The organism is Agrobacterium sp. Ap1 (assembly GCF_017313375.1).
Lineage (GTDB): Bacteria > Pseudomonadota > Alphaproteobacteria > Rhizobiales > Rhizobiaceae > Neorhizobium > Neorhizobium cellulosilyticum.
In genome coordinates this window covers 623,524-681,194 of the sequence record NZ_JAFLMY010000001.1, presented here as the reverse complement: position 1 = coordinate 681,194, position 57,671 = coordinate 623,524, and the positions used below count along the sequence as shown (strand labels likewise).

General features: G+C 59.7%; 44 protein-coding genes (2 of these 44 only partly in view). 14 read left to right on the top strand and 30 right to left on the bottom strand.

The genetic code is table 11. The features are described 5' to 3' along the window. Positions 1–681, top strand: partial view of a fucose isomerase gene (locus JZX87_RS03125; RefSeq protein WP_206823763.1) — the final stretch only. It extends 924 nt beyond the left edge of the window; the window shows 681 of its 1,605 coding nt (coding positions 925–1,605); its start codon lies beyond the left edge, outside the window; it ends in the stop codon at positions 679–681. Between the two features lie 67 nt (positions 682–748). Here JZX87_RS03125 and mmsB read toward each other — a convergent pair whose 3' ends face one another. From mmsB to JZX87_RS03090, 7 genes are all read right to left on the bottom strand, one after another. Continuing rightward, a complete protein-coding gene (mmsB, locus tag JZX87_RS03120) occupies positions 749–1,636 on the bottom strand; it encodes a 3-hydroxyisobutyrate dehydrogenase (RefSeq protein ID WP_206823762.1) in 888 nt (295 codons plus the stop codon). A gap of 34 nt (positions 1,637–1,670) precedes the next feature. Next, entirely contained in the window at positions 1,671–3,266 is a 1,596-nt protein-coding gene (locus JZX87_RS03115; RefSeq protein ID WP_206823915.1) for a GMC family oxidoreductase, read from the bottom strand. 200 nt (positions 3,267–3,466) lie between these two features. Further along, on the bottom strand, positions 3,467–4,474 hold the full coding sequence (locus tag JZX87_RS03110; RefSeq protein ID WP_206823758.1) for a branched-chain amino acid ABC transporter permease: 1,008 nt from the start codon (positions 4,472–4,474) through the stop codon (positions 3,467–3,469). Positions 4,475–4,487: 13 nt separating this feature from the next. Then, the gene (locus JZX87_RS03105) at positions 4,488–5,375 is read right to left on the bottom strand and encodes a branched-chain amino acid ABC transporter permease (protein ID WP_206823756.1); all 888 of its coding nucleotides are present in this window, start codon (positions 5,373–5,375) and stop codon (positions 4,488–4,490) included. Between the two features lie 235 nt (positions 5,376–5,610). After that, the gene (locus tag JZX87_RS03100) at positions 5,611–6,315 is read right to left on the bottom strand and encodes an ABC transporter ATP-binding protein (RefSeq protein ID WP_206823754.1); all 705 of its coding nucleotides are present in this window, start codon (positions 6,313–6,315) and stop codon (positions 5,611–5,613) included. Then, positions 6,315–7,097, bottom strand: coding sequence for an ABC transporter ATP-binding protein (locus JZX87_RS03095; RefSeq protein ID WP_148145196.1), 783 nt, complete (start codon positions 7,095–7,097; stop codon positions 6,315–6,317). The genes JZX87_RS03100 and JZX87_RS03095 overlap by 1 nt, the downstream gene beginning before the upstream one ends. Next, positions 7,097–8,299 (bottom strand): ABC transporter substrate-binding protein, encoded by a 1,203-nt coding sequence (locus JZX87_RS03090; protein ID WP_206823752.1) that lies wholly within the window; start codon positions 8,297–8,299, stop codon positions 7,097–7,099. Before JZX87_RS03090 ends, JZX87_RS03095 begins: the two co-directional genes overlap by 1 nt. Positions 8,300–8,485: 186 nt before the next feature. Between JZX87_RS03090 and JZX87_RS03085 the strand changes: the two genes are divergently transcribed. Next, the gene (locus tag JZX87_RS03085; protein ID WP_206823749.1) at positions 8,486–9,394 is read left to right on the top strand and encodes a LysR family transcriptional regulator; all 909 of its coding nucleotides are present in this window, start codon (positions 8,486–8,488) and stop codon (positions 9,392–9,394) included. A gap of 86 nt (positions 9,395–9,480) precedes the next feature. On the opposite strand, the gene JZX87_RS03080 is transcribed toward JZX87_RS03085, so the two are convergent. The 3 genes from JZX87_RS03080 to JZX87_RS03070 all read right to left on the bottom strand — a co-directional run bounded on the left by JZX87_RS03080 (position 9,481) and on the right by JZX87_RS03070 (position 13,254). Then, positions 9,481–10,521 carry a zinc-dependent alcohol dehydrogenase family protein gene (locus tag JZX87_RS03080; protein WP_206823747.1) on the bottom strand — a complete coding sequence of 347 codons (1,041 nt, stop codon included), beginning with the start codon at positions 10,519–10,521 and terminating at the stop codon, positions 9,481–9,483. Positions 10,522–10,615: 94 nt separating this feature from the next. Further along, positions 10,616–12,178 (bottom strand): hydantoinase/oxoprolinase N-terminal domain-containing protein, encoded by a 1,563-nt coding sequence (locus JZX87_RS03075; RefSeq protein ID WP_206823746.1) that lies wholly within the window; start codon positions 12,176–12,178, stop codon positions 10,616–10,618. Continuing rightward, positions 12,175–13,254, bottom strand: a complete 1,080-nt coding sequence (locus tag JZX87_RS03070; RefSeq protein WP_206823745.1) for an S-methyl thiohydantoin desulfurase family protein — start codon at positions 13,252–13,254, stop codon at positions 12,175–12,177. The genes JZX87_RS03075 and JZX87_RS03070 overlap by 4 nt, the downstream gene beginning before the upstream one ends. 145 nt (positions 13,255–13,399) lie before the next feature. Here JZX87_RS03070 and JZX87_RS31990 point away from each other — a divergent pair, with 145 nt between their 5' ends. From JZX87_RS31990 to JZX87_RS03040, 6 genes are all read left to right on the top strand, one after another. Next, a complete protein-coding gene (locus tag JZX87_RS31990; protein WP_206823744.1) occupies positions 13,400–14,356 on the top strand; it encodes an AroM family protein in 957 nt (318 codons plus the stop codon). Between the two features lie 174 nt (positions 14,357–14,530). Further along, positions 14,531–15,211 (top strand): AroM family protein, encoded by a 681-nt coding sequence (locus tag JZX87_RS03060; RefSeq protein WP_206823743.1) that lies wholly within the window; start codon positions 14,531–14,533, stop codon positions 15,209–15,211. A gap of 50 nt (positions 15,212–15,261) precedes the next feature. Beyond that, on the top strand, positions 15,262–16,854 hold the full coding sequence (locus JZX87_RS03055; protein WP_206823742.1) for an ABC transporter substrate-binding protein: 1,593 nt from the start codon (positions 15,262–15,264) through the stop codon (positions 16,852–16,854). Positions 16,855–16,952: 98 nt separating this feature from the next. Beyond that, positions 16,953–17,960, top strand: a complete 1,008-nt coding sequence (locus tag JZX87_RS03050; RefSeq protein ID WP_206823739.1) for an ABC transporter permease — start codon at positions 16,953–16,955, stop codon at positions 17,958–17,960. Then, on the top strand, positions 17,960–18,895 hold the full coding sequence (locus tag JZX87_RS03045) for an ABC transporter permease (RefSeq protein WP_286194059.1): 936 nt from the start codon (positions 17,960–17,962) through the stop codon (positions 18,893–18,895). Before JZX87_RS03050 ends, JZX87_RS03045 begins: the two co-directional genes overlap by 1 nt. Further along, positions 18,892–20,538 (top strand): ABC transporter ATP-binding protein, encoded by a 1,647-nt coding sequence (locus tag JZX87_RS03040; RefSeq protein WP_206823738.1) that lies wholly within the window; start codon positions 18,892–18,894, stop codon positions 20,536–20,538. The genes JZX87_RS03045 and JZX87_RS03040 overlap by 4 nt, the downstream gene beginning before the upstream one ends. A 115-nt stretch (positions 20,539–20,653) precedes the next feature. Here JZX87_RS03040 and JZX87_RS03035 read toward each other — a convergent pair whose 3' ends face one another. From JZX87_RS03035 to JZX87_RS03005, 7 genes are all read right to left on the bottom strand, one after another. Further along, entirely contained in the window at positions 20,654–21,673 is a 1,020-nt protein-coding gene (locus JZX87_RS03035) for an Ldh family oxidoreductase (RefSeq protein WP_206823737.1), read from the bottom strand. A gap of 109 nt (positions 21,674–21,782) precedes the next feature. Next, positions 21,783–23,462, bottom strand: coding sequence for an amidohydrolase (locus JZX87_RS03030; RefSeq protein WP_206823736.1), 1,680 nt, complete (start codon positions 23,460–23,462; stop codon positions 21,783–21,785). A 9-nt stretch (positions 23,463–23,471) separates the two neighbouring features. Next, the gene (locus JZX87_RS03025) at positions 23,472–24,632 is read right to left on the bottom strand and encodes a serine hydrolase domain-containing protein (protein ID WP_286194058.1); all 1,161 of its coding nucleotides are present in this window, start codon (positions 24,630–24,632) and stop codon (positions 23,472–23,474) included. A 76-nt stretch (positions 24,633–24,708) separates the two neighbouring features. Beyond that, positions 24,709–25,743, bottom strand: a complete 1,035-nt coding sequence (locus tag JZX87_RS03020; protein ID WP_206823733.1) for an extracellular solute-binding protein — start codon at positions 25,741–25,743, stop codon at positions 24,709–24,711. Positions 25,744–25,758: 15 nt separating this feature from the next. Beyond that, the gene (locus tag JZX87_RS03015) at positions 25,759–26,568 is read right to left on the bottom strand and encodes an ABC transporter permease (protein ID WP_206823731.1); all 810 of its coding nucleotides are present in this window, start codon (positions 26,566–26,568) and stop codon (positions 25,759–25,761) included. After that, the gene (locus JZX87_RS03010; protein WP_206823729.1) at positions 26,561–27,484 is read right to left on the bottom strand and encodes an ABC transporter permease; all 924 of its coding nucleotides are present in this window, start codon (positions 27,482–27,484) and stop codon (positions 26,561–26,563) included. Before JZX87_RS03010 ends, JZX87_RS03015 begins: the two co-directional genes overlap by 8 nt. Positions 27,485–27,488: 4 nt before the next feature. Beyond that, the gene (locus JZX87_RS03005) at positions 27,489–28,586 is read right to left on the bottom strand and encodes an ABC transporter ATP-binding protein (RefSeq protein ID WP_206823727.1); all 1,098 of its coding nucleotides are present in this window, start codon (positions 28,584–28,586) and stop codon (positions 27,489–27,491) included. A 343-nt stretch (positions 28,587–28,929) separates the two neighbouring features. Here JZX87_RS03005 and JZX87_RS03000 point away from each other — a divergent pair, with 343 nt between their 5' ends. After that, on the top strand, positions 28,930–29,268 hold the full coding sequence (locus JZX87_RS03000) for a cupin domain-containing protein (protein WP_206823726.1): 339 nt from the start codon (positions 28,930–28,932) through the stop codon (positions 29,266–29,268). Between the two features lie 176 nt (positions 29,269–29,444). Here JZX87_RS03000 and JZX87_RS02995 read toward each other — a convergent pair whose 3' ends face one another. The 4 genes from JZX87_RS02995 to uxaC form a co-directional block, all read right to left on the bottom strand. Then, a complete protein-coding gene (locus JZX87_RS02995) occupies positions 29,445–30,728 on the bottom strand; it encodes a TRAP transporter large permease (RefSeq protein ID WP_148145178.1) in 1,284 nt (427 codons plus the stop codon). Then, the gene (locus JZX87_RS02990; RefSeq protein ID WP_148145177.1) at positions 30,719–31,258 is read right to left on the bottom strand and encodes a TRAP transporter small permease; all 540 of its coding nucleotides are present in this window, start codon (positions 31,256–31,258) and stop codon (positions 30,719–30,721) included. The genes JZX87_RS02995 and JZX87_RS02990 overlap by 10 nt, the downstream gene beginning before the upstream one ends. A gap of 155 nt (positions 31,259–31,413) precedes the next feature. Next, positions 31,414–32,400 (bottom strand): TRAP transporter substrate-binding protein, encoded by a 987-nt coding sequence (locus JZX87_RS02985; RefSeq protein WP_286194057.1) that lies wholly within the window; start codon positions 32,398–32,400, stop codon positions 31,414–31,416. Positions 32,401–32,541: 141 nt separating this feature from the next. Continuing rightward, positions 32,542–33,951 (bottom strand): glucuronate isomerase, encoded by a 1,410-nt coding sequence (uxaC, locus tag JZX87_RS02980; protein WP_206823725.1) that lies wholly within the window; start codon positions 33,949–33,951, stop codon positions 32,542–32,544. Between the two features lie 976 nt (positions 33,952–34,927). On the opposite strand from uxaC, the gene JZX87_RS02975 reads away from it, so the two are divergent. The 5 genes from JZX87_RS02975 to btsR all read left to right on the top strand — a co-directional run bounded on the left by JZX87_RS02975 (position 34,928) and on the right by btsR (position 41,133). Continuing rightward, entirely contained in the window at positions 34,928–36,445 is a 1,518-nt protein-coding gene (locus JZX87_RS02975) for a mannitol dehydrogenase family protein (protein ID WP_206823720.1), read from the top strand. 46 nt (positions 36,446–36,491) lie between these two features. Continuing rightward, positions 36,492–37,682, top strand: a complete 1,191-nt coding sequence (gene uxuA / locus JZX87_RS02970; RefSeq protein WP_148145173.1) for a mannonate dehydratase — start codon at positions 36,492–36,494, stop codon at positions 37,680–37,682. Between the two features lie 112 nt (positions 37,683–37,794). Next, positions 37,795–38,505, top strand: coding sequence for a GntR family transcriptional regulator (locus tag JZX87_RS02965; RefSeq protein WP_148145172.1), 711 nt, complete (start codon positions 37,795–37,797; stop codon positions 38,503–38,505). 114 nt (positions 38,506–38,619) lie between these two features. Further along, positions 38,620–40,137, top strand: a complete 1,518-nt coding sequence (locus JZX87_RS02960; RefSeq protein WP_206823718.1) for a UxaA family hydrolase — start codon at positions 38,620–38,622, stop codon at positions 40,135–40,137. Between the two features lie 279 nt (positions 40,138–40,416). Further along, a complete protein-coding gene (gene btsR, locus JZX87_RS02955; protein ID WP_148145169.1) occupies positions 40,417–41,133 on the top strand; it encodes a two-component system response regulator BtsR in 717 nt (238 codons plus the stop codon). 112 nt (positions 41,134–41,245) lie between these two features. Here btsR and JZX87_RS02950 read toward each other — a convergent pair whose 3' ends face one another. The 9 genes from JZX87_RS02950 to JZX87_RS02910 form a co-directional block, all read right to left on the bottom strand. Continuing rightward, on the bottom strand, positions 41,246–43,057 hold the full coding sequence (locus JZX87_RS02950; RefSeq protein ID WP_206823716.1) for a carbon starvation CstA family protein: 1,812 nt from the start codon (positions 43,055–43,057) through the stop codon (positions 41,246–41,248). A gap of 173 nt (positions 43,058–43,230) precedes the next feature. Then, positions 43,231–45,051: a sensor histidine kinase gene (locus JZX87_RS02945; protein ID WP_206823714.1), complete on the bottom strand. Its 1,821-nt coding sequence runs from the start codon at positions 45,049–45,051 to the stop codon at positions 43,231–43,233. Between the two features lie 374 nt (positions 45,052–45,425). Continuing rightward, positions 45,426–46,871, bottom strand: coding sequence for an NAD(P)(+) transhydrogenase (Re/Si-specific) subunit beta (locus JZX87_RS02940; protein WP_206823711.1), 1,446 nt, complete (start codon positions 46,869–46,871; stop codon positions 45,426–45,428). A gap of 20 nt (positions 46,872–46,891) precedes the next feature. Further along, positions 46,892–48,466: a Re/Si-specific NAD(P)(+) transhydrogenase subunit alpha gene (locus JZX87_RS02935; RefSeq protein WP_206823710.1), complete on the bottom strand. Its 1,575-nt coding sequence runs from the start codon at positions 48,464–48,466 to the stop codon at positions 46,892–46,894. A gap of 325 nt (positions 48,467–48,791) precedes the next feature. After that, on the bottom strand, positions 48,792–50,270 hold the full coding sequence (locus JZX87_RS02930) for an amidase (RefSeq protein ID WP_206823704.1): 1,479 nt from the start codon (positions 50,268–50,270) through the stop codon (positions 48,792–48,794). A 152-nt stretch (positions 50,271–50,422) separates the two neighbouring features. After that, on the bottom strand, positions 50,423–52,123 hold the full coding sequence (locus JZX87_RS02925) for a poly(glycerol-phosphate) alpha-glucosyltransferase (protein ID WP_206823703.1): 1,701 nt from the start codon (positions 52,121–52,123) through the stop codon (positions 50,423–50,425). Between the two features lie 29 nt (positions 52,124–52,152). Continuing rightward, positions 52,153–53,349, bottom strand: a complete 1,197-nt coding sequence (locus tag JZX87_RS02920; RefSeq protein ID WP_286194056.1) for a beta-barrel domain-containing protein — start codon at positions 53,347–53,349, stop codon at positions 52,153–52,155. A gap of 2 nt (positions 53,350–53,351) precedes the next feature. Then, positions 53,352–55,613, bottom strand: a complete 2,262-nt coding sequence (locus JZX87_RS02915) for a type I secretion system permease/ATPase (protein ID WP_286194055.1) — start codon at positions 55,611–55,613, stop codon at positions 53,352–53,354. 18 nt (positions 55,614–55,631) lie between these two features. Then, on the bottom strand, positions 55,632–57,671 hold the final stretch of the coding sequence (locus JZX87_RS02910) for an Ig-like domain-containing protein (protein WP_206823701.1). The gene runs 6,150 nt beyond the window's last position; 2,040 of the gene's 8,190 nt are visible here — the last part of the coding sequence; its start codon lies beyond the right edge, outside the window; its stop codon occupies positions 55,632–55,634.

Below are 57,671 nucleotides of genomic sequence, written 5' to 3'. Positions count from 1 at the left end.
CTGGTGGAAGGTATTCTGAACGACGACGGGCGTCCGGATGTCAAAGGACGGGATGGCAAGGTAATCCGCCAGGGCAAGGCGATCGTGCATTTCAACGAGGTGGATGAATGTGCCGGTCTCGACGGGCTGATGACCAACCGCTTGCATCGGGCGCTCGGTCAGCCGGTGGAAAACACCCTGCACGACCTGCGCTGGGGCGGCGTCGACCCGACCGGTACGGTCGATGGTTTCGTCTGGGTATTCGAGATTTCCGGCGCGGCCCCGCCTGCCCATCACGAGGGCGGCTGGGCCGGCTCGGACAGTATGCGCCAGCCGCCTATGTTTTTTCCCGCAGGCGGCGGGACCTTGCGTGGCATTGCAAAACCCGGCGAGATCGTCTGGTCGCGCATCTTCGTCGAGGATAACCGGCTGAAGATGGATATCGGCCGCGGTCAGGCCGTAGCCCTTCCAAAGGAAGAAACCGAGCACCGGTGGAAATCCACCAACGAACAGTGGCCGATGATGCATGCGGTGCTGACCGGCGTTTCCCGCGACCAGATGATGGCTCGTCACAAGGCCAACCATATCCAGGTGGTCTACGCGAACTCGGCGGCGGAAGCGGATCGGGCCGCACTTGCCAAGGCAGCACTTGCGGCGGAACTCGGGATCGAGGTCAACTTCTGCGGCGTCGATCTCGGCTAAGGCGATTTTCTGTCGATCGAAATTTTGGAGGAGGGCGATGCAGTCGCCCTCTCTTTTTGGTTTGACGTCATGTGTCCTGCGTCTGACGCAACATGCGGATGATGGCGGAGAAGTCCTCGGCGCCATGGCCGGCACGTTCGAATGCTGCATAGACTTCAGCCGCATGTGCACCAAGCGGCGTTTTGGCGCCGCTGTGTTTTGCGGCCTCCTGCGACAGAAGCAGGTCCTTCAGCATCAGGGCTGCAGCAAATCCCGGTTTGTAATCGTTGTTTGCAGGTGAGGTCGGCACCGGGCCGGGGACGGGGCAATAGGTCGTAAGCGACCAGCATTGGCCAGATGACGTCGAGGCCACGTCGAACAGGGCCTGATGCGAAAGGCCGAGCTTTTCTGCCAGCACGAAGGCTTCCGCGACGCCGATCATCGAGATTCCGAGGATCATGTTGTTGCAGATCTTTGCCGCCTGACCCGCGCCGTTGCCGCCGCAATGGACGATCTTTTTGCCCATGGCTTCGAGGATCGGCCTGCCCGCAGCAAAGGCCTCATCCGAACCGCCGACCATGAAGGTAAGCGTGCCGGCTGCCGCCCCCGTCGTGCCGCCGGAGACCGGGGCGTCGAGCGAGGGGCAGTTCATCGCGCCGGCAAGACCGTGGGCCTTACGGGCGCTATCCACATCCACCGTCGAGCAGTCGATAAGAAGCATGCCTTCCGCCACAAGGGTAGCGAGATCGGTCCAGACGGAGACGACATGCTGGCCCTTGGGCAGCATGGTGATGACGCATTCGGCGTCCCGTACCGCCTCAGTGAGCGATGCGGCCGGATCGACGCCCGCCTCACTGGCGGCTTTCACCGAGGCTTCGGAGAGATCGAAGCCGGAGACCGCATGTCCTGATTTCACCAGATTTGCGGCCATCGGGCCGCCCATGTTTCCGAGGCCGATGAATGCGATCCGGGTCATGTCTTCTCTCCCTTTCGTCTTGCGCCTATTGTCGTCAGCGATTGTCCGCGAGGATCATTTCTGCCGCCTTTTCGGCAATCATGATCGTCGGCGAATTGGTGTTGCCGGATGTTATCGTCGGCATGATCGATGCATCGGCGATGCGCAGTTTTCCGAGTGCCCGAAGCTTTAGCCGCGGATCGACGACGCTGTCGGGATCAGCGCCCATGCGGGCCGTGCCGACCGGGTGGAAGATCGTCGTGCCGATCTCGCCGGCAGCGCGTTCCAGATCGGCGTCCGTGTCGTAGCTCGGGCCGGGCTTGTATTCCTCAGGATTGTAGCGCGCAAAGGCAGGCTTTTTGACGATTTCACGGGTCAAGCGGATAGAGCGAACGGCCACGTCGCGGTCGGCGGCGGTCGAGAGATAGTTCGGGCGGATCGCAGGCGCGGCAGCGAAATCCGGGCCTTTCAGATGGACCGAGCCGCGGCTTTCGGGCCTGAGATTACAGACGCTTGCCGTCATCGCCGGGAAGGCGTGGACGGGTTCTCCGAACCGGTCGAGCGAGACCGGCTGGACATGATATTCGAGATCGGCGGTTTCCTTGTCCGGCCCGGACTTGGTGAAGATGCCGAGCTGGCTCGGGGCCATTGACATCGGGCCGGAGCGTTTCAGCGCATATTCCAGCCCGATTGCCGCCTTTCCGAGCAGCCGGGATGCCTTTTCGTTCAGCGTCGGCACGCCGGTTACCTTGTAGACGAGGCGGAGTTGCAGGTGGTCCTGCAGGTTTTCTCCGACGCCTTTGACCTCTTTCACCGTCTCGATGCCGGCCTCGGAGAGTATGTCGCCGCGGCCAATGCCGGAGAGCTCCAGCACATGCGGCGTGCCGATCGCACCGGCGGAGAGGATGGTCTCGCGACGGGCATGTGCGGTCTTTGTGATGCCGTCATGCTGGAATTCGACGCCCTTCACTTCGCCGGTCTCGACGATCAGTTTTCGCACATGCGCCTTGGTCAGGACGTTGAGGTTCGGGCGTTTCATCGCCGGGCGCAAAAAGGCTTTCGATGTGTTCCAGCGGATGCCTGAGCGCTGGTTGACGTCGAAATAGCTGGAGCCTTCATTATCGCCGCGGTTGAAATCGTCGATGGCAGGGATGCCGGCTTCTTCGGCCGCTTTCTGGAACGCGTCGAGCACGGCCCAGCGGACACGTGCCTTTTCCACCCGCCATTCGCCGCCGGCACCATGCATCTGATCGGCGCCCTTGTAGAAATCCTGGCTCTTTTTGAAGAGCGGCAGCACGTCATCCCAGCCCCAGCCGGTACAGCCCATCTGTCGCCAGAGGTCGTAGTCGCGGGACTGGCCGCGCATGTAGATCATGCCGTTGATCGACGAGCAGCCGCCGAGCAGTTTTCCGCGTGGGTAGCTGAGCGAGCGGCCGTTCAGGCCATCTTCCTTCTCGGTCGCAAAACACCAGTCAGTGCGCGGGTTGTTGATGCAGTAGAGATAACCGACAGGGATATGGACCCAGTGGTAGTTGTCATTGCCGCCGGCTTCCAGAAGCAGGACGCGATTGCGAGGGTCGGCTGACAGGCGGTTGGCAAGCACGCAGCCGGCGCTGCCCGCACCGATGATGATGTAATCGTAGGTGTCTATGGACATATGCTACTCCGAGGTGCCCCTCATCCGCCTGCCGGCACCTTCTCCCCGCAGGCGGGGAGAAGGACACGAGCCGCACCGTTTCCAGCTTTCTCCAGCGCTGAGCAGGGCACGTTCCCTCGCCCCGCTTGCGGGGAGAGGTGGAGCGCAGATTCTGCGCTCTGGGTGAGGGGCAGAAGCCGGCGCAGACATCTCACTCACCGCCTGTGCTCGAACCCGAGTTTTCGGCCGAGCCTTGAGGCATAGAATTCGCCGATGATGCCGCGGCGGAAGAGGAGGACGCAGACCATGAAGACGACGCCGGTGATGATGGTGACGGGGAATTGCGAGGTTGCCAGATAGTTCTGCAGCGTGACCACGAGGCCGGCGCCGAAGACCGGGCCGATCAGCGTGCCGATGCCGCCGAGAAGGGTCATGAGGATGACCTCGCCGGACATCTGCCAGCCGACATCGGTGAGCGTGGCGAACTGGAAGACCAGCGCCTTGGTACCGCCGGCCATCCCCGCCAGCGCTGCCGACATGACGAAGGCGCCGAGCTTGTAGCGGGCCACCGAATAACCGAGCGAGATGGCGCGCTGTTCGTTCTCGCGGATCGATTTGAGGATCATGCCGAAGGGCGAGTTGATGAAGCGCCAGATGACGATCATGCCGATGAGAAAGACGGCGAGCACGAAGTAATACATGCTGGTCGTGTCTGCGAGATCGATGAGACCGAAGAGTTGGCCGCGCGGCACGGACTGGATGCCGTCCTCGCCATGGGTGAAGGATGCCTGCAGGCAGAAGAAGAAGAACATCTGCGATAGCGCCAGCGTGATCATGGCGAAATAGATGCCCTGCCGGCGGATGGCGAAGAAGCCCATGACCAGGCCGAGCGCTGCTGCGCCCGCGACGCCGATAAGAATGCCGATCTCCGGTGTGACGCCCCATTCCTTCGTGACATGGGCGGTGAAATAGGCGGCACCGCCGAAGAAGGTCGCATGGCCGAAGGAGAGAAGGCCGGTATAACCGAGCAGCAGGTTGAAGGCGCAGGCGAACAGCGCGAAGCACAGAAGCTTCATCAGGAAGATCGGGTAGAAGAACAGTGGTGCCACGATCAGCAGCACGAGGCCGATGCCGAGAAAGGCCGCATAGGCTTTCGAGGCGGTTGCCGAACGCTCCGTGCGGGTGGTGGTCGTTGTTGTGGTCGAATGGGCGACATGGCTCATGACTTTGCCTCGCTTACGCGTCCCGGCCGAAAAGGCCGGCAGGGCGGATGAGAAGCACGATCGCCATGATCACGAAGATGACGATATTCGAGGCTTCCGGATAAAAGACCTTGGTCAGGCCCTCGGCGATGCCGAGCATGTAGCCGGTGAGGATGGCGCCCATGATCGAGCCCATGCCGCCGACCACGACGACGGCGAAAACGACGATGATGATGTTGGATCCCATCAGCGGCGAGACCTGGTAGACGGGAGCGGCCAGCACGCCGGCAAAGGCTGCAAGACCTGCACCGAGTGCGTAGGTCAGCGTCAGCAGCATCGGCACGTTGACGCCAAAAGCCTGGACGAGCGTCGGGTTCTCGGTCGCAGCCCGCAGATAGGCGCCGAGCTTGGTCTTTTCGATCAAAAGCCATGTGCCGATACAGGCAATCAGCGACACGACGACCACCCAGCCGCGATAGTTGGGCAGGAACATGAAACCGAGATTGGTGGCGCCGGTCAGTGCCGGCGGCGGGGCGTAGGGCTGGCCGGACGAGCCGTAGAGATAACGGAATGTGCCCTCGATCGTCAGCGCCAGGCCGAAGGTGAAGAGCAGGCCATAGAGATGATCGAGCTTGTAGAGCCGCGACAGGAGCAGCCGTTCGATGACGGCGCCGAACAGGCCGACGACGACGGGGGCGAGAATGAGCGCGAACCAGTAGTTGATGCCGAAATATTGCAGCATCAGCATCGCGACAAAGGCGCCGAGCATATATTGCGCGCCATGGGCGAAGTTGATGACGCGCAGCAAGCCGAAGATGACGGCGAGGCCGAGGCTCAGGAGCGCGTAGAAGGAGCCATTGATCAGGCCGATCAGGAGCTGGCCCATAAAGGCTTGAACGGGGATGCCGAAGATCATGGTCATGGGGTGAGCCCTCCTTCTATGCTGATGGGCAGAACACTTCCTCTGAACTGCTCGTTGCATATGAAGAAAGACCCCTCCCAACCCTCCCCACAAGGGGGAGGGCTTAACCTGGCGGCACCGCCGAGGTCTAAGTGAGGCTGGTGGTTGCCACGGGTCTTCTCCCCCCTTGTGGGGGAGATGGCCGGCAGGCCAGAGGGGGACTTTGCCGATGCGAAAGCAGCTTCAGTTGCCATACTCACACCCCCAGAACCTTGTGCAGCGTATCCATCCGCTCAGGCAATTCGCCGACCGGAAAATCCGCCACCATCTTGCCGTGGTCCATAAGGTAGAAGCGATCCGCCACGCGGCTGGCGAAGCGGAAGTTCTGTTCGACCATCAGAACCGTCATGCCGCGCTGCTTCAGCGTCTTCAGCACCTCGCCGATGCGCTGGACGATGACGGGGGCCAAGCCTTCCGTCGGTTCATCGAGGATGAGGAGTTTGACGCCAGTGCGCAGGATGCGGGCGATGGCGAGCATCTGCTGTTCGCCGCCGGAAAGCTTGGTGCCGGGGCTGGATCGCCGTTCGTGGAGGTTCGGAAAGAGCGCGTAAATCTCGTCGAGCGGCATGCCGCCTTCGGCGACGACCGGCGGCAGCATCAGGTTCTCGTCCACGGTCAGCGTCGAGAAGATGCCGCGCTCCTCGGGCACGAAACCAAGGCCCGCATGGGCGGTCCGGTGCAAGGGCACGCCGAGCATATCCTTGCCGGCAAAGCGGATTTCGCCCTTGCGCTCGCGGATGATGCCCATGATGGTTCGAAGCGTCGTCGTCTTGCCGACGCCGTTGCGGCCCAAAATGGTGATCGTTTCGCCTTCGCCGACAGTCATGTTGACGCCGTGCAGGATGTGGCTTTCGCCATACCAGGCATTGAGGTTGGAGACCTCGAGAAGCGGTTTTGCCATCACGCGTCCTCCGTGCCCATATAGGCGAGCCTTACGCGTTCATCCTGCGAGACCGCAGCATAGTCGCCTTCCGCAAGGATTTCGCCGCGCTGCAGAACCGTGACGTGGTGACAGATGTCGGCCACGACCGAGAGATTGTGTTCCACCATCAGCACGGCGCGGGTCTTTGCCACCTCGCGGATGATGTTGGAGACGGTGCCGATATCCTCTTGGCCCATGCCGGCCATCGGTTCGTCGAGCAGCAGCACTTTCGGGTCGAGCGCCAGCGTGGTGGCGATTTCGAGCACACGTTTGCGACCGTAGGAAAGATCGGCGGCGATCGCATTGCGTTCGCGTTTCAGCCCGACGGTTTCGATCAGTTCGTCTGCCCGGTCGTTCAGCCGGTCGAGCGCGGAGGTCGGCAGCCAGAACTGGGTGGAAAGGCCGTTCGGACGCTGCAGCGCCACGCGGATATTGTCGAGGACGGTCAGATGCGGAAAAACCGCGGAAATCTGGAACGAGCGGACCAGACCCATGCGGGCCACCTTGTCCGGCGGGGTTTTGGTGATGTCGGTTCCCAGAAGCGTGATCGAGCCTGCGGTCGGCTGCAGGAATTTGGTGAGTAGATTGAACACAGTCGTCTTGCCCGCACCATTCGGGCCGATCAGCGCGTGGACGCGGGCGTCGTGGATATCGAGATCGACATCCCTTACCGCCGCAAAAGCGCCAAAACTCTTGGAGAGACCGCGGGCGGACAAGACCACCCGCGGCTCCTCGTGCAGTTCCTGAACAGGCACTGCCATTATTTCACCAGCTCGCAACCGGCCTTGGCAGGATCGAGATAGGCATCCTTGCCGGGGATCGTGGCGAGCACGTTGTAATAGTCGAAGGGTTCCTTGCTGTCGGCCGGTTTCTTGACCTGCAGAAGATACATGTCGTGGATCATGCGGCCATTGGCTGCGACTGTGCCGCCGCGGCCGAAAAAGTCGTCGACGGGCATGTCGCGCATGGCCTTGGCCACCGCATCCGCATCGTCGGAACCGGCTTTTTCAACCGCTTTCAGATAATGGGTGACGGCCGAATAGGTGCCGGCATGAACCATGTTCGGCATTTTCTGAGTCCTGGCGAAGAATTTCTTGCCGAATTCGCGGCTCTTGTCGTCGAGATTCCAGTAATAACCCTCGGTGAGTGTCAGGCCCTGCGCGGCTTCAAGGCCTAGGCCATGGACTTCGGCGAGGGTGAAGAGCAGTGCCGCGAGGTTCTGGCCGCCCTGCGTGATGCCGAATTCGGCGGCCTGCTTGATCGTGTTTGCCGTGTCGAGACCGGCATTGGCGAGGCCGATTACCTTGGCGCCGGAAGACTGGGCCTGCAGCAGGAAGGACGAAAAGTCCTGGCTGGAGAGCGGATGGCGCACCGAGCCGAGCACTTTGCCGCCATTGGCCTTGACGTAATCGCTCGTCTGCTGCTCCAGCGAATAGCCGAAGGCATAGTCGGCGGTCAGGAAGAACCAGCTGTCGCCGCCCTGTTTGACCATCGCGCCACCTGTGCCGACGGCGAGCGCATGGGTGTCATAGGCCCAGTGGAAACCGTAGGGGGTGCAGGCCTTGCCTGTGAGATCGACGGTGGCTGCACCGGTATTGATGGTGATCTTTTTCTTTTCCTTGGACAACGCCTGAACGGCAAGACCGACCGACGAGGTGGTCAGGTCCATGATCGCATCGACCTGCTCGGTGTCATACCACTGGCGAGCAATGTTGGAGGCGACGTCGGGCTTGTTCTGATGGTCGGCGTTGACAAGTTCGACCGGGACGCCCAGCACCTTGCCGCCGTAGTCCTCGATTGCCATCTTGGCGGCCTCGACGGACGATTTGCCGCCGAAATCGGCATAGACGCCGGACTGGTCGTTCAGGATGCCGATCTTTACCTTGCCGTCGGATGCGGATTGGGCGAATGCAGTACCGCTCGCCAGCAGCACGGCCAGCGACGTCAGGAACGTCTTACGCATAAGGTCTCCTCCCAAGAGATTGCAGAGCGCTATCTGTTCAAAATTGGCAGGCCGCCCTCCTCAAAGCAGCACTTCCATAAGCACATGGTTGAGGAAAACAGCCGTTGACGCAAGAAGCTCGCCACTATTAATTGCAAACAGCATCTGTGCATTTTTGAACAGATCGGCTCTGGCCGGGGAGGGGTTATGAGCGGCAATCCGATCTTCACCTGGGATGACCTGCAGTATTTTCTGGCGGTTGCCCGCACGGGGCAGCTGTCGACGGCGGCGCGCCACCTGCGCACCAGCCATGCCACCGTCTCGCGCCGGATCGACCGGCTGGAATTTGCCCTCAAGGTCAAGCTTTTCGAGCGCAATCCGCGTGGTTACGTGCTGACAGCGGTTGGGCAACGGTTCGTCGAGACGGCGGAGCGGATGGAGGGGGAGGCCGATCGCTTACAGGCAGAGATCACGTCCGGCAATGCGGCGCATCAGGGTGTCGTGCGGTTAAGTGCGCCGGAAGGTTTTTCGAACTTCTTTCTTGCCCATCATCTCGGAGATTTTACCACGCGGCATCCGAGCCTTTCGCTGGAACTGGTGACGATCCAGCAGATCATGTCACTGTCGCGCAAGGAGGCGGATATTGCGGTCGCACTCGATCCACCGAAGGCCGGGCCTTACCTGATCGAGAAGATCACCGACTACAAGCTCAACGTCTATGGGGCGAAGCGCTATCTGGCGGGTGCGGCACCGCTGAAGCGGCGGGAGGATCTGCTCGACCATCCGTTCATCGGCTATATCGAAGACATGATCTTCGCGCCGGGGCTGGATTACCTTGGCGACGTGCATCCCGGCATCAAGCCGAAATTCCAGAGTTCCAGCATTTTTGCGCAATTGACGGCGACGCTGAACGGGCTGGGGCTCTGCATCCTGCCGCATTTCATCGCCAGCCGTCAGCCGGAGCTTGAGATCGTGCTGCCGCGCGAGGTGCAGTTGACCCGGCATTATTACATCGTGCGCCATCGCGACATGAGCCGGGTTCCGCGCGTGCGGGCAGTTGCCGATTATCTGACCGCGCTGGTGCAGGACAATCAGGATGCCTTTGTGGGAGGCTGAGTTTCAGCCTCCCGGATTTCGCTTCTTAGCTTTACGCAATCCCGGACGCAAAACCGGTTCCCACTTTTGCTGGAATTGCTCCGGCTTCAGAAGCTGGTGATGACGGCGATGCCGGGTGTCTCAGCCTTGTCGAGATTGACCAGTTCATGCACGCCTTCGGCGAGGCTTACGTGCTTCGAGATGAGTTGCTGCGGCTTCATCTTTCCAGCGGTCAGCATGGAGAGCATCGCATCGTAGCGCCAGGCCTGCATGCCGTGGCTGCCGTAGATTTCCAACTCGTGGCCGATGACCTGTGCCATCGGAATCTGTGGTGTCGCATGTTCGCCGAGCATCAGGCCGACCTGAACGTGGCGGCCGCGACGGCGCAGGTTCTTGATCGAGTTCAAACAAGTCGTTGGGTGGCCGAGCGCATCGATCGAGACATGCGCGCCGCCCTTGGTGATTTCGCGTACGGCTTCCACGACATCCGGCACCGAACCGGCATTGATCGTGGCAACTGCTCCGCATTGCCGCGCAAATGCGAGCTTGTCTTCGGTCAGATCGATGCCGATGACGTTCGCACCGAGCGCCGTCGCGATCATGATGGCCGAGAGGCCGACGCCGCCGCAGCCGTGGACGGCGACCCAATCGCCGGGGCCGGTGCGGGCCTGATCGGCAACGGCGCGGAAGGAGGTGGCGAAGCGGCAGCCGAGGCTTGCAGCCGTCGCATCGTCGATCTCTTCCGGCAGGTGCACGAGATTGGTTTCGGCATAGTCGATCGCGACATATTCGGCAAACGAGCCCCAATGGGTGAAGCCCGGCTGGAACTGGTCCGGGCAGACCTGCTGGTTGCCGGAATGGCACTCGGCGCAGTGGCCGCAGCCGGAGACGAAGGGAACGGTGACGCGGTCACCGACCTTGAAGCGCATCACGCCCTTGCCGGTCGCCACCACCTTGCCGGCGAGTTCATGGCCGGGAACATGGGGCAGCCTGATATCCGGGTCGTGGCCCTTCCAGCCGTGCCAGTCGCTGCGGCAGAGGCCGGTCGCGCCGACCTCGATCACGACGCCGCCGAAGGTCGGCTCGGGATCGGGAAGTGTCCTGATCTCGGGCATCTGTTCGAACGCTTCGTAATACATGGCTTTCATGACGCATCCTCGCCTGTTCAATACGGAAAAGTCCCCGATCCTCAATGAGGTCGGGGACATTGATTTTTTGTTAGGTTAGCGCGGCGGGCTGCTTTTACGAAGCCTGTTTCTGCTGGTCTTTCATGAAGGCGATATCGCCGACAACGCGGACGCGCACACGACGGGCATCACCTGGCAGGTAGGCGATCGGGATGTCTTCCGTATCCAGCGTGACGATCGACTTCGGATCGGCACCGGCTTCGATGGCGCGCTCGCGGGCGATACGGTCGGCTTCGGCAATCGCCTTGTCGCGCGACAGGTCGGAGAAAACCTGGTCAACTTCGCCGGAGACCTGCGCCATGGCCGCACCGAGTGCATTGGCAACGCCGGCATGTTCGACGCGCAGCACTTCGCTGGCGCCTTTGAGCTTTTCCGGGATGAGAAAGGCACCGCCGCCGACAGCGATCAGGCTGACGCCTTCGGCCGAGGTCTTCATCCGGTCGACGCCGTCTTCCACCATGGCCTCGATGCGCTTCAGCAGGTCGGCAACCATTGCCTTGTCGAGATGCTTGACGCGATCACGGTCGCCGATTTCGACGAGACCGGCGGCCACGGCAACGTCGGTCGTGGTCAGCGTATCGCCGCCAAAGACGAGCGCCTTTTCGGTGATGCGGTAACCGACCGAGCGCGGGCCGATCTTGCGGGTTTCCTGATCGATGATCGTGCCGCCGCCGAGCGCCATGGGCAGAAGGTCAGGCATGCGGAACAGGGTGCGCACACCGCCGACTTCGACGACGTTATTGGCTTCACGCGGGAAACCGCCGACGAGGCAGCCGACATCCGACGTGGTGCCGCCGACATCGATGACCATGGCCTCTTTCCGGCCGGTCAGGAAGGCTGCGCCGCGCATGGAGTTGGTCGGGCCGGAGGCGAAGCTGTAGACCGGGTTGGCGGCTGCGACATCGGCCAGCACGACCGTGCCGTCATTCTGCGTCAGGTAGAAGGGCGCGTTGACGCCGGCCTGCTTGAGCGCATCCTTGAAGGCGTCGATCGTCTTGCGACCAAGACCCTGAAGGGCGGCGTTCAGAAGCGTGACGTTTTCGCGTTCCAGCAGGCCGATACGGCCGAGCGTGTGGGAGAGCGTGATGCGCGCTTCCGGGATGATCGAACGGACGATCTCGGCAGCTTCCAGCTCACCTTCGGCTGTCAGCGGCGAAAAGAGCGCCGTGATGCCGACGGAGGTGATGCCGGCGTCGCGGATCTTCATCGCTGCATCGCGGATTTCATTGCGGGCAAGCGGCACCAAGGGGCGGCCGTCATATTCATGGCCGCCATGGACCATGAAGGACAGGGGATCGACGCTTTCGCGCAGGTCATCCGGCCAGTCGATCATCGGCGGCAGGGATGCGCCGGCCGGCATGGCGATGCGGATCGCGGCGATGCGTTCCAGACGCGCACGTTCGACGACGGCATTGGTGAAATGCGTCGTGCCGATCATCACGGCGTCGATCGGCGAAGCGCCCGGCGCCTGCGAAGACACGACGTGACCGATGGCGTTGACGACGCCCTGCATCACATCCGCAGTGGTGGGAAACTTGATGGCGGAGACGACTTTCTCGCCATCGATGAGCACGGCATCCGTATTGGTGCCGCCGACGTCAATTCCGATCCGCTTCATGCTGCAAACACCGATTTGAAATCAAGATCATATCCGAAGGCGCGCGGGCCAACATGTTCCAGGCCCTTGGGGCTGGTCAGAACATCCGGCGCCGGCAGGGCGACAACCGTGACGCGCTGGCCGTAACGCACGGTTTCCGTGCCGATCGCTTCGCCCGACACGGTGTCAAGCAGGCAGATCAGGTCAGGGGTCATGGCGATCGGCTGGCCGTCGCGGAAGGCGACCGCCCATTCGTTCTGGAAGGCGAGTTCGACCTTGGAGCCGCGGTCGTCATCGAGACCTTCGAGATGGGCCGCGCCGCGAAGGAAGCCGCCGGTCGTGGTGCGATCCACGTCGGCAACCTTGCCCTTGAACAGGATTTTTCCGCCTTCATGAGCAAGCACAGCTGCGATCGGGTCGGTATGGGCGGCGCGGGCTTCAAGGACCGCACGGCCGAGGCTGACGGCCTTGGTCACGGTGTGGAGCACGCCCCATTCCTTAACTTCCTTGCCGGTGCGCGGGGCCTTGCAGGTAGCCGATGTCGAGCCGACTTCGGTGCAGATCTTGCGCGAGATGCGCTCCATCCACTTCCAGGAGGCGGCCTTGGCGACGATCGCCTCGTTGTCGCGGCAGTCGACGAGCGTCAGCGGGTACATCGGCAGGTCGCCGATGGCGAAGCTCGTCATCTGCGCTTCCGGATAGGCACGGCCCATCGCGTCGGCGTCAACGACCGGAATGTCCAGCATGGCGGCTGCGAGGAAGGGCGACAGCGCGTTGCCGCCGCCGATCTCGACGCTCATCACGGCGCGGAATTTTCGGCCGGTATATTCTTCCATCAGCTGCATGGCGCGGGCGAGATGAGCCGGGTCGACCAAACGTTCCTGGCCCACCAAGGGGGCGCCCATCTTTGACACCACTGCGACGGCATCGCCATCGTCCAGCGCGTTCGGATCGATAAGCTTGATGCGCTTACCGTCCTTGTAGAGTTTCTTCAGGTTGAGCTGCGCCAGATACGGGCTGCCGCCGCCACCGGTCCCGAGAATCCAGGCACCAATCGCGAGCGGATCAATCTCGCTCTCATCGAAATCACGGATCATGTTTGCCTCCGAATAATGTGCTAGAACCTAGCCATGTGAGGCAAGCGCTGCCTATAGGGGACTGCCCCTAGAATGGGCTTGCCTTTAATTTGTGCATGTCTAGAACGAAGATGGCGATACGATCAGAAGGACCGATTCCCTGCCCGTGACGAAGAACTCATACAATCCGTCTTCGACCATCGCAGAAGCAGCGGAACCGCCCCATCGTGTTATGTTCCTGAGTGTCGGCCAGTCGCCGCGCGCGGACATTATCGACGACATGCTGGAAAATCTCGATCTGCCGATCGAAGCGCTGGAAATCGGTGCTCTGGATGGCCTTTCGCCGGCCGAAATCAATGACTTCAAGGTACGACCGGGCGAGACGAGCATCGTCACCCGGCTTTCCGACGGCAGCGATATCGTTATTTCCAAGCCGCGAATTGCCGAGCGCATGGCAAAAATCGCCGCTGCCTTCCATCCGAACGAATTCGATCTGGTGGTGATCCTGTCGACTGGACTGTTCCGGGATTTCGAAAGCACATGTCCCACCGTGAATGCCCAGCGCGCCATGGAATCGACGGTGATTTCGCTTGCGGCGCATGGGTCTGCGGTGGGTCTGATCCAGCCGCTGGAACAGCAGATCGACGAACTCGATATCCCGGCGCTTTCGCCCTACAAGATCACCGCAAGCTATGCTGCGGATGGCGACAAGCGGTTGCTGGCGGGCGCGCTGCTCGATCTCGCCGATGCGGAGATCATCGTGCTGAATTCGGTGAGTTTTACCGAGGCCGACAGGCAGACGGTCGCCAAGGCGAGCGGCAAGCCGGTGGTTCTTGCCCGCCGCATCGTCGTCAGTGCCATTCGCCTGCTTCTGCACGGTACGCATCCGGTTGCCATGCCCGGCGTTCCGGCGGAGTTTTCGGAAAAGCTGCAGCGTCTGACGCCGCGGGAACGACAGGTTCTTTCGCTCGTGGCAGAAGGTCTGTCGAACAAGGCGATCGCGCGTCAGCTCGGTATCAGTCCGAAAACGGTCGAGATCCACCGCTCGAACGTGATGGCAAAAATGGAGGTGACGTCATCCAATGCGTTGATCCGCATGGTCGTTGCTGCTGGCCATCCGTAACAAAAAAAACTCGATTGCGTAAGAAAATTGCGTGAAAAACGCAATTTGCCTAAAAAATGATCGCAAGAGATCTTTCCGAATTGTTACCCACTAGGGGCATTACCCTATAGTGAAGTCGCATATTCGAGCGCTAGGCTCCCTGCCAACAAGATAAAGCAGGGAATGAACGAGAGCATGCCTTCCACATCCAAAATTGCCTTCGTGACCATCGGACAGACGCCCCGCGTCGATCTGGTTCCTGAAATGATGGCCGAGATCACATCCGGTCTGCCGGAAGGCCGTATCGTGCATCAGGAGTTCGGCGTGCTTGATGGCATGAGCCCGGCGGAACTCGATGCGATGCGCGCCAGGGATGGCGAACATTCGTTTGCGACGCGTCTTGCCAGCGGCGAGGAGATCGTTTCTTCCAAGGCTCTGACGGAAGAGAAGCTGAACGTCCTGCTTCACAAGATCGATGGCGAAGGTTTCGATCTTATCGTGCTTCTCTGCACCGGCACGAAGATCGAGCCCTTGAAGAATACGCTTGTTGTCGAGGCCCAGCGGATCGTCGACTCGACGGTCGAAGCACTTGCCGCGTCCGCCCGCAAGCTCGGCGTCATCGTGCCGCTTGAGCGGCAAATCCAGGATTTCGAGGAGCGTCATGTGCTGCCGGGCAATCCGAAACTGGTTTCGGCATCGCCTTATGCCGGTGACGAGATGAGCGAGCGTGCCAAACAGCTCGAAGGCTGCGATCTCATCGTCATGCATTGCATGGGCTATTCGGCCGAGATGCATGAGGAAGTGCGAAAATCCATCGATGCGCCGGTGCTTCTGTCGCGCCGGTTGGTGGCGGGTGTCGTCCGCCAGATGCTCTAGAAGGTGCATACAGTCTGACTTGAAAGCCGTTTAATAAGAGAGGGAACTACATGCTCGGCAAAATCATCAGGAATATCGCAATCGCGGGGCTTCTCGCCTCGTCGGTGCTTGCCACCCCTGCCGCCGCCTTCGAGCGCACCGACAAGGGCAATGTCATCGTGTTCGGCGGTCGTCAGGCGATCCCGGTTCTCGATCCGCATATCCGCTATGACTGGTCGACGCGCATGATGCAGCAGGCCGTCTATGATGGTCTCGTGAAGTACGAAGGCGATCCGGCCGAGATCAAGCCGTGGCTCGCTGAAAAGTGGGAAACCAGCGAAGATGGGAAGACCTGGACCTTCCACCTCGTCAAGAATGCAAAATTCCACAATGGCGATCCGGTGAATGCCGAAGCCATCCGGTATTCCTTCGAGCGCGGTCTGAAGCTCAACAAGGGCGTCGCCTGGATGCTCAAGGACTTCCTCTCGCCGGAAGGTATCAGCGTCGTTGACGATTATACCGTCAAGTTCGAGTTGAAGGCTCCCTATACGCCGTTCCTGTCCTTCCTTCCCTGGTGGTACATCGTCAATCCGGCCCAGGTTAAGGCCAATGAAGTTGACGGCGACTACGGCCAGAAGTGGTTGACCGACAACGAAGCCGGTTCCGGCCCGTTCAAGCTCGGCCGCTGGGAGCCGAATGTTCTCTATGAAGCCGAAGCCGTTGCCGATTACTGGAAGGGTTGGCCGCAGGGCGAAGCAAACCGTCCGGCCGGCGTGATCTTCAAGATCATCCGCGAGCCTGCTGCCCAGAAGGCCGCCCTGCAGCGCGGCGAAGTCGATATCGTCGAAGGCCTGACGCCGGACGACTATGTCCAGATCGCGCGTGCCAAGGGCATTGCCATCGAAGACCACAAGGGCATGACCACCTTCGGCATCAAGTTCAACACCCAGCAGGGTCCGACCGCCGACATCAACCTGCGTAAGGCAATCGCCTATGCGATGGACTATGATGCGCTGATCCAGGTCTATAACGGTGCTGCGTCTCTCGAAACGAGCCCGATCCCGGATGCGATGAAGGGCCATATCGATGTGCCCGGCATTCCGCGCCAGGATCTTGCCAAGGCCAAGGAATATCTGGCGAAGTCCGGTTATCCGAACGGCGGCATCACCCTGCCTTACGTTCACGTTGCCGGCCTTGAAGAAGCCCGCCGCATCGGTCTCGTGTTGCTCGACAGCCTGAAGCCGCTCAACATCAATGTCGAGATCAAGCCGGAACAGTGGCCGAACATGGTCGCCAACGGCTCCAAAGTCGAGACGTCGGCCGCCATGACCTCGGTCTACACGACCCCGGTCTCGACCGATCCGGACGCTGTCGCTTACCAGTATCACAAGAACAGCTGGGGCCAGTATTTCGCGATGATGTTCTACGACAATCCGAAGGTCACCGAGATGATCGACAAGGCCCGGTCCTCGTCTAACTGGGATGAGCGCGCCAAGCTTTATGCCGACATCCAGACCCAGATCGTCGCAGACCAGCCGGAAGTGTTCGGGATGCTGCAGAACCGCCGCTGGGCACGCCGTGACTACCTGCAGGGTTTTCAATTCAGCCCTGTTCGGTTCACCGGCGAAGTCGATCTCTACCCGCTGTGGGTGAAGGCCGAATAAACACTGGCTGACGTCCCCTCTTGTAAGCCAGAATAGTGCGCATGGTCCGCTTCCCCCAACCGCGGGCCATGCGCCAATCATAACAAACGGAGAAGACGATGCTGACATTCGCCTTCCGCAAATTGCTGACGCTGGTCGGCACGATGATCGGCATTGCGGCGCTGACATTCTTCATCACCAATGTCGCGCCCGGCGATCCGGCCCGTCTGGTGGCCGGTCCCAATGCGACCGAGGATATGGTTGCGACGATCCGCACCGAATATGGTCTCGACAAGTCGCTGCCGGAGCAGTTCATCGTCTATATGGGCGAGCTTGTGCGCGGTGATCTCGGCACCTCGATCGTCACCACACGGCCGGTGCTGGAAGAAGTGATGCGCTATGCGCCGGCGACGCTGGAACTCGTCTTCGTCGCGATGTTCCTCGGCATCGTCATAGGCGTTCCGCTCGGCATGCTGTCGGCCGTCTACAAGGACGGGCCGCTCGACCAGGTGACGCGCATTTTTTCGATCTCCGGTGTGGCAATCCCGGCCTTCTGGTTCGGTATCCTGCTGCAATTGCTGTTTTCTGTCGATCTCGAATGGCTGCCGGTTTCTGGGCGCCTGCCGCTTGTCACCCGCCCGCCGGAATTCGTCACCGGTCTGCTTCTGGTCGACAGCCTGATTGCCGGTAATTTCTCGACCTTCTGGACCTCGCTGCAGCATATCATCCTGCCGGCGATCGTGCTTTCCTTCCCCTGTCTCGCCTCGATCCTGCGCGTCAACCGCGCCGAGATGATCGAGGTGCTGCAGTCGGATTATATCGTGGCGGCTCGCGCCCATGGCATCTCGTCCTTCCGCATCATCGCGCTTTATGCGCTGAAGAATGCCATGCTGCCGACGCTGGCGATGATCGGCCTGCGTTTCGGCTGGATGCTCGGTTCGACCGTTCTGGTGGAAACCGTGTTCGACTGGCCAGGTATCGGGCTCTATGCGGTTTCGTCCGCCCTGTCTTCCGACTTCAAGCCCGTGGTCGGCGTGACACTGATGATCGGTTTCTTCTTTATCGTCGCCAACACCCTCGTTGATCTGGCCTATGCCTGGATCGACCCGCGTCTCAGGAAAGCGTGATGACGGCTCATCCCATGACCTCTATCGATACTTCCGTGGAAGACACGCGCCCGCTGACTTTCCGCGAACGCCATGCCAGCCAGATCCGCCAGTGGCGGCTCTATGCGCACATGTTCCGCAAGAGCTTTTCGTCGATGCTCGGCCTCTCGCTCGTCGTGCTGTTTCTCGTGCTTGCCGCCATCGGCCCGCTGATCGTGCCTTATCCGGAAGCGGCAAGCGGTGCGATCAACATGTCGGCCAAATTGCAGCCGCCGAGCAGCACCTACTGGTTCGGAACGGATGAAATGGGCGCGGACATTTTCTCACGCGTCATCATTGGTGCACGCACGTCGCTGTGGATCGGTGTGGTCATCACCGGCATCGCGGCGATCGTCGGCATCACGCTCGGCATCATCGCCGGTTATCGTGGTGGCTGGGTTCGTGCGGTGATCATGCGCTTCACCGAACTGTTCCTTGCCGTTCCCGGTCTGGCGCTCGCACTGGCGATCGTTGCGGCGCTCGGCCCCGGCATCACAAATTGCGTGCTGGCGCTCGCGATCGTCTGGTGGCCCGGTTATGTGCGTCTGGTCGAGGCAAAAACGCTGTCGATCAAGGAAGAGCTGTTCATCGAATCCGCTCGCTCGATCGGCGCGAAGACGCCGTGGATACTCTGGCATCACATCCTGCCGAACTGCATGTCGCCGATCATCGTCAAGATGAGCATGGATATGGGTATGGCAATTCTCTCGGCGGCCAGTCTCGGCTTCATTGGTCTCGGCGCACAGCCGCCATCGCCGGAATGGGGCTCGATGATCTCGGTTGCCCGCACCTATATGCCCGACTGGTGGTGGTATTCGCTCTTCCCGGGTGCCGCGATCTTCCTCACCGTGCTCGGCTTCAATCTTCTGGGCGATGGCCTGCGTGACATTCTCGATCCAAGGAGCCGCGACCGATGACAGCTTTGCTCGACATCAAGGATTATCGGCTCGACATCGGCACGTTCGATGGTCCGGTGCATGTGCTGAAAGGCATCAATCTAACCGTCAACCGCGGCGATACGCTCGGTATCGTCGGGGAAAGCGGTTCGGGCAAGACCGTGCTGGTGCGCTCGGTGCTCGGCATCGGTCCGCGCAATTCCAAGGTCGTCGAAGGCTCGATCTCGTTTGACGGGCAGGACATAACCAACCTGTCGGAGAAGGACTGGACGAAGATCCGCGGTATCCGCATCTCGATGATCTTCCAGGACCCGATGACCTATCTCAACCCGCTGTTTACGATCGGGCGACAGATTTCGGATGTCATCGCAGCGCATGAGAAGGCAGCCGGCGCGGGCGTTTCCTCCAAGTCGGCACGCCGTGCCCGAACCGAGGAACTGCTGGATCAGGTCGGTCTGCCGAACCCGGCGATGCTGTTCTCACAATATCCGCACCAGCTTTCAGGTGGCATGCGCCAGCGTATCCTGATCGCCATGGCGCTGGCCGGAAAGCCTGATATCCTGATCGCGGACGAGCCGACGACGGCGCTCGATGTGACCGTTCAGGCGCAGGTGCTGGATCTGATCAACTCGCTGGTCGAAAAGCTCAACCTCACCGTCATCATGATCAGCCACGATATCGGCGCGATCGCCACCGTCGCGAAGCGCTGTGCAGTCATGTACAAGGGCGAGATCGTCGAGCAGGGGATGACGCAGGACATCCTCAACCGTCCGCAGCATGAATATACGCAGCGCCTGCTTGCTGCCGTGCCGGATATCGATGTCGCGCCGGAAAAGGTAGCGGCCGAAGTCTCGGAAGCAAAGCCGGCCAAGCGCGGCAATCTTCTCGAAGCGATCGATCTGAAGAAGGTCTATCGCAGCCAGTCCGGTGCCGATTTCACGGCCGTCAACTCCATCAGTCTTGCCGTGAAGACCGGCGAGATTTTTGGCGTTGTCGGTGAAAGCGGATCGGGCAAGTCTACGCTTGCACGCATGTTGATGCGCTTGATCGAGCCGACATCGGGCGACATCATCTTCGACGGCCAGAATATTTCCGGCCTATCGGGAGAGCCGCTCCGGCAGATGCGGCGGTACATGCAGTTCGTTTTCCAGAACCCGCATTCGGCGCTTAACGGTCGTCACACGATCGGCGATGCGATCGGCGAGCCATTGCGCATCCAGACGAACATGAGCCGGCGGGATATCGAGGCACGGGCGGAAGCGCTGCTCGACATCGTGCAACTGCCGAAAATGTTCAAATATCGCTACCCGCACGAGCTTTCCGGCGGCCAGAAGCAGCGTGTCTGCATTGCCCGTGCGATCGCGCTCAACCCGCGTTTGTTGATCCTCGACGAGCCGACCTCGGCCCTCGATATCTCGGTTCAGGCACAGGTTCTCGACTTCCTGCAGGAACTGCGCTCCGAGCTAAACCTCACCTATGTGTTCATCTCGCACAATCTCGCTGTCATCCGGCAGATATGCGACCACACGATCGTGATGAAGCGTGGCGAGATTGTCGAACAGGGTGATACCGAGCAGATTTTCCTCGCGCCACGCGAGGAATACACCAAGGCTCTGATCGAGAGCGGTCGGAAGACGTCGCAGGCGGCGAATCTTCAGGTGTAGGCCGATTGCTGAAGCGGACGGATACGAAACCCTGTGCCACATGTGGCGCAGGGTTTTGTCTTTTCCCGATAGTGAAGGCACGGCTGGCGCCAAATAAAGGGCGGTGTCTTTCAGCTCAGGTGTCGGCCAGGGCCTTCAGCTTCTTATAATTCTCGGCGGACAGGGGGATGCCGTCCGTCTCCGCCTTGGCGCGGGTCACGTGCCGGCGGTCGCCGGGCAGGCGTTCCTGGCCGGCTTCCAGCACGAGATCGCAGATGCCGGCGACACGTTCTGCAAAGACGTCGTTGCCGCCGCGGGCGGGATCGATGACGATGAAGAACTGGCCGGTGAACGGCGTCTGCGCCCCCTTGTGACCGCTCCAGTCGAACTCGCCGGAGAAATAACCGCCGGTCAGCGCGGCACTGAGGATCTCGACCATCAGGGCGATGGAATTGCCCTTGTGGCCGCCGAAGGGCAGAAGCGCGCCGCCATCGAGGATGGCTTTCGGATCATTGGTCGGCTGGCCATCGCGATCGACCCCCATGCCCGGTTTCAGCTCATGGCCGGCGCGGGCGGCGATCTGCACATCGCCATGGGCAATCGCGCTCGAGGCCTGGTCGAAGACGAAGGGGGCAGCCCCTGCACGCGGTGATGCGAAGGCGACCGGGTTGGTGCCGAACACCGCCTTCTTGCCGCCATGCGGCACGACGCAGGCCATGCTGTTGACGACGCTCAAGGCCACAAATCCCTCGTCGGCAAAGGGTTCGACATCCGGCCAGAGCGCGCTGAAATGATGCGAGCGGCGGATGGCGAGAACAGCGACGCCGTTCTCCTTCACCTTCTCGATCAGCAGAGGGCGCGCGGCGAGCATGGCCGGCTGGGTGAAGCCGCCTTTGGCATCGACACGAACGAAGGCTGGCCCGACATCGTCGACTTCCGGCACCGCCTTGCCATCGACCCAGCCGCTGTTTAGCGACGAAACATAACCGGCCATGCGGAAAATGCCGTGGCTGATCGAGCCGTCGCGTTCGCAGGACGCGCAGTTTTCCGCCAGAATCTTCGCGTTGTTTTCGGACACGCCATTCTTCACGAAGATCTTCTGCAACAGCGCCACGAGGTCGGCATAGGAGAGATGGATGTCGGTGGCTTTGGTCATGTCATTCTCCTTGCGTCGCCGGTAAGGCGCTGATTTGCGGCCGCACGAAGATACAAACAAAGAGGCCGTGTTCAACCAACTTTGCAGCGCATTTTGCGGCGAGTTTGGCTCAGGTGGGGGCTTTCTCGTAGGTGACCTTGCCGTCGCAGATGGTGAACACAGGCCGGATAGCATCGAGATTTTCCGCCGCCGTTGCTTCGACATCACCAGAGAGAATGACGACATCGGCGAGGTAACCGGGTTTCAGCCTGCCTTTGCGGTCTTCCATGAACTCCACGTGCGCGCCGGTGCTGGTATAGGCGGCGAGTGTCTCTGTGAGTGTCAGCCGCTGGTCCGGCAGGTCGTCGGCCCAGCGTTTTCTCGTCATGGCATCGTGGATGCAACCCATCGGGTCGAGTGGCGAGACTGGCCAGTCGGTGGCGAAGACAATCTCTGCTCCGGCATCGGCGAGCGTTCTCCAGGCAAAGGCGAGCGGCCAGCGATCGCGGCCGATGAAGGAGAGATAGGGTTCTAGCGGCAGGCCGGCATTGCCGGGTGGATGGGTCGGCTGCATCGAGGCTATGACGCCAAGCTCTTTGAACCGCGGAATGTCATCTTCGTGGATGACCTCGATATGTTCGATACGGTTGCGCGCATCGCGCTTGCCGTTCGCCTCCGATGCGGCCTCGTAGGCGTCAAGCACCATGCGCACCGCGCCGTCGCCGATCGCATGGACGGCGACCGGAAGTTTCAGCCGGTCTGCTTCGGTGACGATGTCGTTTAGATGTTGCTGGCTGAACAGTGGATCGCCCTTCCAGCCGGGGCGATGGGCGTAGTCGTCGAGGAAAACGGCACTTTCGCCTTCGGTCACGCCATCGATGAACATTTTGACAAAATCGCAGCGCAGCCGGTCGGTGTCGAAACGGTCGTGCCATGCGGCGGCCTTTTCTTTAAGGTCCGAGAGCGGCATGAAATTCTTCATGTGATAGGGCATGCGCACCCGCACCGGCAGGCCGGAGGTCTTCTCTATCTCGTCCAGAATTTCCAGCTGATAGAGATTGCCGTCCATGTTCTGAATCGAGGTTATGCCCAGCGAGGCGCAATAGGCGAGGCCGTCGCGGATGATATCAAGGTCGATGGCGCGTTCTTCCCGCGTCACGCTGACCGGTTCGCCACCGGTGCCAATGCCCAGGCCCTCGCGACCGCCGGTTTCACTCAGGTCGAAGACCGGCTGCATGGCATCGGCCTCGCGCAACTCGCCGGAGGCAAGGCCATCCTCGCCCATGACCACCTCGTTGCCGACGCCGACTTGCCTGCCGTGCAGAAGGCCGGCGAGTTCGAGCGCTCTGGTATTGGCCCAGACGGTGTGGTGGTCCGGAGAAATCATCGCGAAAGGCCGGTCGAATATAACCCGGTCGAGATCATGGCGGGTGGTGCGTTGGGTTTCCGACAGGATCGTGTAGTCGGCGGAACGGGCGAGAAGCAGTTTCAGGTCGAGGTTCCTCGCCGCATACTCCGAGACCTTGGCTTTCAGGTCGTCGAAACCCTTGACCTTGTAGAGAGACAGCTGGCGCAGGCCGACCGAGCCCATGAAGATATGCATATGGGCTTCATTGAAGCCCGGCAGGACCGTACCTTGCGCCGCATCGATCACCCGCGTCGCCGGTCCTTTGAGGGGCTCTATCTCGGCTGTAGAGCCGACCGCCACGATCATGTTGCCGGAGATCGCAAGGGCTTCGGCTTTCGGTGCAGTATCGTCCATTGTCAGCACACGGGCGTTGACGATGATGATGTCGGCGAAAGTCTGCATCTTGCGTCCTCACAGTGCCAGGCGGCTAAGGGTTCGGAAGAAGGCGAGATTGTCCTGTTTCAGCTCGTCGTCGAGCGGGTTTGGCTGGGACGACAGTTTTACGATCACCGCCTCGTTTTCGGGATCGACGTAAAGCCACTGGCCATGAATGCCGATGGCGCAATAGGCGCCGTCCGGCTCGCCGGTCTGGTACCACTGGCTGCGGTAACGGCCGTTCGGCATGGTGGTGCTGTTGGATGCCTTCCATGCCTCGGGATCGCCGTTGGTCAGCATGTCCGCGATCCAACTTTTCGGGATAACTTGCCGGCCGTCCGTTGCGCCACCAATGCGGATCAGTTCGCCGACGCGGGCCAAATCGCGTGCCGTCAGGCAGACGCCGCCGGCGGTGCGGGCTGTGCCGATACTATCGACCGTGACATAGGCATGGTTTCTGGCACCCATCGGTTTCCACAAAAGCTCCGACAGCAGTTCACCATAGCGGCGGCCGGTAACGCGCTCGATGACGACGCCAAGTAGATCGGCATTGGGCGAGAGATAGGCATGTCCGCCGCCATGCGGGCGGTCGGCCTTTTTCAACGTCATCAGGAAGGAGGCGAGTGTCTCGACCTCGAAGTTCGGTTCGACCGGGTTCCACAACATGGCGCGGCGATAGCGGGCAAAAGGGCCGTTCCTGTCGAGATAGGTTTCCTCGAAATCGAGACTGACGCGCATGTCCAGCACATCCCGATAACGGCAGTCCTCATAGGCGCTGCCCCTGGCTTCCGGCAGATAGGTTGAGACCGTTTTTTCCGGATCGATCAGTCCCTGTTGTTCGAGAATGCCGGAAAGCATAGCGGTGAGCGACTTGCTGATCGAGAAGACGAGATGTTTGGCGTTCACATCTGCATGCGGCGCGTAATATTCGCCGATGATCTTGCCGCGCTTCATCAGCAGGAAAGCATCGGTATGGGCGTATTTCAGAAAGCCTTCGATGGTCGAGATGCCATCCAGTCCGGTTTCGATTTCGCGGGCGAGGAATTGCGGTGAGGGGAGGGCCTCTTCCGGCTGTTCGGTGCCGCAGGAAATTTCCGAGGTCGGCACCAGTTCGCGGACATTCTGGAAACTCCAGCGGCTGAAGGGTGTCTCGCGCCAATTGGCAAGCGTCACCGATGCCCGGTCAACGGTGGTCATGTTTTTGATGCTGTCCATATCCTTGCGGTCGCGACAGCGCAGGAACTGCCTACGCTGTCGGCCTCCCTTGTTCGGCTTACTTCTGCAACTCGGTCCAGATCTTGGTGTAGAGTTCCTGCACTTCCGGCGCGCAAGCGAGATTGAACTTGCCTGCGGCCTTGGAGGCTTCCGGAATGTTCACTTCCGGCGCCGTCTTCATGTCCTCAGGCATGAAGGCCTCGGAGCCCTTGATGCCATTCGAATAGCGGGCAAAGGCGGAGATCAGGGCCGCGTTTTCCGGCACCATGATGAAGTTGATGAAGAGTTTTGCGTTCTCAACATTCTTTGCATCGGCAAGGATGGCGGCATTGTCCATCCAGACCGGATATCCCTCTTTCGGATAGCCGTAGACGATGTTCTTGTTGGCAAGCCTTCCCCGGAAAGCGGCCCCGTTCCAGTCTACGCTGGCTGCAAGATCTCCCTTGGTGTATTTTTCCACCGTGCCGTAATCCATCGAGATCCATTTCGGTTTGGCGGCGACGAGAATGTCGCGAGCTTTTTTCAGGATCGTCAGGTCGCCCGTGCAGGGCTCGCCGCCGGCATAGGTGACGACCATGTGCATGACGTCCGACATTTCCGGTACGACATTGACCTTGCCGACCAGTTCCGGCGGCGGGTCGAGGAAGATCGCGGACGTGTTCGGATCGCCGGAATAGATGGACTTGTCGACGGTCACGCCGGTCGTGCCCCACTGCCACGGAACCGAATAATGGCGGCCCGGATCATAGGCGACATCCACCCATTGCGGGTCCATGTTCTTGAAGTTCTCCATCTGGTCAGGGCGCGATTCCATGAGCAGCCCTTCCTTGATGAAGACCGGCATGGCGCTGGCGGACGGCACGACGATATCGAAGCCGTGGCCGCCCTGACGGATTTTGGCGAGCGCGGTGTCGTTGCTATCGTAGTCGGTCAGCGTAACCTTGACCTTGTAGGCTTCCTCGAACTTCTTGATCAGTTCGGGATTGGTGTAATTGCCCCAGTTGAAGATGTTGAGTTCGCCCTCTGCATGTGCAAGCGTGGTCGAGGCAAAGAGCGCTGCCAGACCGGCGGCAAGTTTCAAGACATTCTTCATTGTTCCCACTCCTGTTTAATCGGATTTTTCGTTGGATCTGCTGAGGAAAAAGAAGATCGTCACTATCGCCAGCGACAGCAGCAGAAACACTGTCGAGATGGCGTTCATTTCGGGTGTGATGGCACGGCGAAGCTGGCCCAGCATGTAGGTCGGAAGCGTCTCCTGGCCGGCTGACTTGACGAATTCGGTGATGACGATGTCATCCAGGGAGATGACGACGGAGAGCATGAGGCCGGCAAGGATGCCGGGCCAGAGAAGCGGCAAGGTGATGTAGCGGAACACCTTGAAGGGCGTGGCGTAGAGATCGGCCGCCGCCCGCTCCAGCGCCAGATCCATGTTTTCCAGCCGTGCTCTTATCGGCAGATAGGCAAACGGGATGCAAAAGGCGGTATGCGCCAGGATGAGGTAGCCGAGGCCGGAATAACCGGTCCAGACCTTTATGCGCGAGAAGAGGATGAGCAGTGCCACGGCGGTGACGATCTCCGGCACCATCAGCGGCATGTTGATGAAGGAATATTTGAAGGTCAGGCCGCGATAACCGGCCGTTCGTGTCGTCGCGATGGCCGCAAGCGTTGCGACGGCTGTGGCGATGACGGCGGCGATGGCGGCGATCTGGACGGAGCGGATGGCCGCCTCGATGACGAGGTTGTTGTTCCAGGCGGCGACGAACCAGCGGAACGAAAAACCTTCCCAGCGAGCAATCGAGATGCCGGAATTGAAGGCGTAGACGACCAGCGTGAAGATCGGCACGTAGAGCAGGAAAAAACAGAACATCGCGATCGTCGCGAAACCCGGCTGGACGCGGATGTCGAAGCGTTTACGCATGGCCGCCTCCGGCCTTCCCGGCATTTTTCACGTAATAGAGCATGGCGAAGAGCACGATGATGACGAGTGTGATGGAGAGTGCTGCGCCAAGCGGCCAGTTGCGGCCCTGGCCGAACTGCAGCTCGATCAGATTGCCGACCATCAGGTTCTTGCCGCCGCCGAGAATGCGCGGGATGACGTAGGATGACAGAGCCGGAATGAAGACGAGGATGGAGCCGGCGATGATGCCGGGTTTGACCAGCGGGATGATAATCCGCCACAGGACTTTCAGCCGCGTCGCATAGAGATCGTAACCCGCCTCGACGAGGCGGAAGTCGAGCTTTTCGAGGCTGGCATAAAGCGGCAGCACCATCAGCGGCAGGTGTACGTAGACCATGCCGAGCAGAATGGCGAAATCCGTGTAAAGCATCTGAATCGGGGCCGAGATGATGCCGAGCTTCATCAGGATCGTATTGGCCAGACCTTCGTTGCGGATCATCTCCTGGATCGCAAAGCCGCGGATCAGCATGTTGGTCCAGAAGGGGATGGTGATCAGGAAGAGCCAGATCGATCGGTTATGCGGTGCGCGGCTGGCGATGAAATAGGCCGTCGGAAAGCCGACGATCAGGCAAAGCACCGTGGTGATGACAGCGAGCTTGGCGCTGCGCCAGAGGATCATCACATGGGCGTCCGCCAATGAGATCGTGTCATCGAATATGTCACGCGAAAGAAAGACATTGAACCAGCCCTGGCCTGAAAGCTCCCATTTCACGTCGCCATAGGAGCCGGGCGCCAGCACCGAATAAAGCAGCACGATCAGGAGAGGGCCGACGGAGGCGACGGCAATCAAGACAAGGGCCGGAGCGCTGAGCAGCCAGCGATTGGTAATCTCCTTCTTCTGCGCCGCCGAAGCGGCCTGTCTCGCCCGCTCGGTCATCTTTTCAATCCTTCAGGATCTGTGCTGCGCCTTCGCTGATATTCAGGGACACGGGGTCGCCGGCGGAAAAGCCGATCGGCCCGACCCGATTGTTCTGCTGTCTTATGCTGAAGAGCGATGTGTCGGGCAGCCTGACGCGGATATGGGTGTCGGTGCCGAGATAGGTGAGATCTTCGATTTGGCCATTGAGCATTGCCGTGCTGGACGGTGTGTCGAGCTGCGCATGTTCGGGCCGAATGACGATCGTCACCTTACCTTCCGGCATGAGGTCCACCGGGTAGGTGGCGTCCAGCAGGCTGCCATTGAACAGGCGAACTCTGGTCCTAGGGCCATCGATGGAAATCACGTCGGCGACGAGGAAGTTAGTCTCTCCTATGAAGTCGGCGACGAAGCGTTCTGCCGGGCGATCATAGATTTCCCAGGGCGCCCCGACCTGCCGGACTTCGCCATGGGACATGACGGCAATCCGGTCGGACATGGCGAGCGCTTCTTCCTGATCGTGAGTGACGAAGATGAAGGTGATGCCGGTTTCTGCCTGTACCCGCTTCAGCTCGACCTGCATTTCCTTGCGCAGCTTGTAGTCGAGTGCCGACAATGGCTCGTCGAGAAGCAGGACCTTCGGTTTGGGGGCGAGCGCGCGGGCAAGCGCCACGCGCTGCTGCTGGCCACCGGAAATCTGCATGACCTTGCGGTTACGCATCGCTTCCATGTGAACCAGCGCCAGCATTTCTTCGACGCGAGCGGCGATCTCGTGCTTTGGCTTGCCCAGCATTTCCAGCCCGAAACCGATATTCTGTGCAACCGTCATATGCGGAAAGAGAGCGTAGTTCTGGAAGACCGTGTTGACTGGGCGCTTGAAGGGCGGCAGCGGGGCTATGTCCTCACCGTAAAGCAGGATTTCGCCGTCTGTCGGAAAGTCGAAGCCGGCGATCAGCCGCAGAAGCGTTGTCTTGCCGCAGCCCGATGGTCCCAGAAGGGTGAAAAACTCGTTTTGCCTTATATTCAGGAAAATGTTGCTGAGGGCGGTGACCTGACCGGCGCCGTCACCATAAACACGGCCCACGCCCCTGACTTCGATTGCAAGTTCCTGCTGTTTTCTCAAGCACGCCTCACATCTCGTTGCTCGTCATTGCAACTCCAGACAGCATTTCATGTCAAATTGTCGCGGGCAAGCCGCGTTTGCGACACTCGGGAAATAATCAAGCAAACCCCATGCCAGCGGTCGGACGCGAGTTGGAAATCGGCCGATCTTTCTGTGCGATAGAAATGAGAGAGGTCTGCGGGAGATGGCTTGAAAGACGCGAGCGCGAGATCGATGGAAACCGATATAGCCATATTAAAACAATGGCTTGTGTTTCGTCATTTCTAGTCGGGGTAGCGGTTGTTGTATGCTCTGCGACATGTATTATCGCAAGGCAAAAGTGCATTTTCAGGTGAGGACAATAATGGTAGCGAGCGATTTTTTTGTTTCGGCGGACAACGCCGATTGGGTAAACCCGGAGCCCGGCGTTAGGCGCCGTATCATGACCTATCTGCCGGAGATGATGATGGTGGAGGTTGTGTTCGAGAAGGGGGCGATCGGCTCGAAACATTCTCATCCGCATATCCAGGCAAGCTATGTCGCAGAGGGCAGTTTCGAAGTCACGATCGATGGTCGGACGGAGGTGCTGAACAAGGGCGGCAGCTTCATCGTGCCGCCGGATTTGGTCCATGGCGTCAAGGCGCTGGAGGCCGGTCGTTTGATCGACGTTTTCAACCCGCATCGTGCCGAATTTCTGAAGTAATGTTTCTCGGCCGCGGTTGCGGTTGAAGCCAATAAAAGCCGGTCGCATCGTTGCGGCCGGCTTTTGTTTTGCGGTGATGTGTGAGCCTTCACGAGCGCCCCAGTCGGGACCAGATTGAACGAAAAAGCGCCCGGTGGAAGCCGGGCGCTGGATTTTCGAGCTGCGGGCTGTTTCTTTTAGTGCATCAGCAGGCGTGGCAGCCACATGGAGAACATCGGCACATAGGTGACCAATGCCATGGCCAGGAAGAGTGCGCTGTAGAAAGGCAGAATGGACTTCATGACTTCGCCGACCGAGATTTCACCGATGGCGCAGCCGATGAACTGCGTGGTGCCGACCGGCGGCGTGTTGAGGCCAAGTGCGCAGTTGAGCAGCATCACCATGCCGAACTGTACCGGGTCCATGCCGTATTGCATGGCAATCGGCAGGAAGATCGGCGTGCAGATCAGGATGGTCGAGGCCATGTCCATGAACGTGCCGAGCAGGAACAGGATGATGTTGATCATCAGGAAGATGACGATCGGGTTGGTCGAAATGTGGCTCATCAGCTCACCGGTCATATCGGCAACGCCGTAAAGACCCATGAGATACTGGAACATGGTCGACACGCCGATCAGCAGCAGGACGATACCGGTCGTCTTGACCGTCTTGGCTGCTGCCGCAAGGAATGCTTCCCAGGTCATCGTGCGATAGATGAAGAAGGTCAGAAGCATCGTGTAGATCACGGCGATGGACGCAGATTCCGTCGCGGTGAAGATGCCCGAGATGATACCGCCGAGGATGATCACCACGATCAACATGCCAGGTGCTGCTGCAGCGAGCGAGCGCATGACGATGTGCCAGCCGGGGAAGGTGCCTGCCGGGTAGCCGCGTTTTCTTGCCACGTAATAGGCCGCACCGAGGTTACAGACCATCAGAAGCAGGGCAGGCATGATGCCGGCGGCGATGAGGGCGCCGATCGATGCCTTGCCGCTGGCGGCCAGTGCATAGATGATCATGTTATGGCTGGTCGGCATCAGCGCGCCAACCAGAGCGGCGTGCGTCGTGACGTTGACCGCGTAGTCGGCGTCATAACCTTCCTTCTTCATCATCGGGATCATGACGGCGCCCATGGCCGACACGTCGGCAACGGGGGAGCCGGCGACACCGCCGAAGAGGGTGCAGGCAACGACGTTCGACATGCCGAGGCCGCCGCGAACATGGCCGACCATGGCCTTGGCTGCATTGACGATCTTGTCGGCAACGCCGCCATGCAGCATCAATTCACCGGAGAAAATGAAGAAAGGAATGGCGAGAAACGAAAATACGTTCATGCCCGCCATCATCTGCTGGAAGCCGACGGCGATCGGAAGACCTTCATAAAGAATGGTGCAAAGCGCCGACAGACCGATCGCGAACGCAACCGGGATCCCCGCAATGAGGAAGCCGACAAAAGTGATACAAAGAATGGTTAGTGCCATGACGGTACGACCTCCGCCTTACGGAAAATGGCCAGGATATGTTCGATTGAAAACATGATGATCAGGACGCCCGAGACCGCGAGCGGAATGTAGCGCACGGCTTCCGTCACATGGAGATTGGGCATCAGGTAGGGAGCGACCGACCAGCCGAGGATCCAGCCATTATAGGCCATGGCGGCACCGAACAGGCAGATGGCGATGTAGATGACCAGCTCTACATAACGCTGCATATATTGCGGCAGGAGAACGGTCAACGAATCGAGAGCAATGTGACCGGCATCGCGAACGCCAACGGCGGCCCCGATCATGGTGACATAGAGAATGAGGACGATTGCGAGGTTTTCCGTCCAGCTGGGCGAGTCGTTCAGCACGTAACGGCCGAAGACCTGGTAAAAAACGACGGCCACAAGCGTCAGCAGACCGGAAATGGCCAGGATCATGCCGATCTTGGCAAGCGGTGCGTTGATGCTCGTCAGCCAGCCAGTCATCGCAGGTGGATGAGCGGCTTCAGATTTGCTGTGAGTGTTCATATTATCCCCCGGGCGCACCCGCCCGAATACCTGGCTCGGTCTTCGGAATGTACGATGCGCGGTGTCTTGAGGTTTGTAGTGCCCGGCGCCTCTTATCCGGCGTGCAGGCTTTGGAGGAGGAAGCAGCTCCGGTCTGAAGCTGCTTCCTTCATGGTTTACTTGGTTGCCTGGATCCGCTTGACGAGGTCCTGAAGTTCCGGCGTCTTGGCGAACTGGTCGTAGACAGGCTTCATCGCATCGACGAATTCCTGCTTATCATTGACGTCCTCGATAATGCTGCCGGCCTTTTCGACAATTTCCTTCGAAGTGGCTTCGCGTGCATCCCAGAGACGGCGCTGTTCAACCACCGAGTCCTTGGCTGCCTGGCGGATCAGAGCCTGGTCTTCCGGCGGCAGCTTGTCCCAAATCGGCTTGGAGAAGAGCAGCAGTTCCGGCACCATGGCATGTTCGGTACGGGTGTAATACTTGGCTGCTTCGTAATGGTGGGACGATTCATAGGACGGGTAGTTGTTCTCGGCGGCATCGATGATGCCGGTCTTCAGGCCGGTATAGACTTCGCCCATCGGCATCGGCGTTGCGTTGGCACCGAGAGCCTGAACCATTGCGACGAACATGTCGGACTGCTGGACGCGGATCTTCATGTTGTGAAGGTCGGCAAGCGTTTTGATCGGCTTTTTGGTGTACATCGAGCGTGCGCCGCTGTCGTAGAAGGCAAGGCCGACCATGCCCTGCTTCTCAAGTGCCTTCAGGACTTGTTCACCGATCGGGCCATCAAGCACGGCGCGTTCATGGGCCGTCGAGCGGAAGATGAAAGGCATCGAGATGACGATGGTTTCCGGCACCATATTGTTGACCACGGCGGCGCTGATGCGCAGCATGTCGAGGCCGCCGATGCGCAGCTGTTCGATGGTGCCGCGTTCGTCACCCAGTGCGCCGTTCGGGAAGACCTTGACGCCGAGGCGACCGTTGGTGCGCTCGGACAGGATCTTGCCCATATACATGGCGCCCTGAACTGTCGGATAGTCATTCGGATGAATGTCGGCCGACCTGAAGTCGCGGGACATGGCCGGAGATGCAAGAAGGACACCTGCTGCGCCGGCAGCAAGGAGCATCGTGCGGATCGCCTTTAAAGTTCGTTTCATTTGTATTTCCTCCATTAATAAATGATTTGATCAGAAATCCGGCCAGCCGGACCCGGTGCCGGAAATGAGGCTGATGCTCCATTTCCGGTTTTCCGGAAGCCAGTTTTGATAGTCTCCTCAAGCCGACGCCTCAGGCGTCGGTCATAGCCGATACGCCTTTTTTGCAAGCGTATAGGCAAGCTCCGTGGCAAGCTCGAAAGCTTCTTCTTCCCTGAGCCTGTGTTCGCTGACGAGTCGCGCCAGGAAGGCGCAATCGACCCGTCGAGCAACGTCGTGGCGCGCCGGTATGGACGGGAAGGCGCGCGTATCGTCGTTGAAGCCGACCGTGTTGTAGAAACCGGCGGTTTCGGTGGTCATCTCGCGGAAGCGCCGCATGCCTTCCGGGCTGTCGTGGAACCACCATGCGGGGCCGAGCCGGAGTGCCGGATAAGCGCCTGCAAGCGGAGCCAGTTCGCGGGCATAGGACGTTTCGTCGAGCGTGAAGAGCACGACAGTCAGGTCGCGCTCCGCGCCGACGGCATCGAGCAACGGCTTCAGGGCGCTGACATAGTCGGTGCGGCCCGGAATATCGAAGCCCATGTCGCGGCCATGATTGGCGAACACGGTCGGCGAATGGTTGCGCCTTGAACCCGGATGGATCTGCAGCACAAGCCCGTCATCCAGGCTCATCTTCGCCATTTCCGTCAGCATCTGGCCGCGGAACAGCTTGTGATCATCCGCATCGGATTTGCCCGCGCGGATCCGGTTGAACAGCGCTGCAGCTTCCTGGTCCGACAGGTTGGCGGTATCGGCTGTAGCGTGACCATGGTCCGACGACGTAGCGCCGAAGGACTTGAAATAGGCACGGCGTTTCCGGTGAGCGGCGAGATAGCCCGTCCACGAACCAGTGTCCTCACCCGTCATGTCGCCCAGCTGGTCGAGATTGGCGGAGAAGCCCTCGAAGTCCGGGTCGACCACGGCATCAGGCCGATAGGCGGTAACCACACGCCCATCCCAGCCGCTGTCGCGGATCGCCTTGTGCCAGCGGAGGTCGTCGAGAGCGCCTTCGGTGGTCGCGATGACTTCGATGTTGAACCGCTTGAAGAGTGCACGAGGCCGATATTCCGGCAGGGCGAGTTTCTCGGCGATCTGGTCGTAGCTCTTGTCCGCAGTCTTTGCCGTGAGCGGTTCATCGATGCCAAACAGGTTGGAAAGGACGAAGTCCATCCACTGACGCGTCGGCGTACCGCGGAAAAGATAATAGTTTTCAGCGAAAAGCCGCCAGATCCGGCGACCATCGGTTTCCACGGTCGAGCCGTCGAGGCGGCGTACGCCAAGATCCTCGAGGCGGATACCCTGGCTGAAGAGCATCCGGAAAATGTAATGATCCGGAACGATCAGAAGCTGAGCCGGATCCGGAAATGGTTCATCCAGTGCATACCATTTGGGATCGGTATGGCCATGAGGGCTTATGATCGGAAGATCCGAGACAGTTTTGTAAAGTGCTTGAGCAATAGAGCGAATACTGTTTTCGGCCGGAAATAAAACGTCAGAATGTATAAGTGATTTCATTGGGGAGCCGACCTCCTTTCGACAACATCAACGCTAGATTGCTGTGAATTGGGATGTCAATGATCTCGTTGCAGCAATGTAGAGGTCGCATTTCTTGATTTTCGTCAATTCTTGCGAACGTCTTTTTTGCGGGAAATCCGCATTGAATCATGGTCATAAAATCCCTATCGGCAGTGTCTAAAAAATCGCGAAAATCGGTTTCATGCCAGATTGGGTGTGCGAAATTGTCGCAGGTACTTGTTGTGTCCAGTCGAAGGTGTCGCAGCTTTTTCCTGGGGCCGGAGATTGATTTTCCTGCGTTCGGAAATTCGAGTTGAGGGGATTTTTTCACAGCTGGTTCGCGGAAACATCATTTGGCGAATTGGATAGGTGTTGAGGTGGCTTTCGCCTCGGTCCCATGAAAAACCAGGCGGCAGCGAACGGCAATTTTATACATCTAATTGATAATTATAATTAAATCTCGCAGCCCGTGACAAATGTCAATTTCAGGGCGCCTTTCAAAATGTCGCACGCTCGTTATGAATTTTGCTATTCAAGTTCACCCATATGGTAGTATACGTATATGGTAGTGAGGATCGAGGATGAGGAAACGCGGCTGGTGCGACTACGGTAGTGCATGGATTTCGAGGTCAGAAAATATAGAAGCTGCTGGTTTTGAGGCCTGGTCCACCGGCATATGCATCGGCTGACCATCGGCATGGTCAGCGAGAAGATAGTGGTTGCTGCCGTGCTTCGTTCGGTACGGTGTCAGGTCACGATGGCTCGTTATTCATTGGTTCATTTTGAGTGAAGGTCGAAGCTTGCAGGGGCGTCGTGCCGTGTAGTCGGCCGATTTGTCTGTTACATGAGATACACGTAAAAAGTGTAATTTTGAGACGGAAAACCCGAGGCTTTATTGTGCCTGCAAAGACTGCCGAAAGACATTGAGTTACGTTTGACGCCCCGTATCTCCTCCTGAGATATCCGAGGATTTTTCATGACTAGCGATTTGAGGAATGATGTTGTCCCGAAACGTCTGGGCAATGCCGCGCTGGCCGGCCTTCCGGATGCAGTCGAGCGTCCGACCTATGACCGCGAGGCGGTCTCCCCCGGCATCGTGCATATCGGTCTTGGAGCTTTCTGCCGTGCCCATGCCATGGTCTACACGGATGACGTTCTGCAGGCCGGGGCGACGGACTGGGGTATTATCGGAGTGTGCCTCATGTCGCCCGCCATGCGGGACGCCCTGAAACCACAGGATGGACTTTACACGCTGCTAAGCCGTGACAATGACACGGATGTGCTGCGTATCATCGGGTCCGTCCTCGATGTCATGGTGACGGCGGAGCAAAAGTCCGAAGTTTTCGAGCTGCTCTGCAGGCCGGAGATTCGTATCGTGACGCTGACGGTCACGGAAAAGGGATATTGCCTGGACGGTGCGACCGGCGGCCTTGATGAAACACATCCGGCAGTCGTTGCGGATCTCGCCAATCCCACAAATCCGCAAAGTGTTCCCGGCTTCCTGACTGAAGCGCTTCGCCTGCGGCGTGCGGCAGGGCAGGCGCCTTTTACGGTTCTGGTTTGTGATAATCTGGCCCAGAATGGAATCAAAGTTTGCAACGCGGTAACCCGCTTTGCCTCGCTCCGCGATGAAGAGCTGGGGCAGTTCATCTCGCAGAACGTTGCCTTTCCTTGCACGATGGTTGACCGGATCACGCCCGCTACGCAGGACGCCGATCGGCAGAAGGTCGCGAATGGTCTTGGGATCGTGGATGCTTGGCCGGTTGTTACCGAGCCTTTCCGCCAGTGGGTCGTGGAGGATCATTTTCCGCTGGGAAGACCGGATTGGGAAAGAGCCGGTGCAATCATGGCCGAGGATGTTCTGCCCTATGAGTTGATGAAGCTGCGCTGCCTCAACGGGTCTCATTCGACGCTTGCCTATCTCTCGGTGATCGCCGGTATCGAAGCGATCGCTGACGCCATGATAGACGAGGATCTGCCCAAGGTGATCCGCCGATTGTGGGACGAGGATCTGATCCGCACCCTGCCGCCGGTTCCGGGGACCGATGTCGTGGCTTACACCCATGACCTTGAAGCACGGTTCCGTAATACGGGCGTACGCCATCTAACCCTGCAGATTTCCTGGGATGGATCGCAAAAGCTTCCGCCGCGACTGCTGGAAGCCGCCGTCGAACTTTATTCTTCCGGTCGAGAGCCGAAGGTCATTCCGCTGACCGTTGCGGCGTGGATGAAGTTTCTGTCGGGCAGGAATGAGCTCGGACTGGATTATGTCGTCACCGATCCGCATGCGGCGCGGTTGACAAGCATTGCCAAGGATGCCGGCGCTGATGCCGTCAAGCTGGCCAATGCCCTTTTCGACATTCGCGAAATCTTTGGAGACGTGCTGCCCGCCAATGCGCATTTCCGAGCCGAAGTCACCAAACATTTATCGAGCCTGATGAGCCGTGGGGTCCACAAAACCCTGAGAGCTTTCCTGGGCGAAGCTGAAGCCTGAAGCGTGCAGCTTGGGGCGATACATAATTAGGGTAGGAGAATACCAAATGGAACAGACATGGCGTTGGTTCGGCCCGGATGATCCGGTGAGCCTGGAAAAGATTCGCCAGGCGGGTGCAACCGGCATCGTCACTGCTCTTCATCACATGAACCAGGGTGGCGTCTGGCCGTCTGACGAAATCGCCAAGCGCAAGGCCGAAGTCGAGGCCGCGGGCCTGACGTGGTCGGTAGTGGAAAGCATCGGGGTCGGTGAAGAGATCAAGACCCGCAGCGGCAATTACCGGGAGAAGATCGACAACTACAAGCAATCGATCCGCAATGTCGCCCGTTCCGGCGTGAAGGTAATCTGCTACAATTTCATGGTGATCACCGACTGGAGCCGTACCAATCTGATGTACCGGCTGCCGAATGGCGGTTATGCGCTTCGTTACGACAGCGTCGATTTTGCCGCCTATGATCTCTTCGTTCTTGGCCGAACCGGGGCCGAGGCATCCTATTCGGCTGAACAATTCGCTGCCGCCAAGGCTCGGTTCGAGGCCATGGACGAGGCGAAGATTTCGGAACTGGAACGTAACCTTATCGACTGGCTGCCGGCGCGCGACTTTGCCTATACGCGCTCGACGTTCAAGGAGATGCTCGAACTCTATCAGCAGATCGGGGTCGAGGATCTTCGCGCCAATCTGATCGAATTCCTGCGTGAGATCACGCCGGTGGCGGAAGAGGAAGGCGCACGGCTGTGCATCCATCCCGACGATCCGGCTTTCCCGATTTTTGGTCTTCCGCGTGTTCTGTCCACTGCGGATGATGTGCGCGCGTTATTCAGAGGCGTTCCCCAGGATGCTTGCGGCCTGACTTTGTGCACCGGCTCTTTCGGGTCCAACCCGAAGAATGATCTGGTGGCCATGACGAAGGAATTCGCGCCGCGCATCCATTTTGCTCATTTGCGCAATACGACCCGCGAGCCGGATGGATCATTCTACGAGGCGGATCATCTCGGCGGCGATACGGATCTCGTTGCAGTGACGGCGGCTCTGATGGCGGAAGAAGACCGTCGTGCTTCGATTGGTCATCCGGTGCCGCAGATTCCGATGCGCCCTGATCACGGACATCTCCTGGGTGACGATATCGGCCAGAAATCCAATCCCGGTTACTCTTTTGTCGGCCGTCTCAAGGGATTGGCCGAGCTTCGGGGCGTCATGCAGACCGTGCAGGCTTTCAGGGAGGGGCGCGTGGCATAACAGACAGAGTATAGTTTCGCAGCCTGCAACGGCATCAATGTTGCCGATACGTCGGAAATCTCGCAAAAGAGGATAACTCGCCCTGACTGCAACAAAGAAGATGAGTGACTGAATGGTGGATCGCAGCCGTTCCCGTTTGACGAGCCAGGTGTTCGACAAGATCCGGGAAGATATCGTATGCGGCCGTCTTGCTCCGGACGCCCCCTTGTCCGAGGCAGACCTTTGCCAGCAGCTGGAAGTGAGCCGGACGCCCGTGCGCGAGGCACTTATCAAGCTTGCCGAAGAAGAGCTGGTCGTTATCTATCCGCATTTCGGGACGTTCGTTGCGCCGATTTCGCTCGAAGCCGTCACTGTTGGGCAGTATATTCGCGAGAAGCTGGAATGCGCACTTGTCGAGGATGCGATCAAACGCATGGATGACGATGGGCGCGAACGCATTCGTGCCAACTTGCGAGAGCAGGCTGCAGTGGTCGGAAACGGTGACGCGTTCTACAGGCTCGACAACGTCTTCCATTCCCTCATCGCCGAACTCAGCGGCTATGCGGGTGCGTGGAATGCGATCTTGCGGGCCAAGACACAGCTTGATCGCGTGCGATATCTGACGACGCAGGACAGCGACCGGATGGCCGTCACCCTGATCGAACACCAGATGATCGCAGACGCGATGATTGCAGGTGATGTCGATGTTACGGTGGCCCACATGCGTTCTCACCTTAGAACCGTTTTCGGGCATCTCGACGGCCTCGGGCTGGACGATCCCCGGCCTCGCCTGCCGTCCCGCAAGCGCGGTGGCAGAGGTAATTCGGCAGCACAGGACGCCTGATGCAATCTCAGCCTGAAGGCTGAGGCAGGCGACAATTCAAAGACTTCGATGCATGGCCTGGAGACCGGCCGGCAATGCACCCGGCATGGAAGCCGGATCAGGAGAAAGATAGCTATGATCAAGAACAGCATTTGCCTTCATCCCGCCGACAATATCGAGATCGCATTGCGCGATCTCAAAGCTGGCGACATCCTGACGACAAGCGGTGTCGCGACCGGCCAGGCCATTGCACGCGGACACAAGATTGCGACCGCTGCAATTCCCGCCGGCGGCAATGTATTGCGCTACGGACAGATCATCGGCCAGGCCAAGGTCGACATCGCCGCCGGCGATCATATTCATGTCCACAACCTGGGCATGGGCGAGCATGCGCAGGATTACGCGTTCGCCAGCGCCAACACGCCTTTGCCGGCTGTCACCGAAGCGCGGACGTTCATGGGTTACAAGCGGGCGGACGGCAAGGTTGGCACCCGCAACTATATCGGTATCCTGACCACGGTTAACTGTTCCGGTTCGGTCGCCCGTTTCATCACGGAAGCGGCCGAGAAATCGGGTTTTCTTGATGCGTTTCCGAACGTCGACGGTATCGTGCCGATCTCGCATGGCACGGGTTGCGGCATGTCCACAGACGGAGAGGGCTATGCCACGCTGTTTCGCACGCTTTCCGGTTATGCGCAGAACCCCAATTTCGGCGGCATCCTTCTTGTCGGTCTCGGCTGTGAAGTGATGCAGATCCCGGATCTGGTCGGTGGCCGTCGCATCCGCCAGGACGGTATGCTGCGTTACATGACGATCCAGCAGGAAGGCGGTACGCGCAAGACGATCGAAAGAGGTCTGGAAGAATTGCGCGGTGTTGCCGAGTTCGCCAATCGCACGACGCGCACGCCTGCTCCGGTTTCGGAAATCACCATCGGCATGCAGTGCGGCGGTTCGGACGGCTACTCGGGTATTACCGCCAACCCGGCGCTCGGTTATGCCTCGGATCTTCTGGTCCGGCATGGCGGTACGACCATTCTGTCCGAGACGTCCGAAGTCTATGGCGCCGAACATCTTCTTACGCGCCGAGCCGAAACGGCGGAGATCGGCAACAAGCTGATCGAGCGGCTGAAGTGGTGGGAAGACTATTGCGCCCGCAACGGCGGTGAGATGGACAACAATCCATCCCCCGGCAACAAGAAGGGCGGGTTGACGACGATCCTTGAAAAATCGCTCGGTGCTGTCGCCAAGGGCGGTACGGCGCCGTTGCTCGGTGTCTACAAGTTCGGCGAGAAGATCGACCGCAAGGGCTTCGTGTTCATGGACAGCCCCGGTTTCGATCCGTGCTCGGTGACCGGACAGGTCGCATCGGGTGCCAACCTGATCGTCTTCACCACCGGTCGCGGTTCGGTTTCCGGCTACAAGCCTACACCCTGCATCAAGATCTCGACCAATTCCGAGATGTATGAGCGGATGAAGGACGACATGGACCTCAACTGCGGCGATATCGTCACGCAAGGGGTGACGATCGAGGAAAAGGGCAAGGAGCTTTTCGAGCTGATCATCCGGGTTGCATCGGGCGAACAGACCAAGAGCGAGGAGCTGGGTTATGGCGGTGCGGAATTCGTGCCGTGGCAGATCGGCGCCGTGATGTAACGGTTTTATCAGGCCGGCAGAGGTGGTGGTTCTCAAAAACAACGCCGCCCGTTGCTACTGGTGAATTGAATGGCTCGGTGTTCATTTCATCGGGCCATTTTCCGTTTCCTGCCGACAAGCGGAGGCATGGTGGTTTTTGGACAGGCTTTGGCGGATCGCCGGTCGTTGATCTGCCGCAAGGTTGACATGCTTGCGGCCGATTACGACTTTGCTGCGACATTCCGTACACCGGCGGTGTCAGTTAAGAGCATGTTCTTTCCCGCTGGATGATTTGAGCGCATGAGAGTTCTGATCGTAGACGACGAAACCCTGGCACGCGACGAGCTGAAATCGCTCATCGCGGAAGAGAGCGATATCGAAATCGTCGGCGAATGCGCCAATGCGATCGAAGGGATTGCGGCGATCAACCGGCTGTCGCCGGAGATCATGTTTCTCGACATTCACATGCCGCAGGTCACCGGGCTGGAAATGCTCAGGATGATCGATCCCGAAAGGATGCCGCGTGTCGTGTTTCTCACCGCCTATGAGGAATATGCGGTGCGGGCCTTCGAGGAGAATGCCTTCGATTACCTGTTGAAGCCGATCCAGGAGGAGCGGCTGCAGAAGACGCTGGCGCGTCTTCGCAAGACGACTTCGGACCAGCGGGAAAAGCTGCTCGATGTTGCGCCGCCGCTGCGCCATATCCCGTGCACCGGCCTTAACCGGATACGGCTGATGAAGCTCGAAGAGGTCGAGGCGATTTTCTCAAAGCCCGGCGGTATCTATGTGCTCGGCAATGACGGGCATGAGCATTTCACCGAATTGACCCTTCGGACGCTGGAGGAGCGGACGCGGCTTATCCGCTGTCATCGCCAGTACATGGTCAATCCGGAGCATATCAAGGATATCGCGCTTGGCGAAAACGGCGTTGCCAATATCCTGACCCTTGGTGGGCGCTCCATTCCTGTCAGCCGGCGGTTTCTCGGGCCGCTGAAGGAACAGCTCGGCATCCTCTGACGCCGACGATCCCCGACACTTTATATTATGCATCTCCCAAAAAATTCGAACCGGGCGCATGTGGGTCTCACATGCGCCCGGTTCCGGCTCGGGAGGAATTTTGGAGAGCCGTTTATTCGGCCGGTGTGCCGAGATATTTCTCGGTTCCACCGGCTCTGTTTACACGAAGCATGTCCTTCCACTTGAAGATCGCGGTGACGAGGATGATGACACCCAGCGCCATCATGATCATCGAAAGGACGGCGTTGATGGGGTTGTAGCCCTTGGCTGCTTCGTTGAGATAGACATTGGCGATCATCCAATAGCCTGCATAGTTCACTGTCACGAACAGGTAGGCGAGCGGGATGAGGCAAGTCAGCACGTAGATCCGCTTGGCCGAGAGCCGCAGGATGATGGTTGCGCCGATGGTGAGACCCAGCGAGGCCATCATCTGGTTCGACACGCCGAACAGAGCCCATACCGAGTTGATGTCGCCCGAATTCAGGAGATACCCCCAGAGAAGGCAGGCGACGACGCTGGCGAAGATCGAGCCGGGCAACCAGTTGATCTGCTTCATCGGAGCCCAGAGATCACCGAGAATATCCTGGATCAGATAGCGGGCAACACGGGTTCCCGAGTCGATCGCGGTCAGGATGAAGACGGCTTCGAACATGATGACGAACTGGAAGAAGTAGGCAGCCAGTGTCTTGAACCAGGGAATGCTGGTGAAAATCTCCGTCATGCCGACGGCGAGCGTCACGGCGCCACCGGTACGGCCGGCGAGGTCCATGCCGATCGACTGTTCGAGGCGGGGCAGATCCTGAACGGTCATGCCGAGCTTGGCGAAGACTTCCGGCGAGGCATTGATGGCGAAGTAGTCGGCCATCGGCAGGGCGGTTGCGGCGATCAGGGCGAGCACGGCAACCAGGCATTCGACCAGCATCATGCCGAAGGCGACGGGGCGGATGTCGCTCCACTTGTCAACCAGCTTGGGCGTGGTGCCCGAGCCGATGAAGGCGTGGAAACCCGAGATCGCGCCACATGCAATGGTGATCGAGATGAAGGGCCATACCGGGCCGGCCAGAACCGGGCCGCCGCCATGGATGAATTCGGTCAGGGCCGGCATCTTGATTTCAGGGTTGATGATGACAACGCCGACGACAAGGGCGGCGAATACGCCGATCTTGAGGAAGCTCGAGAGATAACCGCGCGGGGTCAGGAGCAGCCAGACCGGCAGGGCGCTGGCGAGGAAGGCATAGATCGGCAGCATGATGCCGAGCGTATCGTAGTGGAAGGTGAACCACTGGCCGAGTGCCGATTCCTGGACATAGGGGCCGGCGAAGACCGAGGCGAGAATGGCGGCAAGGCCGACATAGGTTGCTATCTTGCCGTTGCCGCCCATCTTCTCATAAAGGCCGACGATCATGGCGATCGGGATGGTCATGAAGACGGCGAACGTGCCCCAGGGGTTCCGTTCCAGCGCATGGACCACAACCATCGAAAGGCCTGCCATGGTGATGGTGATGATGAACAGCATCGCAAGACCGGTGCACCAGCCGGCGACCGGGCCAAGTTCCGCCTTGGCGACTTCCGACAGCGACGAGCCCTTGTGCTTCATCGAGGCGAAAAGCACGACCGTGTCATGCACCGCGCCACCGATGACGCAGCCGACGAGAAGCCAGATCAGACCGGGCAGATAACCGTATTGGGCGGCAAGAACCGGCCCGACAAGCGGGCCGGCGGCGGCGATGGCCGCAAAGTGCTGGCCGGCATTCACCCACTTTTTGGTGGGTACATAATTGCGTCCATCCGCCAGCGAGTGCGATGGAGTGGTTTCGGCGTCGTTGATGCCAAGCACCTTGCGGACAAAGAAGATACCGTAGAAGCGGTAGCAGATGGCAAGGATGCAGGCCGACCCGATGACAATCGATAAAGCATTGCTCATGGTACGTCCTCCGTAAGAATGACGTCACGCTTACACGCGCGTGTAAGAAGCGGGAGTGGGTGTTTGGGCCAGCGGCGTCATCGCGGCGCGAGCGGCGGAGAATGAACCTTGAGCGGTGGAGAGGTTTTGGCCTTTTGAAGGCTGCGGCGCGGCAGACCGTTTCCTGAAGGCCGTTACTTTGTCGCCGACCACAGGCGGGCGACCTTCAGGCGGCCGCGAAGAGGTGTGCGTGGGGGTATAACGTCATCATGTGAATGATCGTGATGATGGTCATGCCGGCCATCATGATGGTGGCTATGGTCGTGTACGGGCTCACTCATCGGCACGCGCAGGTTCACGGTGGTGAACACTTCCGCTTCCCATTTCACGTCGATGCCATAGGCGTCGCCGAAATGTCCCTTGGTGCGGCGGTCGACGATATTCATGCCGAGCCCGCCATCGACGGACGGTTTGCGGACGAACAGGCCCGCATTGTCGGTCACTGAGATCAGCAGATCATCACCATCCGGCCTTGCCGAGATCGTGATCTGGCCCTCTCCGATCAGTTGTGACGTGCCATGCTTGATGGCATTTTCCACCAAAGGCTGGAGCGAAAAAGCCGGGAGACGGACCTCTGCCAGGTCGTCCGGAACATCGATCTCGATCTGCAGATGTTCGCGGAAACGTGCCTTTTCGATTTGCAGATAGGCGTTCACATGTTCGATCTCGTCGGACAGCGTGACGATGTCGTTCGTCCGCTTCAGGTTCTTGCGGAAGAAGGTTGAAAGGTTCTGCACGAGATTGCGCGCTTCGCCCGGATCTATCCGGATGATGGCCGATAGCGTGTTGAGCGTGTTGAAGAGAAAATGCGGATTGACCTGAGCGTGCAGGAGCTTGATCTCGGATTCGACCAGCATCTGCTTCTGGCGTTCGTAGCGCCCGGCGAGAATCTGGGCAGAGAGCAGGCGCGCGACACCTTCGCCGAGCGAGCGGTTGAAGGTCGAAAATAGTTTGGTCTTCGGTTCATAAAGCTTGATGGTGCCGATTACCGCGTTGTCCTCGCCTTTCAAGGGAATGACGAGCGACGATCCGAGCGGGCAGTTCGGATGGATCGAGCACTGATAACTGACCTCGTCGCCATCGGCATACATGACCTTGTTCTCGGCAATCGCTTCCATGGTTTGGGCGGACGTGATGGCGCGGCCGGGCAGATGATGGTCTGCGCCGATGCCGATGAAGGCGAGGATTTTTTCGCGGTCGGTGATCGCAACCGCGCCGACATTGGCTTCCTCGTAAAGGATGCGGGCGACCTTGGTGCTGTTTTCGGCATTAAAGCCGTTGCGCAAAACGCCTTCGGCGCGTTCCGCGATCTTCAGCGCCTTGCCGGAGAAGACCGTCGAGTGAGTTTCGAAAAGTTTGCGCCGGTCGCCAAGGATGTTCATGAACATCGCGGCACCGATGGTATTTGCCACCGTCATCGGCAAAACGATCGTCTCGACCACATGGGCTGAATCGACAAAGGGTCTGGCGACGATCAGGATGATCGACATCTGGACGATTTCGGCAACAAGCGTGACGCCGGCGATCAGGGGAGGCCAGAAGAGGAGATCGGTCCTTTTGCGGCGCATGAGATAGCTGTGAACCAGCCCGCCAATCAGGCCTTCGGCCGTCGTCGCAATCGCGCAGGCAAGTGCTGTGAAACCGCCGAGCGAATAGCGGTGCATGCCGCCGGTGAGGCCGACTGCAAGACCGACCAACGGGCCGCCTAAAATGCCGCCGAGCACGGCGCCGATCGCGCGCGTATTGGCAATCGCCTCGTCGATATGCAGGCCGAAATAGGTGCCCATGATGCAGAACATCGAGAAGATGACGTAGCAGGCGATCTTGCGCGATGGCCGGACGGTAACCTGCATCAGCGGCAGAAACAGGGGCGTCTTGCTGAACAGGTAGGCGATGACGAGATAGACGCAGGTCTGCTGCAAAAGGCCGATGACAAGGTTCGTCCAGCCGAACATGAAATGTCCTTCGTTCTATCTTCGCCAGCGGATGAGGCGTTCGATCACCGCACCGAGACGATCCATGCCATAAATCGCGACTGCCGCAATAGAAGGCGGCGCGCAACAGCTGCCACGCGCTTCACATTGACGTTTTACACGTTCAAGCGAAGCCGAACCGTCGGTTTCGGTCGAGGCAGTATCATCGGTCGGGGTCAAGCGTAAGCGCATGTGTCCATCACGGCAAGCGGATCGTTTTGATCTGATCCGCCATCAAGGTCACCCGCTGACGGGCCGTGCATTGACCTGTCGCAATACCGGGCTGGCGCTTCTTCCCGGTTCTCGGTGTTTCGGTCCGGGATCGCTTGCGCAACCCCGAACCCATTTTGCGTGTGTTACTTGATCATCGGCAGGAGTTCGGAGACGGATTTCTTCGCGTCGCCATAGAACATCCGTGTGTTCTCCTTGTAGAAGAGCGGGTTCTCAATGCCGGAATAACCGGTGCCCTGGCCACGCTTGGAGACGAAGACCTGCTTGGCCTTCCAGACTTCGAGCACCGGCATGCCGGCGATCGGCGAGTTCGGGTCTTCCTGGGCGGCCGGATTGACGATGTCGTTGGAGCCGATGACGATGACGACCTCGGTACTCGGAAAATCGTCGTTGATCTCGTCCATTTCCATGACGATGTCGTAAGGCACTTTGGCTTCTGCGAGCAGCACGTTCATGTGGCCCGGCAGACGGCCTGCGACCGGATGGATGGCGAAGCGCACTTCCTTGCCGGCAGCGCGCAGCTTGCGGGTCAGTTCCGAGACTGCCTGCTGTGCCTGCGCCACGGCCATGCCGTAACCGGGAACGATGATGACACTGTCAGCATCGTTCAAGGCATTGGCGACACCTTCGGCATCGATGGCGATCTGCTCGCCCTCGATTTCCATCGCAGGTCCCGTCGTGCCGCCGAAGCCGCCGAGGATGACCGAGATGAAGGAGCGGTTCATCGCCTTGCACATGATGTAGGAGAGGATCGCGCCCGAGGAGCCCACCAGCGCGCCGGTAACGATCAGAAGATCGTTGCCGAGCGTGAAGCCGATGGCGGCAGCCGCCCAGCCGGAATAGCTGTTCAGCATCGAGACCACGACCGGCATATCGGCGCCGCCGATGCCCATGATGAGATGGTAACCGATGAAGAAGGCGAGAAGCGTCATCAGGATCAGCGTCCAGACGCCTGCGCCGTTGCAATAGGCAAGCAGCAGAAGAAGCGAGAGACCCGCCGCGCCGGCATTGAGGAAATGGCCGCCGGGCAGTTTCTTCGCCTTGCCGTCGACCTTGCCGGCCAGCTTGCCGAAGGCGACGACCGAACCGGTGAAGGTGACCGCACCGATGAAGACGCCGAGGAAGACCTCGACCTTCATGATGGCCAGTTCGACCGGATCCTTGTGGGCGAGAATGGCGGAAAAGCCTTCGAGCGTTGCGCGGGCAGCCTCGTCCAGGCCACCGACGCGCCATGCCTCGATATGAGCATTGTAGCCGATGAACACGGCGGCAAGGCCGACGAAGGAATGCAGCGCTGCGACGAGCTGCGGCATTTCCGTCATCTGCACGCGGCTTGCCACGTAGTAACCGGCGATAGCGCCGGCGGCGACCATGATCACAATGATCAGGCCGATACCGAAACTGGTGGCGACACCCGGACCGAAGAAGGTGGCGATGACGGCGAGCGCCATGCCGATGATGCCGTACCAGACGGCGCGCTTGGCGCTTTCCTGGCCGGAAAGGCCGCCGAGCGACAGGATGAAGAGAACCGCAGCAGAGATGTAGGCGGCCGAAACGATACCGATCGTCATGATAATAACCCCCTACGCACTCAAGACTTCTGGAACATGGCGAGCATTCGCCGTGTCACGAGAAAACCGCCGACGATGTTGATCGTCGCGACCAGAACCGACAGGGCGCCGAGGACGACGACCAGCCAGTTGCCCGAGCCGATCTGCAACAGTGCACCCAGGATGACGATGCCGGAAATGGCGTTGGTGACGGCCATCAGCGGCGTATGCAGCGAATGCGAGACGTTCCAGATGACCTGGAAGCCGATGAAGCAGGAGAGCACGAAGACGACGAAATGGCTCATGAAGCTTGCCGGCGCATAGGCGCCAACGATCATCAGCAGCACTGTTGCGACGCCGAGCAGGATGGCCTGGTTCTTGGTCTGCGCCTTGAAGGCTGCGACTTCCTTCGCCCGTTTTTCTTCCTGCGTCAGTTCCTTGGCCTTTTCCTTCGGCTTCTGGGCGGCAATCGCCTGGATCTTTGGCGGCGGCGGGGGATAAGTAATTTCGCCATCCTTGGTGACGGTCGCGCCGCGGATGACGTCGTCTTCCATGTTGTGAACGACGACACCGTCCTTGGCCGGCGTCAGGTCCGTCATCATGTGGCGGATATTGGTGGAATAGAGCGTCGAAGATTGGGAGGCCATGCGGCTCGGGAAATCGGTGTAGCCGATGACGGTGACGCCATTGTCAGAGACGATCTTCTGATCGGCGACGGTGAGGTCGCAGTTGCCGCCGCGTTCGGCTGCAAGGTCGATGATCACCGAACCCGGCTTCATAAGGGCCACCATGTAGGCAGTCCAGAGCTTCGGCGCGTCACGGCCCGGAATCAGCGCCGTGGTGATGACGATGTCGATCTCAGGTGCCAGTTCGCGGAACTTTTCCAGCTGTTTTTCGCGGAATTCCGGCGAGGACGGGGCCGCGTAGCCACCGGTGGCAGCGCCATCCTGCTGGCTTTCCTTGAAGTCGAGGAAGACGAACTGAGCGCCCATGGATTCGATCTGTTCGGCGACTTCCGGGCGAACGTCGAAGGCATAGGTGATGGCGCCGAGCGAGGTGGCGGTACCGATGGCGGCCAGACCTGCAACACCTGCACCGATAACCAGAACCTTGGCCGGCGGCACCTTGCCTGCAGCCGTGACCTGGCCGGTGAAGAAGCGGCCGAAATTGTTGCCGGCTTCGATGACGGCGCGATAACCGGCGATGTTTGCCATCGAAGAGAGAGCATCCATCTTCTGGGCGCGCGAGATGCGCGGCACCATATCCATGGCGATGACGTTTGCGCCCTTGGCCTTGGCCTGTTCGAGCAGGTCCTTGTTCTGGGCCGGGTAGAAGAAGGAGATCAGTGTCTTTTCCGGGCTGAGCTTGTCGACTTCAGCGATTTCCGGCGGACGCACCTTGGCGATCACGTCGGAGGCTTCGATCAGCGCGTCAGCCGTCTCGACCACCGTCACGCCGGCGGCGCGATAAGCTTCGTCCGAAAAGCCTGCAGCCTTGCCTGCACCGGTTTCGATCACGCAGTCATAGCCAAGCTTCTGCAAGGCCAGCGCACTGTCCGGCGTCATCGCCACACGCGCCTCGCGGTCCGCGCGCTCTTTAAGAACCCCTATCTTCAATAGTCCCGTCCCCAATTCGTTTTCATCGTGGCCAAGCCGGCAAGTGACCGGCATTCCTGCCGTAAACTGTTACGACAAGGATTTCCGAGCGGAAAGGCCGGGGATGGTACTTGGCGGTACGGTAAGCGCAAGTGGAATACTGCGGGAAGTCGTCTTTTTCTCCCGCATTCCTTGTTTAGTCTTCTGTTTAGCCGCGGCATTACGCGGTTTGATGGCACAGTCGGCCTGTCGCCAGCGACGATAGGTCGCTGGCCGGTATTCAATGAGCAATCTCGTTTCGCAACCTCGCCGGCAAGGCATTTCGCGCTCGCGTTGAGCAAGCCGATCAGGCTAACGCGGTTACGTGAACTTTGGGCAAGTCGCCAAGATTCCACTTTCCCTCAATCGCGCGTTCGATCTGGGCCGCAAGCTGCAGCAGCAGACCATCGCGGCCAAGGCCGGTCTGGATCTGCATGCCGAGCGGAAGGCCGTTGACGTGTTTGGCGAGCGGAAGGCTGAGACCCGGTGTGCCGCAGAGATTGCTAAACGGGGTGTAGGCGAAAAAGCCCCAGAGATTGGCGAACCAGTCGAGGGCCGATGGATTGTCGGTCATCGTCAAATATTCGGTCGTGCCGATCGGCGGCGTTTCCCGGGCAGTGATCGGCGTCAGCACGATGTCCCATTTCTCGTAGAATTCACCGAAGGCGCGGGCGGTTTCGTTGAAGGCGAGCTGCATGTCGGCGCGCTCGGTATAGGTCGCGTCCTTGCCTTGTTCCCAGATGCGGATGTTCATCGGTTCGATGAGATCCCCGGGTGGTCGTTCTAGGCCTCGCATGCGCAGAAGATTGTTCACCGTCTGGGCAAAGTTGGTGATGTAGCAAGCCGTCTGTGCCGTATAGGCTTTCTCGAAGTCTATCGAGGGTTTGATCCATTCGACATGATGGCCGAGGCTTTCGAGGAAACGGGCCACACGCTCCAGCTCGGAGACGATATGCGGCGTCGATTTATATGGTCCCCATTCGTGGGAGACCGCGATGCGCAGTGGTTTCGGATCGCGCTTGATCAAGTTTAGGAAAGGCTCGTCGGGCGACCAGTAGGGCATGAATTCGCCCGGTGCGCCGCCGCGGCAATTGTCGACAAAGGCGGCTGTGTCGCGCACTGTCCGGGTGATGCAGCCCTGTGTCGAGACGACAGAGGTGAAGTCTGAAGCCGCAGGAGCGATGGAAAAGGTGCCGCGGGAGGATTTCAGCCCGATGCCGCCGTTAACGCCTGCCGGAATGCGGATCGAGCCCCCGCCGTCTGTCGCATGGGCAAGCGGCACGACACCGGCGCCGACCATGACGGCGGAGCCGGCCGAAGAGCCGCAACTGGTGAAATCCGTATTCCAGGGGTTGCGGGTAACATAAAGCGCCGGATTTTCCGCCGAGCTGCAGCAGCCGAATTCCGGGGTGGTGGTGCGGCCGATGATATTGAGGCCTGCTGCTTTCATCTTGGTGGTCAGGAAGGTGTCGGAGGTCGGGCGGTTGCCCTTCATGTAGAGCGATCCCTGCTCTTGCAGCCGGCCGGCAAGCGTCGGGCCGAGATCTTTCAGGAGGAAGGGCAGACCTGCAAATGGACCTTCGGGATCTGCGCCGTTGACGGTGGCGTCGGATACCGCATCCTCGAAGATCTCGATCACGCCGCAGATCTGCGGATTGACCGCCTTGATCGCCGTTGCTGCCTGTGTTGCGAGTTCGGATGCGGTGACTTCTCCATCTCTCACCAGTTCCGCAAGGCCAAGACCGTCTTTGCCGAACCATTCGGCCCAGCTCATCACCATCGTCATCTGCATTCCCCAATGTTTTCGTTCTAGCGAAATCTTATTCTGAAAAAGCCTCGGCCAGAACGGCGCGAGGCACGTAGTGCAGGGGTGCAGATAATCACGCCTGATGCGGAGTGTCTCAGGAAATTTGCTGCAGTGCGCGAAAAGGATACGCGCTAAAGGTGGCTTCTGCCGGAGATGTCGTGCGGGGCGTCTTCTGTCGCTTCCTGCTCATTCAAGTAGCGTAGATAGGCGACATATCCGGACAGATAATGTTCGACATCGTCGATGCGCACCCGAAAGGCATGATGGCGAATGAAGAAGGAGCCGAGCACCTTTCTGGGGTTACGCATGAACATCGCCATCTCGGGCCAGAAATGCCCGTTGAGCATGTAATGCGCCCGTTTTTCCAGCGCGCGTTCGAAGCGGCCGGGGGCGATCCGGTTCAAAAGATGCGGGAACCGCCCGTCGATTTTCAACCGCGTCAAAACCTGCCGCGTCGCCATCATCAGCTCGAGAAGCGTCGGGAATGTCGTGATCCGGTTTGCGACAAAATCGAGATGATCGGCGATGTTGTCGATGGCGAAGCGGTAATAGTCTTCTTCGGGGCGATGCCGTGTCAGTTCATTGGCGCAATAGGCGAGCCAGTGGTCGTGATGGCGCGCGTGATCGTTGCGGATGAAATGCCCGAAGGCGAGTTCGACAGCCCTTAGCCAGCGGTTGTCGCGAAGCTGGTCGTAGAGCCGCATCAGGGCGAAGACGGCCTCTCCTTCGTAGTAGATGGTGCGGAATTCCTGCCGGGTTTCGAGGCTGGGAAAAGTCAGGACGTGGCGGAAAGCGCCGGTCTTTTCGTCCTGCATGAAGCAGATGCCGGAGGCAAGCCTCTCCATCAGTTCGTCATGACGGTCGTCGTTAAAGACGCTGGCGTGTTTGGCAAGCGCCAGGATCGCGACGGCATTACCGCCGAGCTTGATCTCGTTGTCGGCTTCGACAAGGAAGGCGGCGATCCTGCCGTTGGGCAGAAGCGCATGGACGATGAGATCGCGTGTCAGGCAGGAAATCGAGTTGCTGATCGCTTCGCGCAGGAGCGGAGTGCAGGTCAGCTCGTATGCCTCGATCATCGCATAGGTGGTGCTGGCATGGCGAAGCGTATTGTAGGTGCCGATCTCCCTGTCGAAGCAGGGGTGATAGCCGTAAACGAAACGGCCGTCGGGGCTGACCTGGCGGGTGAGGAATTCGGAGGCGTCATAGATCAGTGACGTGACCTGCCCGACGTCCAGCTTGTCGATGATCCTGTGTCCGGCATTGAGGCCAGAGGGATGAAGCGGGTAGACCGTCGTTCCGTCGAAAAACGCGCCTGTGCTGGCGAAAGGATAGATCACTCGATCATCTGCAAAGTCCGGCGGTAGGTGATCAGGGAAACGGGAGCTGAAATAAAGAAGAAAGTTCTTTTCGTTCAGTTCGGCTGAGACATTGCGGTTGCGGCCATAGAGCATCGCGTTGGCGTTCAGTTCCTGTTCCTGAAAGGCGATCTCGAACCGGTCGTCCAGTGAAATGCCGAGGCGGAAGTAATTGCGTTTCGTGTCGCTCAGCACGTCACGGAGTTCGGCCCAAGTAGAGGCTTCCAGGGCGGTTGGCCAATCGACCCGCAACCACCGATGCCGGCCGGATTGGCGGCGTTGAATGGTTAGGACGGCCTCCATGCCCGTCTGCCAGGCCTGATCAAAAGACGAACCGCGTGCAATGCTGACGCTCGCCCTTTCCTCACCGTCGGAACAGGAAAAGAACAGCACATAGGCCGGATAGGGCGCGGGCAAGGGATGGCATGCGGATCGTACATGGTCCTGCAGCAGGGTCATATCCGGTGGCGTCGTCATGCAGTCCTCCTTGCACCAGCGCCGTTTTCCTAGCGTTCGCGCATCGCCTCTTTGGCCTTGTTGAAGGGTTTAAGCAGGTAATCCATCACGCTCTTCTGGCCGGTATGGATATCGACGGTGGCGACCATGCCGGGCGAGATCGGAAATATCTTGCCGGCATGATTTTCCAGCGCGTCTTTTTCCGTCTTCACGAAGACGCGGTAATAATAGATCTCGGGGTCTACCTCATCCTGTATCGTGTCGGGCGAGATGGTGACGACCTTGCCGTCGAGTCCGCCATAGATGGCGTAGTCATAGGCGGTGATCTTCACCGTGGCGCGTTGATCGGGATGGATGAAGGCGATGTCGCGCGGCAGGATGCGTGCCTCGATCATCAGCTGGTCGCCAAGCGGGATGATATCCATCAGCTTGCCGTTCGGGGGCACGACGCCGCCGATGGTGGAGACCTCGATATTCTTGACGATGCCGCGCACCGGTGAGCGAAGAGTGAGGCGGGCGAGGCTGTCCGAACGGCCCTTGATGATGGAAATGAGCGAGCTTACCTCGGCATTGGCCTTGGCCAGCTGTTCGCGGGCTTCTACGACATATTGGGTGCTGGTCTCGACCTTCTTGAGTTCCAGTTCCGCCCGTTCGCGCTTCAGGCGGATGATCTCGACACTGCTGGCCGCCCCCATCTTCGACAGGTCTTCATTGACCGCAAGCTCCTGACGGGAGAGGGCGAGTGATTCATCGATCCATTGCAGCGTCTCTTTCAGGTTATGCTGGCGGGCTTCATAGAGCCTGGTCTCCGAAGCGACCAGCTCGGGATAACCGGTCAGTTCATCCGGAAAGGTGAGGGGGGTCTGGTTGACTTCCGCCGTCAGCCTGGCCGAACTCGCCAACGCGGCCCGGTATGTGGCAGCGGATTCTCCGACGCCGGATTCGGTGATCGTCGGATCGAACTGGGCAATCAACTGCCCGCGTTCGACGACCTGGTTTTCCTGCACCATCAGCTTCGAGACGATACCGCCTTCCAGCGACTGGATGACCTGTTCCTTGCTGATCGGCACGACCTTGCCGTCACCGGTCGAGACCTCGTCGAGAATGGCGAAGTGCGCCCATATGAGAACGACGACGATAAGGAGGGCCATGACCTTGATGACGGTCTTTGCCCCGGACAGGCGCACCTCGTCCTCGCCGCCATATTGCCAGCTCTCGTCTACGATACGGGGAAAGGACATGGCCATGGCTAGTTCGCTCCCTTGACGCTGCGCAACTGCTGGGCCGGCTTTTCGCCTTTGAGGACCCGCAGGGCTTCTTCCTTATCGGCATCGAGCACGATGCGGCCACCGTCTAGCGCGACAACGCGCTCGACCAGATCCAGCACACGCATCCGGTGGGTGGCGATAATCACCGTCTTGTTTTTCGCCCAGGCGGAGAAACGCTGGATGAACAGCTTTTCGGTAGCCTCATCCATGGATGCCGTCGGTTCGTCGAGCAGCACGACAGACGGGTTGCGGATCAGCAGCCGCGACAGAAGCAGGGCCTGCTGCTGGCCGCCGGAAAGACCGCGCCCACCTTCGTCGATCAGGTGATCGATGCCCTTCGGAAGCATGCGGATGAACTCATCTGCGCTGGTCATCTGCAGCGCCTCCAGCATCGCCTGTTGTGAGGCGTTCTGGGCGCCCATCAGCACGTTTTCGCGGATCGAGCCATGGAACAGGCGGGAATTCTGGGTGATCAGGCCGACTTCCCGGCGCAGGTCGGACGGGTCGATCTGGTCGATCGCAAGCGTGTCGATCAACGCCTCGCCGGTATGGGGCTGCAGCTGGCCGGAAAGCGCCTGCAGCAGGGTGGATTTTCCCGCGCCGTTCTTGCCGAGAAGGGCGATCGTGTCACCGGCCTTGGTCGAGAAATCCGCAAGTGACAGCGCCGGCCGGCCAGCCGGTTCGCCGTAATAATAGACGGCGCCGCGGAAACGATATTCGCCGAGCAGCGAACCGACCGAAAGCCTCGCTTCCGCCGGCGGATGGTCGACCGCCATCTTCATGATCGTGTTGAGGCTCGACAGGCCGATCTTGGCATGCTGCAGGCGGCCGAGAACCTGGGTCAGCTGCGCCATCGGCGCCATCATGCGCGAGCCTAAAATGGAGCAGGCGACAAGCGAACCGGTGCTCAGGTCGCCCGCCATCACCATAGGGGCGCCGCAGAAGACGATGACAGCAAAGACGCTGGTCTGGACGCCATGGCCCCAGCTTGTCAGCGTGCTGGTGATGGAGCGAAGTTTCACCTGCGCCTCGGCGCTTGCGGAATTGAACGTGTTCCATTTCTGCTGGAACACGCTTTCGGCCTGCAACGCCTTGATATCCTCGATACCCTGGATGGATTCGACCAGCATGGCATTACGCAGCGAGGATTCACGCATGGCGAGGCTGGCATTCCGCTTCAGCTTGCCCTGCGCCAGAAGGCCGGGGGCAACCATGATGAGCAGCGCTGCCGCCGGAATGACGGCAAGCCAGCCGCCGATATAGGCGAACAGACCGAGGAAGAGGAGAAAGAAGGGCAGGTCGGCGATGGCGGAGACCGTCGTCGAGGTCAGCATTTCGCGGACCTGTTCGAGTTCCCGTAACTGGGCGATGAAGGTGCCGGTCGCCTTGGGCCGGTTCTGGTTTTTCACCCGCAGCGCATGGCCGAAAACGAGATCGGAGATGCGGATATCCGCGCGCTTGCCGACGATGTCTATAATGGCCGTCCTGACCTTGCGCATGATGAAGTCGAAGACGACCGCTACGCCGACGCCGATGAACAGGACGACGAGCGTGCTCATGGAATTAGCGGGCACGACCCGGTCATAGACCTGCATGGAGAAGATGACGCCGGCGACCGAGAGGGCATTGGCGACGAAGGATGCCAGGAGAACGTAGCTGTAGGGGCGAAGATCGCTGAGCGCGAGCTTGCGGAACCAGCCATGCGTGTCGGGCGCGATATAGGCATCAATGCGCTCGTCGGGTCGGTTCCGCGCATCGCGGGCGATCAGAAGATGGGTGATGTGGCCATCGATCTCGGAAAGCGGGATCCAGGTCCAGTGACCGTTATCGCCGGCAAAGGTGATTTTCACCTCGTCCCGGTTGATCTCGGTTATCAGCCCGATATCGCCGTAGCTGAGTTCGATCAGCATTGGCAGCCGGCGAGCCGTAATGCCTTTGGCCAGCGGCTCGACCGGCTTTGCATCGAGACCGAAACGCCGTGCCAGCTTGCCTATCCGATGAACGGGGGGCGCTGTCTCCTGCATGATTGAGATGTAGTTCGTGGCAAATTTGGAATGGGCGATGCCATAGTGCTGCGCCAGCAGCCCCATGATCTCGATCCAATCCTTTGCATGGCTCAGCGAGGCTGCATTTGCCTCGGTCTTTTTCTGATCATTCGTTTCGGGGTTAGGTGGGGGAAGGGCAGCTGCCCTTTCCCCTGTCGTTGCCTGCATCCTTTCGGAAGGAGCCTGTCTGGCATCCATCAGCTCATCTCCTCCGCGCTAGACCACCGGCAGCCTTGGTGTCGCAAGATCATCGTCCTGGCTCAGCGGTTCGAACGGATCGAGCGGTGGGGTCTCCACCAGATCCAGAACAGCATCGACTGTATTCGATAGATCGACATTGGCCGACACGTCGACGCCCGAACCGTCGCCTGTATCGACGGAGACCGAGGTGTCGCCGGTCAGGCTGTCGAGCGCACTCAGATCGACTTCCTCGCCGCCCTGAACAAGCAGGCTCAGGCCATCATCCGTATTCAGGGATGCTTCGACCGGCTGCGGCTCATCGGCGGTGGACGGATCGGTATCTTGCGCATCGGAGCTATCGGATGAGGTGTCGCCGTCCGCCGCCATTCTGGCGTTGGTGTCGGGGCTGTCAGCCACATCACCGCCGCTGCCATCGTCGGCAAGGGCGAAGCCCGTCATGTCATCCGATGCCGATGCCGATGCCGATGCAGATGCCATGGTAATGGCGCTGGTATCCTGAACCTCGACATCGATGGTGAGATCGGAAGACAGTTCGTTTCCGGTCACGGGATCGACGACGACAACGGTGAAGTTATCGGTTCCGCCGGCCGTGGCATTGGTGTGAGGGGTGTAGATATAACTGCCGTCGGCGCTGAACACGAGAGTACCGAACGCCCCTTCCACCGTCACCGTACCGTTGACCAGAGCATGGGTCACGCCGTTGAACTCGACCTCACCGATGCGAAGATCATCCGTATTGCCGGTGGCCGCGGCGTCGATGAAGTTACCGTCCGCCCTTTCTCCCACGGTGATCTGGACATTCTCGACCTGATCGGTTGCGGTAACGGAGATTTCGCGGAGCGTTCCAATGCCGAGCGTGATGCCGGGATTGGGGACGAGCGTGGCGCGATACTGACCGGCATCGAGGTCGGTCAGGGTGATCTCGCCGGTGGGCGCCCCAAGCAGGTTCAACTGCAGAATGCCATTATTGACATCGTCAGTGCCATAGGCACCCCGCACCCATGCGGTACCGTTCCAGCGCTCAATGATCACCGAATAGTTGCTGAGCACACCGACATTGACGAGCCCGCCGATCCGCAGATCGAGATCCACCGAATTTGTGCTGCCCGAGAGATTGAAGTTGACGACCGGGTTAGTGGCCGAACCCAGGTTTACGTTCAGCAGGCTGGTGAGGGTAAGCGAAAGCAGCGCCGTGACAGTGGAACTGGCCGTGGATGGCGCTGCTTCGTTCTGGCGGGTGATCGTCTGGTCGAGAATGGCGGTGTCGGCCGCGTTGGTCAGTGCGAAATCCACGCCGGGGGCTGTGGTCGTGGCCGAACCGGAGAGATTGCCTGCCGTATCCCGTTGCACGACCTCGAGTTCCTGGCCGTTTACCTGCGCGGGCGAGAGGCCAACGCTGAACGTGCCGTTGGCGGCGACCGTTCCTGTGCCGATAACCGCACCGCCGGTGCCGGTAACCGTGATGGTGGCGCCCGGTTCGCCGGTGCCGGTCAACTCGTTGCCGGCCGAGCTGACAGCCAGATCTTCCGGCGGGTCAGGGGGGAGCAGGTCTGGTGTGTCGGTGACGACCGACGGTGACACGTTTCCGGCCGTGTCGGTCAGAACCACAGTCAGGTCTCGGCCATCGGCCTGTGTCGGGTTAAGCGTTATGCTGAATGTACCGCCCGGGAGCACGGTTCCGGTCCCGACGACGATACCATCGGCATTGGTAACCCGAACCGCTGCCCCGGCTTCGCCATTGCCGGTCAGAATGGTGCCGGTGCCGTTGACATCGACATTGGTCGGAGCAGGCGGCGCAAGCAGGTCCGGAGAATTGACCGAGGCCACGTCGGACGGGTTTCCGGCGCTATCCGTCAATACGACATCAAGTTCACCGCCATTCACCTGCGAGGGTGAAAGGCCGATGCTGAACGTGCCGTCCGGTGCGACCGTGCCGGTGCCGACGACCTGGCCTGCGGCATTGGTGACTGTCACGGTGGAGCCCGGTTCACCGCCACCGCCGATCAGCGTGCCCGAACTGTTGACGACGAGGCTGGTCGGTGGTTCGGGTCCAGT

Bases quoted from the DNA above. Each gene is read 5' to 3' on its own strand.
- mmsB (WP_206823762.1), bottom strand. From the start codon at position 1,636: ATGACCCGGATCGCATTCATCGGCCTCGGAAACATGGGCGGCCCGATG.
- JZX87_RS03110 (WP_206823758.1), bottom strand. From the start codon at position 4,474: ATGAGCCATGTCGCCCATTCGACCACAACAACGACCACCACCCGCACG.
- JZX87_RS03105 (WP_206823756.1), bottom strand. From the start codon at position 5,375: ATGACCATGATCTTCGGCATCCCCGTTCAAGCCTTTATGGGCCAGCTC.
- JZX87_RS03100 (WP_206823754.1), bottom strand. From the start codon at position 6,315: ATGGCAAAACCGCTTCTCGAGGTCTCCAACCTCAATGCCTGGTATGGC.
- JZX87_RS03095 (WP_148145196.1), bottom strand. From the start codon at position 7,097: ATGGCAGTGCCTGTTCAGGAACTGCACGAGGAGCCGCGGGTGGTCTTG.
- JZX87_RS03090 (WP_206823752.1), bottom strand. From the start codon at position 8,299: ATGCGTAAGACGTTCCTGACGTCGCTGGCCGTGCTGCTGGCGAGCGGT.
- JZX87_RS03085 (WP_206823749.1), top strand. From the start codon at position 8,486: ATGAGCGGCAATCCGATCTTCACCTGGGATGACCTGCAGTATTTTCTG.
- JZX87_RS03080 (WP_206823747.1), bottom strand. From the start codon at position 10,521: ATGAAAGCCATGTATTACGAAGCGTTCGAACAGATGCCCGAGATCAGG.
- JZX87_RS03075 (WP_206823746.1), bottom strand. From the start codon at position 12,178: ATGAAGCGGATCGGAATTGACGTCGGCGGCACCAATACGGATGCCGTG.
- JZX87_RS03070 (WP_206823745.1), bottom strand. From the start codon at position 13,254: ATGATCCGTGATTTCGATGAGAGCGAGATTGATCCGCTCGCGATTGGT.
- JZX87_RS03060 (WP_206823743.1), top strand. From the start codon at position 14,531: ATGCCTTCCACATCCAAAATTGCCTTCGTGACCATCGGACAGACGCCC.
- JZX87_RS03055 (WP_206823742.1), top strand. From the start codon at position 15,262: ATGCTCGGCAAAATCATCAGGAATATCGCAATCGCGGGGCTTCTCGCC.
- JZX87_RS03050 (WP_206823739.1), top strand. From the start codon at position 16,953: ATGCTGACATTCGCCTTCCGCAAATTGCTGACGCTGGTCGGCACGATG.
- JZX87_RS03045 (WP_286194059.1), top strand. From the start codon at position 17,960: ATGACGGCTCATCCCATGACCTCTATCGATACTTCCGTGGAAGACACG.
- JZX87_RS03040 (WP_206823738.1), top strand. From the start codon at position 18,892: ATGACAGCTTTGCTCGACATCAAGGATTATCGGCTCGACATCGGCACG.
- JZX87_RS03035 (WP_206823737.1), bottom strand. From the start codon at position 21,673: ATGACCAAAGCCACCGACATCCATCTCTCCTATGCCGACCTCGTGGCG.
- JZX87_RS03030 (WP_206823736.1), bottom strand. From the start codon at position 23,462: ATGCAGACTTTCGCCGACATCATCATCGTCAACGCCCGTGTGCTGACA.
- JZX87_RS03025 (WP_286194058.1), bottom strand. From the start codon at position 24,632: ATGACCACCGTTGACCGGGCATCGGTGACGCTTGCCAATTGGCGCGAG.
- JZX87_RS03020 (WP_206823733.1), bottom strand. From the start codon at position 25,743: ATGAAGAATGTCTTGAAACTTGCCGCCGGTCTGGCAGCGCTCTTTGCC.
- JZX87_RS03015 (WP_206823731.1), bottom strand. From the start codon at position 26,568: ATGCGTAAACGCTTCGACATCCGCGTCCAGCCGGGTTTCGCGACGATC.
- JZX87_RS03010 (WP_206823729.1), bottom strand. From the start codon at position 27,484: ATGACCGAGCGGGCGAGACAGGCCGCTTCGGCGGCGCAGAAGAAGGAG.
- JZX87_RS03000 (WP_206823726.1), top strand. From the start codon at position 28,930: ATGGTAGCGAGCGATTTTTTTGTTTCGGCGGACAACGCCGATTGGGTA.
- JZX87_RS02995 (WP_148145178.1), bottom strand. From the start codon at position 30,728: ATGGCACTAACCATTCTTTGTATCACTTTTGTCGGCTTCCTCATTGCG.
- JZX87_RS02990 (WP_148145177.1), bottom strand. From the start codon at position 31,258: ATGAACACTCACAGCAAATCTGAAGCCGCTCATCCACCTGCGATGACT.
- JZX87_RS02985 (WP_286194057.1), bottom strand. From the start codon at position 32,400: ATGAAACGAACTTTAAAGGCGATCCGCACGATGCTCCTTGCTGCCGGC.
- uxaC (WP_206823725.1), bottom strand. From the start codon at position 33,951: ATGAAATCACTTATACATTCTGACGTTTTATTTCCGGCCGAAAACAGT.
- JZX87_RS02975 (WP_206823720.1), top strand. From the start codon at position 34,928: ATGACTAGCGATTTGAGGAATGATGTTGTCCCGAAACGTCTGGGCAAT.
- uxuA (WP_148145173.1), top strand. From the start codon at position 36,492: ATGGAACAGACATGGCGTTGGTTCGGCCCGGATGATCCGGTGAGCCTG.
- JZX87_RS02965 (WP_148145172.1), top strand. From the start codon at position 37,795: ATGGTGGATCGCAGCCGTTCCCGTTTGACGAGCCAGGTGTTCGACAAG.
- JZX87_RS02960 (WP_206823718.1), top strand. From the start codon at position 38,620: ATGATCAAGAACAGCATTTGCCTTCATCCCGCCGACAATATCGAGATC.
- btsR (WP_148145169.1), top strand. From the start codon at position 40,417: ATGAGAGTTCTGATCGTAGACGACGAAACCCTGGCACGCGACGAGCTG.
- JZX87_RS02950 (WP_206823716.1), bottom strand. From the start codon at position 43,057: ATGAGCAATGCTTTATCGATTGTCATCGGGTCGGCCTGCATCCTTGCC.
- JZX87_RS02945 (WP_206823714.1), bottom strand. From the start codon at position 45,051: ATGTTCGGCTGGACGAACCTTGTCATCGGCCTTTTGCAGCAGACCTGC.
- JZX87_RS02940 (WP_206823711.1), bottom strand. From the start codon at position 46,871: ATGACGATCGGTATCGTTTCGGCCGCCTACATCTCTGCTGCGGTTCTC.
- JZX87_RS02930 (WP_206823704.1), bottom strand. From the start codon at position 50,270: ATGACGATGGTGATGAGCTGGGCCGAATGGTTCGGCAAAGACGGTCTT.
- JZX87_RS02925 (WP_206823703.1), bottom strand. From the start codon at position 52,123: ATGACGACGCCACCGGATATGACCCTGCTGCAGGACCATGTACGATCC.
- JZX87_RS02920 (WP_286194056.1), bottom strand. From the start codon at position 53,349: ATGGCCATGTCCTTTCCCCGTATCGTAGACGAGAGCTGGCAATATGGC.
- JZX87_RS02915 (WP_286194055.1), bottom strand. From the start codon at position 55,613: ATGGATGCCAGACAGGCTCCTTCCGAAAGGATGCAGGCAACGACAGGG.